Origin of the sequence: Paraburkholderia solitsugae, assembly GCF_013177695.1 — a bacterium.
GTDB lineage: Bacteria > Pseudomonadota > Gammaproteobacteria > Burkholderiales > Burkholderiaceae > Paraburkholderia > Paraburkholderia solitsugae.
The window spans coordinates 1-56477 of record NZ_WOEY01000110.1 but is presented as its reverse complement, the minus strand read 5'-3'; the positions used below and the strand labels follow the sequence as shown (position 1 = coordinate 56477).

General features: G+C 61.6%; 55 protein-coding genes and 2 pseudogenes (1 of these 57 running past the window's edge). 33 read left to right on the top strand and 24 right to left on the bottom strand.

The window, feature by feature from the left end; genetic code table 11:
• Positions 1 to 45: the 5' end (the start) of a bestrophin-like domain gene (locus tag GNZ12_RS27910; protein ID WP_172315409.1), read on the bottom strand. The gene continues 717 nt to the left of window position 1, outside the view; the window shows 45 of its 762 coding nt (coding positions 1–45); the start codon lies at positions 43 to 45; the stop codon falls past the left edge of the window.
• Between the two features lie 496 nt (positions 46 to 541).
• Positions 542 to 1573, bottom strand: coding sequence for a helix-turn-helix domain-containing protein (locus tag GNZ12_RS27905; RefSeq protein ID WP_172315408.1), 1032 nt, complete (start codon positions 1571 to 1573; stop codon positions 542 to 544).
• 543 nt (positions 1574 to 2116) lie between these two features.
• Here GNZ12_RS27905 and GNZ12_RS27900 point away from each other — a divergent pair.
• The 5 genes and pseudogenes from GNZ12_RS27900 (at position 2117) to GNZ12_RS27880 (ending at position 8409) form a co-directional block, all read left to right on the top strand.
• On the top strand, positions 2117 to 3745 hold the full coding sequence (locus GNZ12_RS27900) for a 3-(methylthio)propionyl-CoA ligase (protein ID WP_172315442.1): 1629 nt from the start codon (positions 2117 to 2119) through the stop codon (positions 3743 to 3745).
• An 83-nt stretch (positions 3746 to 3828) separates the two neighbouring features.
• Positions 3829 to 4953: pseudogene (locus GNZ12_RS27895) on the top strand (porin).
• Positions 4954 to 5023: 70 nt separating this feature from the next.
• Entirely contained in the window at positions 5024 to 5947 is a 924-nt protein-coding gene (locus GNZ12_RS27890) for a M24 family metallopeptidase (protein ID WP_172315407.1), read from the top strand.
• A gap of 26 nt (positions 5948 to 5973) precedes the next feature.
• Positions 5974 to 6807 (top strand): SDR family NAD(P)-dependent oxidoreductase, encoded by an 834-nt coding sequence (locus GNZ12_RS27885; protein ID WP_172315406.1) that lies wholly within the window; start codon positions 5974 to 5976, stop codon positions 6805 to 6807.
• A 168-nt stretch (positions 6808 to 6975) separates the two neighbouring features.
• The gene (locus GNZ12_RS27880) at positions 6976 to 8409 is read left to right on the top strand and encodes a DUF1254 domain-containing protein (protein ID WP_216673389.1); all 1434 of its coding nucleotides are present in this window, start codon (positions 6976 to 6978) and stop codon (positions 8407 to 8409) included.
• A gap of 89 nt (positions 8410 to 8498) precedes the next feature.
• Here GNZ12_RS27880 and GNZ12_RS27875 read toward each other — a convergent pair whose 3' ends face one another.
• The 6 genes from GNZ12_RS27875 to GNZ12_RS27850 form a co-directional block, all read right to left on the bottom strand.
• Positions 8499 to 9614, bottom strand: a complete 1116-nt coding sequence (locus GNZ12_RS27875) for a succinylglutamate desuccinylase/aspartoacylase family protein (protein ID WP_172315405.1) — start codon at positions 9612 to 9614, stop codon at positions 8499 to 8501.
• A 52-nt stretch (positions 9615 to 9666) separates the two neighbouring features.
• Entirely contained in the window at positions 9667 to 10434 is a 768-nt protein-coding gene (locus GNZ12_RS27870; RefSeq protein ID WP_172315404.1) for an ABC transporter ATP-binding protein, read from the bottom strand.
• Positions 10435 to 10472: 38 nt separating this feature from the next.
• The gene (locus GNZ12_RS27865; protein ID WP_172315403.1) at positions 10473 to 11186 is read right to left on the bottom strand and encodes an ABC transporter permease; all 714 of its coding nucleotides are present in this window, start codon (positions 11184 to 11186) and stop codon (positions 10473 to 10475) included.
• A complete protein-coding gene (locus GNZ12_RS27860; RefSeq protein ID WP_172315402.1) occupies positions 11183 to 11872 on the bottom strand; it encodes an ABC transporter permease in 690 nt (229 codons plus the stop codon). Before GNZ12_RS27860 ends, GNZ12_RS27865 begins: the two co-directional genes overlap by 4 nt.
• Positions 11873 to 11993: 121 nt before the next feature.
• On the bottom strand, positions 11994 to 12767 hold the full coding sequence (locus GNZ12_RS27855; protein ID WP_172315401.1) for an ABC transporter substrate-binding protein: 774 nt from the start codon (positions 12765 to 12767) through the stop codon (positions 11994 to 11996).
• A 548-nt stretch (positions 12768 to 13315) separates the two neighbouring features.
• Complete coding sequence (locus GNZ12_RS27850) at positions 13316 to 14476, bottom strand: porin (RefSeq protein WP_172315400.1); 1161 nt, start codon at positions 14474 to 14476, stop codon at positions 13316 to 13318.
• A gap of 299 nt (positions 14477 to 14775) precedes the next feature.
• On the opposite strand from GNZ12_RS27850, the gene GNZ12_RS27845 reads away from it, so the two are divergent.
• Positions 14776 to 15582: a MetQ/NlpA family ABC transporter substrate-binding protein gene (locus tag GNZ12_RS27845; RefSeq protein WP_172315399.1), complete on the top strand. Its 807-nt coding sequence runs from the start codon at positions 14776 to 14778 to the stop codon at positions 15580 to 15582.
• A gap of 80 nt (positions 15583 to 15662) precedes the next feature.
• Here the strand turns inward: GNZ12_RS27845 and GNZ12_RS27840 are convergent, their stop codons facing one another.
• Positions 15663 to 16778, bottom strand: coding sequence for a succinylglutamate desuccinylase/aspartoacylase family protein (locus GNZ12_RS27840; protein WP_172315398.1), 1116 nt, complete (start codon positions 16776 to 16778; stop codon positions 15663 to 15665).
• Positions 16779 to 17090: 312 nt separating this feature from the next.
• Complete coding sequence (locus GNZ12_RS27835; protein WP_172315397.1) at positions 17091 to 17873, bottom strand: ABC transporter substrate-binding protein; 783 nt, start codon at positions 17871 to 17873, stop codon at positions 17091 to 17093.
• 683 nt (positions 17874 to 18556) lie between these two features.
• Between GNZ12_RS27835 and GNZ12_RS27830 the strand changes: the two genes are divergently transcribed.
• The 7 genes from GNZ12_RS27830 to GNZ12_RS27800 all read left to right on the top strand — a co-directional run bounded on the left by GNZ12_RS27830 (position 18557) and on the right by GNZ12_RS27800 (position 24148).
• Positions 18557 to 19705 (top strand): ABC transporter substrate-binding protein, encoded by a 1149-nt coding sequence (locus GNZ12_RS27830; RefSeq protein WP_172315396.1) that lies wholly within the window; start codon positions 18557 to 18559, stop codon positions 19703 to 19705.
• Positions 19705 to 21498, top strand: a complete 1794-nt coding sequence (locus GNZ12_RS27825; protein WP_172315395.1) for a diguanylate cyclase domain-containing protein — start codon at positions 19705 to 19707, stop codon at positions 21496 to 21498. Before GNZ12_RS27830 ends, GNZ12_RS27825 begins: the two co-directional genes overlap by 1 nt.
• 18 nt (positions 21499 to 21516) lie before the next feature.
• Positions 21517 to 21756: a hypothetical protein gene (locus GNZ12_RS27820; protein WP_172315394.1), complete on the top strand. Its 240-nt coding sequence runs from the start codon at positions 21517 to 21519 to the stop codon at positions 21754 to 21756.
• A gap of 69 nt (positions 21757 to 21825) precedes the next feature.
• Positions 21826 to 22134: a hypothetical protein gene (locus GNZ12_RS27815; protein WP_235993911.1), complete on the top strand. Its 309-nt coding sequence runs from the start codon at positions 21826 to 21828 to the stop codon at positions 22132 to 22134.
• Positions 22131 to 22487 (top strand): hypothetical protein, encoded by a 357-nt coding sequence (locus GNZ12_RS27810; RefSeq protein WP_216673388.1) that lies wholly within the window; start codon positions 22131 to 22133, stop codon positions 22485 to 22487. The genes GNZ12_RS27815 and GNZ12_RS27810 overlap by 4 nt, the downstream gene beginning before the upstream one ends.
• 119 nt (positions 22488 to 22606) lie before the next feature.
• Complete coding sequence (locus GNZ12_RS27805; RefSeq protein WP_172315438.1) at positions 22607 to 23011, top strand: lytic transglycosylase domain-containing protein; 405 nt, start codon at positions 22607 to 22609, stop codon at positions 23009 to 23011.
• A gap of 129 nt (positions 23012 to 23140) precedes the next feature.
• A complete protein-coding gene (locus GNZ12_RS27800; RefSeq protein WP_172315393.1) occupies positions 23141 to 24148 on the top strand; it encodes a lysylphosphatidylglycerol synthase transmembrane domain-containing protein in 1008 nt (335 codons plus the stop codon).
• A gap of 73 nt (positions 24149 to 24221) precedes the next feature.
• Here the strand turns inward: GNZ12_RS27800 and GNZ12_RS27795 are convergent, their stop codons facing one another.
• On the bottom strand, positions 24222 to 24950 hold the full coding sequence (locus GNZ12_RS27795; protein WP_172315392.1) for a glycosyltransferase family 2 protein: 729 nt from the start codon (positions 24948 to 24950) through the stop codon (positions 24222 to 24224).
• Positions 24951 to 25092: 142 nt separating this feature from the next.
• Here GNZ12_RS27795 and GNZ12_RS27790 point away from each other — a divergent pair, with 142 nt between their 5' ends.
• Complete coding sequence (locus GNZ12_RS27790) at positions 25093 to 25383, top strand: hypothetical protein (protein ID WP_172315391.1); 291 nt, start codon at positions 25093 to 25095, stop codon at positions 25381 to 25383.
• Between the two features lie 8 nt (positions 25384 to 25391).
• Here the strand turns inward: GNZ12_RS27790 and GNZ12_RS27785 are convergent, their stop codons facing one another.
• The 7 genes from GNZ12_RS27785 to phnG all read right to left on the bottom strand — a co-directional run bounded on the left by GNZ12_RS27785 (position 25392) and on the right by phnG (position 31331).
• Positions 25392 to 26525, bottom strand: coding sequence for an alpha-D-ribose 1-methylphosphonate 5-triphosphate diphosphatase (locus tag GNZ12_RS27785; protein WP_172315390.1), 1134 nt, complete (start codon positions 26523 to 26525; stop codon positions 25392 to 25394).
• A gap of 107 nt (positions 26526 to 26632) precedes the next feature.
• Positions 26633 to 27400: a phosphonate C-P lyase system protein PhnL gene (gene phnL / locus GNZ12_RS27780; RefSeq protein WP_172315389.1), complete on the bottom strand. Its 768-nt coding sequence runs from the start codon at positions 27398 to 27400 to the stop codon at positions 26633 to 26635.
• An 8-nt stretch (positions 27401 to 27408) separates the two neighbouring features.
• On the bottom strand, positions 27409 to 28179 hold the full coding sequence (gene phnK, locus GNZ12_RS27775; RefSeq protein WP_172315388.1) for a phosphonate C-P lyase system protein PhnK: 771 nt from the start codon (positions 28177 to 28179) through the stop codon (positions 27409 to 27411).
• A complete protein-coding gene (locus GNZ12_RS27770) occupies positions 28176 to 29099 on the bottom strand; it encodes an alpha-D-ribose 1-methylphosphonate 5-phosphate C-P-lyase PhnJ (protein ID WP_172315387.1) in 924 nt (307 codons plus the stop codon). The genes phnK and GNZ12_RS27770 overlap by 4 nt, the downstream gene beginning before the upstream one ends.
• The gene (locus tag GNZ12_RS27765; protein ID WP_172315386.1) at positions 29096 to 30247 is read right to left on the bottom strand and encodes a carbon-phosphorus lyase complex subunit PhnI; all 1152 of its coding nucleotides are present in this window, start codon (positions 30245 to 30247) and stop codon (positions 29096 to 29098) included. Before GNZ12_RS27765 ends, GNZ12_RS27770 begins: the two co-directional genes overlap by 4 nt.
• On the bottom strand, positions 30247 to 30858 hold the full coding sequence (gene phnH / locus GNZ12_RS27760; protein ID WP_172315385.1) for a phosphonate C-P lyase system protein PhnH: 612 nt from the start codon (positions 30856 to 30858) through the stop codon (positions 30247 to 30249). The genes GNZ12_RS27765 and phnH overlap by 1 nt, the downstream gene beginning before the upstream one ends.
• Entirely contained in the window at positions 30858 to 31331 is a 474-nt protein-coding gene (gene phnG, locus GNZ12_RS27755) for a phosphonate C-P lyase system protein PhnG (RefSeq protein WP_172315384.1), read from the bottom strand. The genes phnH and phnG overlap by 1 nt, the downstream gene beginning before the upstream one ends.
• Positions 31332 to 31512: 181 nt before the next feature.
• Here phnG and phnF point away from each other — a divergent pair, with 181 nt between their 5' ends.
• From phnF to phnN, 3 genes are read left to right on the top strand one after another with little or no spacing between them, the layout of a single operon-like run.
• Positions 31513 to 32271 carry a phosphonate metabolism transcriptional regulator PhnF gene (gene phnF, locus GNZ12_RS27750; RefSeq protein WP_172315383.1) on the top strand — a complete coding sequence of 253 codons (759 nt, stop codon included), beginning with the start codon at positions 31513 to 31515 and terminating at the stop codon, positions 32269 to 32271.
• Positions 32268 to 32990 carry a DUF1045 domain-containing protein gene (locus tag GNZ12_RS27745; RefSeq protein ID WP_172315382.1) on the top strand — a complete coding sequence of 241 codons (723 nt, stop codon included), beginning with the start codon at positions 32268 to 32270 and terminating at the stop codon, positions 32988 to 32990. The genes phnF and GNZ12_RS27745 overlap by 4 nt, the downstream gene beginning before the upstream one ends.
• A gap of 2 nt (positions 32991 to 32992) precedes the next feature.
• A complete protein-coding gene (gene phnN, locus GNZ12_RS27740) occupies positions 32993 to 33583 on the top strand; it encodes a phosphonate metabolism protein/1,5-bisphosphokinase (PRPP-forming) PhnN (RefSeq protein WP_172315381.1) in 591 nt (196 codons plus the stop codon).
• A 6-nt stretch (positions 33584 to 33589) separates the two neighbouring features.
• On the opposite strand, the gene GNZ12_RS27735 is transcribed toward phnN, so the two are convergent.
• A complete protein-coding gene (locus tag GNZ12_RS27735; RefSeq protein ID WP_172315380.1) occupies positions 33590 to 34498 on the bottom strand; it encodes a LysR family transcriptional regulator in 909 nt (302 codons plus the stop codon).
• 130 nt (positions 34499 to 34628) lie between these two features.
• On the opposite strand from GNZ12_RS27735, the gene GNZ12_RS27730 reads away from it, so the two are divergent.
• Entirely contained in the window at positions 34629 to 35819 is a 1191-nt protein-coding gene (locus GNZ12_RS27730; RefSeq protein WP_172315379.1) for a M20 aminoacylase family protein, read from the top strand.
• A gap of 105 nt (positions 35820 to 35924) precedes the next feature.
• On the opposite strand, the gene GNZ12_RS27725 is transcribed toward GNZ12_RS27730, so the two are convergent.
• Complete coding sequence (locus tag GNZ12_RS27725; protein ID WP_172315378.1) at positions 35925 to 36749, bottom strand: IclR family transcriptional regulator; 825 nt, start codon at positions 36747 to 36749, stop codon at positions 35925 to 35927.
• A gap of 234 nt (positions 36750 to 36983) precedes the next feature.
• Between GNZ12_RS27725 and araD the strand changes: the two genes are divergently transcribed.
• The 13 genes and pseudogenes from araD (at position 36984) to GNZ12_RS27665 (ending at position 50794) form a co-directional block, all read left to right on the top strand.
• Positions 36984 to 38783, top strand: a complete 1800-nt coding sequence (gene araD, locus GNZ12_RS27720; protein ID WP_172315437.1) for an L-arabinonate dehydratase — start codon at positions 36984 to 36986, stop codon at positions 38781 to 38783.
• A gap of 17 nt (positions 38784 to 38800) precedes the next feature.
• Positions 38801 to 39535, top strand: coding sequence for a ribonuclease activity regulator RraA (locus GNZ12_RS27715; protein WP_172315377.1), 735 nt, complete (start codon positions 38801 to 38803; stop codon positions 39533 to 39535).
• Between the two features lie 69 nt (positions 39536 to 39604).
• A complete protein-coding gene (locus tag GNZ12_RS27710; RefSeq protein ID WP_172315376.1) occupies positions 39605 to 40930 on the top strand; it encodes an MFS transporter in 1326 nt (441 codons plus the stop codon).
• Between the two features lie 101 nt (positions 40931 to 41031).
• A complete protein-coding gene (locus tag GNZ12_RS27705; protein ID WP_172315375.1) occupies positions 41032 to 42099 on the top strand; it encodes a LacI family DNA-binding transcriptional regulator in 1068 nt (355 codons plus the stop codon).
• A 16-nt stretch (positions 42100 to 42115) separates the two neighbouring features.
• Positions 42116 to 42259: pseudogene (locus GNZ12_RS45360) on the top strand (malate permease); the annotation flags it as partial.
• A 99-nt stretch (positions 42260 to 42358) separates the two neighbouring features.
• On the top strand, positions 42359 to 43063 hold the full coding sequence (locus GNZ12_RS27700; RefSeq protein WP_172315374.1) for a FadR/GntR family transcriptional regulator: 705 nt from the start codon (positions 42359 to 42361) through the stop codon (positions 43061 to 43063).
• Positions 43064 to 43131: 68 nt separating this feature from the next.
• On the top strand, positions 43132 to 44022 hold the full coding sequence (ltnD, locus tag GNZ12_RS27695; protein WP_172315373.1) for an L-threonate dehydrogenase: 891 nt from the start codon (positions 43132 to 43134) through the stop codon (positions 44020 to 44022).
• A gap of 14 nt (positions 44023 to 44036) precedes the next feature.
• Positions 44037 to 45347, top strand: coding sequence for a 3-oxo-tetronate kinase (gene otnK, locus GNZ12_RS27690; protein WP_172315372.1), 1311 nt, complete (start codon positions 44037 to 44039; stop codon positions 45345 to 45347).
• Positions 45344 to 46006, top strand: coding sequence for a 3-oxo-tetronate 4-phosphate decarboxylase (gene otnC / locus GNZ12_RS27685; RefSeq protein ID WP_172315371.1), 663 nt, complete (start codon positions 45344 to 45346; stop codon positions 46004 to 46006). The genes otnK and otnC overlap by 4 nt, the downstream gene beginning before the upstream one ends.
• Positions 46007 to 46200: 194 nt before the next feature.
• The gene (otnI, locus tag GNZ12_RS27680) at positions 46201 to 46989 is read left to right on the top strand and encodes a 2-oxo-tetronate isomerase (protein ID WP_172315370.1); all 789 of its coding nucleotides are present in this window, start codon (positions 46201 to 46203) and stop codon (positions 46987 to 46989) included.
• A gap of 29 nt (positions 46990 to 47018) precedes the next feature.
• Positions 47019 to 47999 (top strand): D-erythronate dehydrogenase, encoded by a 981-nt coding sequence (denD, locus tag GNZ12_RS27675; RefSeq protein ID WP_172315369.1) that lies wholly within the window; start codon positions 47019 to 47021, stop codon positions 47997 to 47999.
• A gap of 460 nt (positions 48000 to 48459) precedes the next feature.
• A complete protein-coding gene (gene pcaF, locus GNZ12_RS27670; RefSeq protein ID WP_172315368.1) occupies positions 48460 to 49662 on the top strand; it encodes a 3-oxoadipyl-CoA thiolase in 1203 nt (400 codons plus the stop codon).
• Between the two features lie 559 nt (positions 49663 to 50221).
• Positions 50222 to 50794, top strand: coding sequence for a hypothetical protein (locus GNZ12_RS27665; protein WP_172315367.1), 573 nt, complete (start codon positions 50222 to 50224; stop codon positions 50792 to 50794).
• Positions 50795 to 50992: 198 nt separating this feature from the next.
• On the opposite strand, the gene GNZ12_RS27660 is transcribed toward GNZ12_RS27665, so the two are convergent.
• Together GNZ12_RS27660 and GNZ12_RS27655 are read right to left on the bottom strand one after the other, a co-directional pair.
• Positions 50993 to 51373 (bottom strand): DUF2917 domain-containing protein, encoded by a 381-nt coding sequence (locus tag GNZ12_RS27660; protein ID WP_172315366.1) that lies wholly within the window; start codon positions 51371 to 51373, stop codon positions 50993 to 50995.
• Positions 51374 to 51624: 251 nt separating this feature from the next.
• Positions 51625 to 52629 (bottom strand): DUF535 family protein, encoded by a 1005-nt coding sequence (locus GNZ12_RS27655; RefSeq protein ID WP_172315365.1) that lies wholly within the window; start codon positions 52627 to 52629, stop codon positions 51625 to 51627.
• 218 nt (positions 52630 to 52847) lie between these two features.
• On the opposite strand from GNZ12_RS27655, the gene GNZ12_RS27650 reads away from it, so the two are divergent.
• Positions 52848 to 53552: a response regulator gene (locus GNZ12_RS27650; RefSeq protein ID WP_172315364.1), complete on the top strand. Its 705-nt coding sequence runs from the start codon at positions 52848 to 52850 to the stop codon at positions 53550 to 53552.
• Between the two features lie 218 nt (positions 53553 to 53770).
• Here the strand turns inward: GNZ12_RS27650 and GNZ12_RS27645 are convergent, their stop codons facing one another.
• Positions 53771 to 55045, bottom strand: a complete 1275-nt coding sequence (locus tag GNZ12_RS27645) for an IS701 family transposase (RefSeq protein ID WP_172315363.1) — start codon at positions 55043 to 55045, stop codon at positions 53771 to 53773.
• A gap of 290 nt (positions 55046 to 55335) precedes the next feature.
• Here GNZ12_RS27645 and GNZ12_RS27640 point away from each other — a divergent pair, with 290 nt between their 5' ends.
• Positions 55336 to 56121 (top strand): alpha/beta hydrolase, encoded by a 786-nt coding sequence (locus GNZ12_RS27640; RefSeq protein ID WP_172315362.1) that lies wholly within the window; start codon positions 55336 to 55338, stop codon positions 56119 to 56121.
• 143 nt (positions 56122 to 56264) lie between these two features.
• Here GNZ12_RS27640 and GNZ12_RS43965 read toward each other — a convergent pair.
• Positions 56265 to 56477 (bottom strand): hypothetical protein (locus GNZ12_RS43965; RefSeq protein WP_216673387.1); only part of this gene is annotated, 213 nt, incomplete at its 5' end.

Below are 56477 nucleotides of genomic sequence, written 5' to 3'. Positions count from 1 at the left end.
GGAGACGCACATAAACACAATCAAGGCGACTACCAGTGAGCTCATGATTGCCTCCTGCGGTTTGACTCTGAGCAGCCCCGGATTGGGACGCGTGACACCGACCGGCTGCAACGACCGCCATGCCAGGTAATAGTCAGCTTCGCCAGTTGACTTCCAGTTTGCCTCCGTGGGCTGGGTTGCACGAGTGTGGTAAGCAATCCTGAGTGTTCATCAATGCGCTGGCTGGTCTTCGGCGGCGGCTTCACTCCGGACACGTTCGGGACATCCGGACGCGCGAATGCAATGCTTCAAAAAATGCGGCATTCGGGAAAGGTCCGGGATCGGCGCTTTCACAGGGATGACCTGGTTCTTGATTTTTTCGAGCGCTTCGTCCGGGAATGCACGATCAACCGCCTTCGCCTGCGAAATAGGATAGGGCAGCAGCGGGGATGCCGATATTGGACCTTGGTCCAGTATCGGCTGCGACCACTGCTCGGCTCGTTAGCTGGACTTGTGCGACCACACGGACTTGCTGCCGGCAGGTGCAATTGTGTAGGGACCGTCAGGAGGATGTGAGTGAGGAGTCCGGTTGCGTCAGCGGCGGGAAAGGCCGAGCGGCATCGTTGACATAGGCAGTCGGTGTGACGCCAACCACACGACGAAAAGCCCGGCTGAAATTGGCCGTGTCGCTGAAACCGAGTTTCAGTGCCACGTGCTTGATGGTCGCACCCGGTTCGCGCAGCATCTCGCAGGCTCGCTGGAACCGCACTTTTTCAGAAAGTTCGCGAAATGCCAGATTCTCCGCCCTCAGGTGGCGGTCTATCGTTCGGGCGGACACGTTGAGGCGGCGTGCAAGATCATCCAGCGTCACCTGCTCACCTTCGGCCGCGCGTAGCACCATCTCGACGTATTCACCCCAGCCAAAGTGACCCGTCAGCGGCCGTGACCCCAGCAGGCTGCAACGCTCGTCGATCTGTTGGACGACTTGCGCGTCGCCAAATGGCAAGGGCTGATCCAGCAGATCGGCACCCATCACGACGCGCACGCCAGGCAGCGCACTCTCGGAAAAATGAAAGCGCGTGGGCGCCAAGGCCTGATAGCGGAGGACGTGCGAAGGTTCCGGCATGGACAGGTAGACATCGTAGGCCGGCGCGTCGGGACCCAGCATGAGCCGCAGTTGATTGTGATGTGCTATGGCGACCGCTTCGAGATAGAAACGCAGAGTCACGTCGGGCATCGCGATAGTAGGCGTGTAGGTCGCCTCGCCTGGCGCGCCGGGCCGACGCTGATAGTTCAACGTGAAAGCTTCAGTCATCAAGTGATAGTGTCGGCTCGCCATGCACATGAGTTGGTGCGCAGTGTGGCAACTGAGCAGTCCGTAACCAAGCAGGTCATGCGAATTCATCTTGATGAGGCGACCGAGTTCAAATCCGAGATCTTCACGACCAGTGACATGATTCGCGGCCTGGACAAAGGCATCTACTTCAGCAGTGGCAAACGTGCCGTCGCGCTGATCGAAACGAGCTCCATCAATACCGGCAGTGGACAGGATCTGCGCCGTGTCCACGCCTTGCACACGCGCATTGGTCAGCAATACAAAGTAGCGCGTGGGAACGCGCCTGAGCGATGCGGTGGTCATGGGCTGCTTCATCTCCATTCCGGGATGTCCGTCGGGCGCTTCAAATCGACATGGGGAGTGTCATCTACCGATATGCACCCGCGCAGGGGGCGTGGATGGTCGCGAATCGCGGCCGGCACCGCTCCAACTCGACGAGCCATGAGAGCGGTCGCGCGGATGGGTGGGTGCGCTGAAGGGAGCCCGCTGGTCTATTTATCGAAACAGTATTTCATAAATCTCGAACGAGGAGGATCAGTGGTGCCCCTAGATAGCCGCGAGGATCCTTCCGGCGCGAGAGGCGACCTTGGTTCCGCGAGGGGGCATTGGACGGAGACATATGCAGGAGCGGTGGTCGGTCGCTTATTTTTCGCTTACGAAAAACCCACACAATACGGCGAGACCTGCTCGGGACTATCCCTTACGTGTCTCAAATAGACATGCGTCTGTCGAGACCGGCTATCGTCCGGCACCCCGAGAGTCCGGAAGATGACGTTCAGTCTCACGGATCGGGAATTCCAGATGAAAGGCTTGATGATGCAGCAGCCATTGCTCGTTTCGTCGTTGCTAACGCACGCAGAGCGGCATCACGGCGAGCAGGAAATTGTCTCGAAGCGTGTCGAAGGCGACATCCATCGATATCGCTTCCGAGATCTCGCGAAACGCGCAAGGTGCATGGCGAACGCGCTCGCGGAACTCGGCGTGCTCCCCGGTGATCGAGTCGGGACGCTTGCATGGAACGGCTATCGGCACATGGAACTCTACTACGCGGTCTCCGGATCGGGTGCCGTGTTGCATACGCTCAATCCGCGGCTGCATCTCGATCAGATCGTCTACATGATCGCGCATGCCGACGATCGGGTCGTCTTCTTCGACGTCGACATGCTGCCAATCGTGCAGGCCATTGCCGCGCGAATCGCGAACCCGATCGTGTTCGTGGCGATGACTGACCGCACGTACATGCCGGCATCCGACGGATTGCCAGGGGGAGTGCTTTGCTATGAAGAGCTAATCGACGCTAGCGACGACGACTTCGAATGGCCTCATCTCGACGAAAACGACGCGTCGTCGCTTTGCTATACCTCCGGCACGACGGGTCATCCGAAAGGTGTGCTGTACAGCCATCGTTCGACCGTGTTGCACACCTTGGCGGCCGCGCTGCCTGACGCATTGAACTGCTCGGCATGGGACACGATCCTGCCTGTTGTGCCGATGTTCCATGTGAACGCCTGGGGCTTGCCCTATATCGCCTGCATGGTCGGCGCGAAACTGGTGTTTCCCGGCCCCCGGCTGAAGGGGGACTCGCTGTATGAGCTGATCGAAGTTGAACGCGTCACGATGTCGGCCGGTGTGCCGACCGTCTGGCAGGGGCTGCTCGCCTACGTGAATAGCCAGCAGCTCAGTTTTTCTTCGATGCGGCGCACGGTGATCGGTGGTGCCGCGTGCTCTCCCGCGATGATTGCCGAATTTCAGGAGGTTTACTGCGTCGATGTGCTCCACGCATGGGGTATGACCGAATTGAGTCCGCTCGGCACGGTCTGCTCGTTAAAGCCGCATCAAGTCTCGATGCCGCCTGACGAGCGTTTGGCGATACAGGCGAAGCAGGGGCGGGCAGTCTACGGCATCGACATGAAGATCGTCGGCGACGACGGTGAAGAAGTGCCATGGGACAACGCGTCGGCGGGCGAGCTGATGGTGCGCGGTCCGTGGGTCGTCGATTCGTATTTCCGGTGCGCGGACGTGCGTCCGCATCGTGACAGCTGGTTTCCCACGGGCGACATCGCGAAGATCGACGCCGACGGCTTCATGCAGATCACCGATCGCGCAAAGGACGTCATCAAATCGGGCGGCGAATGGATCAGTTCGGTCGACATCGAGAATGTGGCGAGCGTGCACCCCGAGGTGGCGAGTGCGGTCTGTATCGCCGCCCGGCACCGCAAATGGGATGAGCGACCGCTGCTGCTGATCGTGAGGAAAGCCGGCAGCGCCGTGACCACCGACGAGCTTCTGGCGTTCTTCGACGGCAAGGTCGCCAGATGGTGCAAGCCGGATGCCGTCGTATTCATCGATGCAGTGCCGCTCGGAGCCACCGGGAAGGTTTTGAAGAACAGGTTGCGTGATCAATTTCAGGACTACTTCTTGACGGCATAGTGCCGCACGACGACGTATTCGATGCAGATTCGAGCAGCAAGACTAGCAGTTCATATAGAGCAAAGACCCGTAGAGGAGACGAAATGAAGATGAAGTTGATGGGTGCGGCGGCACTTCTGGCATTCGCAGGGGCTGCGCACGCGCAGTCGTCCGTGACGCTGTTCGGCGCGATCGATTCAGGCCTTCTGTTTCAGAACACGTCGGCGGCATCGTTCAACCCGAAGGCGCCGAATCTCGGCAAGGTCTATGCGCTCAATAGCGGTGGCATCTAGTCGAGCTTTTGGGGTTTGAAGGGGACCGAAGATCTGGGCGGCGGCTACTACGCTAACTTCCGGCTGCAAGGTGGGTTCAACAGCAGCAACGGCAAGCTCGGACTTGCCGACACGACGGGCGGAACGGCGATCTTCAACATGGAGTCCAACGTCGGCCTCTCCGGCCCATTCGGCTCGGTCAAGGTCGGCCGGCAGATCGCGCCGATGGCCTGGGCAATGGCGGAAACGGATGTTCGTCAAGGCGACTACTTCGGCAGCATCCTGACCGCGTGGCTGGGGATGAACCAGGCCGCCGGCTGGCAGGGCACCAACACCAACGGGCCAATCGGCGCGCTGTATGACAGCAATGCGATCGTCTACAAGTCGCCGGGCTTTTACGGCGCGAGCGCCGAACTCGAATACGCGCCGGGCGGCGTGGCAGGCCAGTTCCAGGGCGGTACGCGCGAGTCCGCCGTGCTGAAGTACTCGAACTATGGGCTCAATCTCTCGGCCTTCTACTACAACGGCCACGATACGAATCCGGGAGCGACGACGGTGCCGACCGGGCTCGACAACAATCGGATGGTCTACCTGGGCGCGCGGTACACGATTCACGATTTCTCGGTGTCCGCTTCGTATTCCAACGGCAAGAACCCGTCGAAATCGAATACTGTCAACCTCGATCTGTATACGTTCGGCCTTGGCTATCAGTTCACGCCGGCATTCCAGCTTACGAGCGGCCTTTACTACCTGAAAGACAAGAACAACTCGAACAACAAATCCACTGAAGTCGCGGCCGGCGGCTACTACAGCCTGTCCAAGTCGACGACGCTCTATGCGCAGGTGGGCTACGTGGACAACAAAGGCGATATGACACAGATGATCTCCTACGGAGAACCCGTGGCGCCTGGCAGGTCGACAACGGCCGTGAACATCGGCATGCGGCACACGTTCTGAAGTTCGGGGCGCCGTTCAGAAATGGAACGTGCTCGGCTGTGCGTTTCACTGCATTTTATAAAGGATAGCTATGCAATATTCGACCATTCGCGTTTCCGACCTCGAGAAGTTTCGCCAGGTCCAGAAATTGGCGTACGACTGCGTGGAATACACCGCGACCAGCCTGCGCACCGGCATGACAGAGCGGAATGCCTGCGCGATCATGAAGAGCTGGCTGCAGCACAAAGGCGTAGACGATCTGTTTCACGATCCATTCGCGTGGTTCGGCGACCGGGCGGCGTTCAAGGGCTTCTGGGCTGATCATAAGTTCCTGCCGTCCGACCGCCAGCTCGAGGACGGCATGACCGGGATACTCGATATTGCGCCGATCGTTGACGGCTACTCCGCCGATATCGGCTATTGCTTCGTGCACGGCGACAATCCGCGCATGCAGGCCGTGCTCGACGACATGAACCGCGTGCTGCTCGGAGCGCGCGACCAGATTCTCGCCGGCGTCCGGGCAGGCAAAACCTTTCGGGCGATCTATCGGGAGGTCGACGAGGTGATCGCGGACGCGGGCTACGTGAACCAGCACAAGCGCTATCCCCATCGCGTGCTCGGCCACCGCGTGGGCCGCCACATGAGCAATCCGTTGAACAAGGTTCGCTGGCTCGGATTCGGATTGCCGACCTACCTCTCACTGATGACCCGGCAGTGGGCATCGAAAATCACTCCCGGTATCGTGCGCTCGCCGCTCTGGAACGATCGCCGTGAATCGGATCACCGGCCGTTTGCAGGACTGTGGGCCATCGAGCCGCACATCTCACTGCCCGACCAGAGCCTCGGCACCAAGTGGGAAGAGATTCTCGTCATTACAAAGGACAACGCCTGGTGGCTGGATAACGACACGCCGCATTGCCGGCTCGGCACGGAGCGCGGCTGGTGGAGCGAGTCGAGCGAGTCGGCGTCACAGGTTTTCTCAAACCAGTCGAGTGACCTCCTCCTGGTTGGCTGAGTCGAAATCGCAAGCGGAGAAGCAACATGGCAATTCCATCTCTTAAGGGAAAGCGGGTTCTGGTGACGGGTGCTTCGTCAGGGATCGGCTTTGAAACGGCGCTCGCGTTCGCGCGCCAGGGGGCAAACCTGATCCTGGTTGACATCAACGCGCCGGCACTCGAAATGGCCGCGAACGCTGTTCGCGAGCACGGCGTGAATTGTCTGACCTGGAAGGCCGACGTTTCCGATGCTCAGGCAATGAGAGAGCTGGCTAATGCGGTGCACGAAGCCGTCGGTGCGCTCGATGTGCTGATCAACAACGCCGGCATTGCGTTTCTCGGCGCATTTCTCGAGACACCGGAGCAAGCGTGGCGCCGTATCCTCGACATCAACGTGATGGGCGTGGTGCACGGATGCAATGTTTTCCTGCCGCAGATGCTCAATGCCGACGGTCCACGCCATATTGTCAATGTGGCTTCGGTCGCGGGTTTGGCACCGGCCTATCAGATGAGCGTCTACGCGGCATCGAAGCATGCCGTCGTCGGTCTAAGCGAAAGTCTCGCGATGGAACTTTCTGTCTCCTCGGTCGGGATGTCCGTGGTTTGCCCGGGCATCATCAATACGCCGATCGCCAATCCAGGCACGGCGAGTGTAGGAAAGAGCGTGACACATGCACAGTTGCAGCGACTCGCAGCGTTTTATCAAAGCAAGGGCGCACATCCGCGCCTGGTCGGGGAATCGATCGTCGACGCGGTCCAGACCGGCAAGGGCATCGTATTGGTCGGGCCGATAGCTCGTCTCGTCTACAACTTGCGCCGCATTTCCCGCTCGTTGCTGATGAAGGCCATGCTGGCGGAGTCCAAAAAGATCTGGGTTTGAACGGGGTGCGGTCGAAAAGGGCTGGGCCTGCGCGGACGCCAGGTGCCCGGTTTCCTAAGATAAAGAAGCTTTGGAGAGCAAGATAAATGACTCATGCATTGTGGTGTGTCCTCGTCTGAATTGAATCGAAATCCTAAATTTATCTACCCGTCCTTATATTGCTCAGCTATGAAAGCCATCAAGTTAAAATCGAATCCGGTTACCCTGGCGCTGCTTGCATCACTGGCGTTCATGCCTGTGCACGCGTCAGCGGCTGACAACCTCTCTGCGCCGGAAGCGAAGCAGATCGCCGAAGACGCCTATGTCTACGGATACTCCCTCATCACCACCGAGGTCACCGGGGTGCAGATGAGCAACGTTCCCAAGGCGAAGGGTCTGACCGCGCCCATGGGCCAGTTCATCAACGTTCCACGCTATCCGCCGGCCGACTATCGCGGCGTGTCCGCACCCAATGCGGACACGCTGTACTCGGTTAGCTGGGTTGATCTGAGCGAGCCGATAGTGTTCAGCCACCCCGATATGGGCAAGCGCTTCTACCTGTTCGAGATGACCGATCTGTGGATGCACGACTTCGAGACGCCCGGCGCGCGCACCGCTGGCGGTAAGGCGGCGAATTATCTGTTGACCGGTCCCGGGTGGACCGGGAAGGTGCCCGCGGGCATGAAGCAGATCAAATCGGCGACCCGCTACATGGTGATCCTGGGCCGCACCTTCGCAGACGGCAGCGAGGCCGATTACAAAGATGTCAATGCGCTGCAGGCGCAGCTCAAGCTGACGCCGCTTTCATCCTGGGGTAAGTCTTACACTTACGCAGCGCCACCGGTGAATCCCAGTCCCGGTTTCAGCATGACCGACAAACCACAGGCGGTCATCAATGCGATGAACACGTCAACCTACTTCAACATGATGGCGAAGCTGATGTGCAAGGACGCGCCACCTTCGGCGGAAGACGGACCGATGCTGGCGAAGATGGCGCGCATCGGAATCGTGCCCTGCAAGGCCTTTGACATTGCCAGCCTGGACCCGGACGTTCAGGCGGCGATCGAGGACGGCGGGAAGGACGGTTTCGCGCACATCGAAGCCAACCGGAAGAACATGGGGCGCATGGAAAACGGGTGGATAGTCACTACCGGCCTTGGCAGTTACGGCACGGACTACATGAAACGGGCGGTCGTGGCCGCCTACGGTTGGCCGGCGAACCACCAGGAGGATGCGGTCTATCCGTACACGTTTGTCGACGCTGACGGAAGCAAGCTCACCGGCGCAAACAGGTACACGGTGACTTTCCCCAAAGGTAAGTCGCCACCGGTCAATGGCTTCTGGTCGATCACCATGTACCGAGTCGATAACGGCTGGTGGTTTACTCCGAATCCGCTCAACAGGTTCACTATCAGCCCGCGCAATCACCCCAAATACAATCCGGACGGTTCGTTGACGCTTTACTTCCAGAATGAGTCACCGGGCAGCGACAAGGAGGCCAACTGGCTGCCGGCACCGAAGGGCGAGTTCATCCCGATGTTGCGCATGTACTGGCCTAAGCCTGACACGCCTTCGATCCTGAACGCGACCTGGGCGCCGCCTAAGGTGGTGAAGGTTCAGTAGACGTCTTTCGTGCATTGATCCCAGGAGCGCCGCGCTCCTGGTGATGGCGTTCGGGGCGCCGAAGGCCCACCACGCCACGCTCCGCAGACTCAATCCAGTAGCAGGGCGCCCGTTCTGAACGCAGTCGCGCCAGCGACTTGAGCAACCGCCAAACCGGCCGACGCAAACCCAAGTAAATGACGTGCGTAAAGCACGCCGGTGGTCGTCGCGGTCAACGTCGTGACCTGATCCATGAGCGGATCGACGATGTCTGCGATCGGCTGGCCCGCTTCGATCCAGGTCCCCGCTTCCGCGCGAAACACGAGCACGCCGCTCACGGGCGCCACGATCGATTCCGAACCCGCGAACGGTGTGGCGGGGAACAGCAGGGCGGGCAACGGCGCGGCTTCAGCGTCGATGACGCCGCGATAGCTTAAATAGTTGAGGATCGCCTGAGCGTCCTGTTCAGCGAACTCGTATGAAACGTCGCACTGACCGCGCAGTTCCACCGTGACCGAGATGCCGCCATTGGGAATCGGATGCTGCTTGCCGTAACGCGCGCGCAGATTGGACCAGCAGAAGCTGTGAATTTCATCGAATGGATTGCCGGCCGCGTTCAGCGTCAACAGCGACGCTTTGGCGCCGATATAACGCGCGAGGGGTTCGACGTCTTCCCAGGTATCCGGATTGGTGTACAGATGCATCAACGCATTCAGATCGCAATGCAGATCGAGCACGACATCGGCATCGTAAGAGAGCTTTTGCAGCGCGAGCCGTTGCGAATCGAGTTCGGTGACGGGTGTCTGCTCGTCGAGTGCTTCAGCCATGGCGGCGCGCACGGCAACGCGGTTTGCGTCGATGTCGCCCGTCAGGCGTCCTTCGACGCGCGGCATCACCAAGGCCGTCAGATCGTAAAAGTGACGGTTGAAGTTTTGCGCCGTATGCGTTTCAAAGCGACCGAGATGAGCGCCGAGCAGGTGCTGATTGAGACCGATCGGATTCGAAACCGGCACGACGACCACTTCGCCGCGTAGCTTGCCTGCCGCTTCAAGGGCAGCCAGATGCTGGCGCAGACGCCAGGCGACGAGCATGCCCGGCAGCTCGTCGGCGTGCAGCGACGACTGAATGTAAATCTTCTGGCCGCCAGTCGGGCCATAGTGAAAACTGGTCAGGTGGCGTTCGGTACCGAGTGTCCGGGAAATGAGTGGATACGTTCTGGTTTGCATGGATTCAGCCGGTGGAAACGCCGGGGGCACTTCAGGCCCCCGAGCTGCAACGTTATTTCAGGCTGCCGGTAAGAAACTGGCCTAAGCGTTCGCTTTTCGGGTTGACCAGAACGTCTTGAGGATGGCCTTCTTCTTCGATCTTTCCCTTATGCAGAAAGACCACGTGATTCGACACGTTGCGGGCAAAGCCCATCTCGTGCGTGACCACGATCATCGTACGGCCTTCTTCAGCCAGAGCCTGCATCACTTTCAGGACCTCACCAACCAGTTCCGGGTCGAGCGCCGACGTGGGTTCGTCAAACAGCATGACTTCGGGCTCCATGGCCAGCGCGCGTGCAATGGCCACGCGCTGTTGCTGGCCGCCGGAAAGATGGGACGGATACTTGCCTTCCATGCTGGCGTTGAGCCCGACCTTGGTCAGGTACTTGCGAGCCCGCGTCTCCGCTTCAGCCCGGCTCAACCCCAACACGCTGATGGGCGCTTCGACGATGTTTTCAAGCACGGTCATGTGCGCCCACAGGTTGAAGTGCTGAAACACCATCGACAACTTGGTGCGCATCTTCTGCAGTTGCTTGTGATCGCTCACGCGCAAGGAGCCGTTTCTATCCGGCTTGGTCTGGATCTCTTCTGCGTTGAGGGTGATGCGCCCCGCGCAAGGCTGCTCAAGGAAATTAATGCAACGCAGAAACGTGCTTTTACCTGAGCCGCTCGAACCGATGATGCTGATGACATCGCCGGCCTTCGCCTTGAGCGATACGCCCTTCAGAACCTCGTTGTCACCGAACTTCTTGTGCAGGTCGTCGACAATCAGCTTATACATATCTCGATACACTCCATCTTGGCTGAGGGTAGCCAGGTTCAATGCCCTTGCGGCTTCAAATAGGCCAGCAAGCGTGTTTCCATTCTGCGGAACGCCCAGACCAGCGCAAACACGATGCAGGCGTACAGCACGGCTGCAATGCTGTAGGCCTGGAAGGATGCGTAGGTTGCCGAGTTCACGTCGCGCGTCACCTTCAGGATGTCGGGGACGGTGGCCGTGAAAGCGAGCGTCGTCGCGTGCAGCATGAGGATGACCTCGTTGCTGTAGTTGGGTAGCGCGCGCCGCAACGCGGACGGCAGGATGATCCGGGTGTAAAGCTTGAATCGGGACATCCCGTAAGCCTGCGCGGCCTCGATTTCGCCATAAGCGGTGGATTTGATCGCGCCGGCAAATATCTCCGTGGCGTAAGCGCATTCGTTCAACGCGAAGGCAAGCAGCGTACAGTTCATCGCACTACGGAAGAACGTGTCGAGCAGGACGTGCGAGTGGACGATCTGAAGGCTGTAGAGCCCCGTATAGCAAAGCAGCAACTGCACGTAGAGCGGTGTGCCGCGGAATACATACGTATAGAGCCAGACGGGTCCGGAAATGAAGCGGTTGCGCGACGACCGGGCCACCGCCAGCGGGACGGCAAGACAGAAACCCAGTGCAATCGACGCGACCAGCAACCATAGGGTGATGACAAGGCCGCTGTACCGGTAACCGTCGGTGTACAGGTAGGCTTGCCAGTATTGCCTGACGAGTTCGATCACAGTACGGCCCTCCGGACACCTGTCGAGTAGCGTTTTTCCAGCCAGATCAACACGAGGTTAGATACCGTCGTGATCACCAGATAGATCGCGCCTGCTGTCAGCGTGAAAAAGAAAAATTCAAGCGTGCTCTTGCCCGCGTCCTGCGACGCCTTGACCACGTCGGCGAGACCGATGATCGAGACCAGCGCGGTGGCCTTGACCAGCACCTGCCAGTTGTTGCCGATGCCAGGCAGAGCGAAGCGCATCATTTGCGGGAACATGATGCGGCTAAACACGCGCCACGAACTCATGCCGTACGCGAAGCCTGCTTCGAGCTGTCCGCGCGGAACGGAGAGAAAGGCGCCCCGGAACGTCTCGGTGAAGTACGCGCCGTAGATGAAGCCGAGTGTGATGACGCCGGCCACGAAGGGGTCGATGTCGATCTGATCGAAACCGAGGGCGTCAGTCAGATTGTTGAGCAGGATCTGAATGCCGTAGAACAGCAACAGCATCAACACGAGATCGGGAACGGAGCGAATCAGCGTCGTGTAGAGCGTGCCGATGTGAGAGAGGGCGCGGTTCGGCGACAACTTCGCCGCAGCGCCGCCGAGACCCAGCAGGAACGAGGCAGCCAGCGACAACACAGCCAGCTTGACTGTTTCCCATGTGCCCGCAACGAGAAGCGGGCCAAAACCGTGAAAGAACATGTATTGCTATCCTCGATTGCACAGCGTCCCCGTTCGGCGCCGGCGATTCGGGCCGGCGGAACGCGTGACGCTGAACCATGGCATACGGCGGGTAGGCCGACGAAAGGCGCTCAGCTACCGCTTAGCTGCCGTACACGTCGAAGACAAAATACTTCTTCTCGATGGCTTTGTAGGTGCCGTCCTTGATGATGTCGGCGATGGCCTTGTCGATCTTCTCCTTCAGGTCCACGTCGTCCTTGCGCATGCCAATGCCGGCGCCGTTGCCGAGGATCTTCGCGTCGACGATGTCCTTGCCGGCGAACTGGAAGCCCGCGCCGCGCGGCGTATTCAGGAAGCCGATGTCGGCTTGCACTGCGTCTTGCAAGGCGCCGTCAAGACGGCCGGAGAGCAGGTCGGTGTAGACCTGGTCCTGGTTCTGATACGGCACGATCCTGGCGCCCTTCGGCTCCCAATAGGTCTTGGCGTAGGTTTCCTGGATCGTGCCTTGTTCGACGCCGATCGTCTTGCCGGCCAGCGATTCCGGCGTAGGCAGCAGGGTCGAGCCTTTCTTCGCAATGAGGCGCGTCGGCGTGTTGAAGAGCTTGTCGGAGAAGGCGACCTGTTCGGCGCGTTGCGGCGTCATCGACATCGACGACAGCACGCCGTCGAACTTCTTCGCCTTCAGCGCGGGAATCATGCCGTCGAAGTCGTTTTCGACCCACACGCACTTGGCCTTCAGACGCGCGCAGATCTGGTTGCCGAGATCGATGTCGAAACCGGTCAGTTTGCCGTCGGCACCCTTCGATTCGAACGGCGGATAACTAGCGTCGACCCCGAAGCGGATGGTGGACCAGTCTTTTGCGTAGGCGCCAGTTGCGATGGCTGCGAGCGCGATACACAGGGCGAGCTTCTTCATGACTTCTCCAGAAAGGGACTTCGTGACACCGGGTGTTGGGGTTCGAGCCCCCGTTGCATCCGGTATTCGATCTATCGAGGTTGTCTAGACGTATCGAATTCAGGGTACATGACGCGCTGGACTGCGCAACTTGTCTATACAAGATAGCCGCTCAATATTATTCGAAGCAACTGGGGTTTTCTCGTATGCTATTGGCGGAATGTAAGCCTGTGGTAGGTTTTCGGCGCTTACTGGCCAAGCTTGGTTTGCCGAACGTGAGCTGCTCAACGAGGTGGTATATACACCATAGACGTTGAAACGCGTGCGCTAATGTCTATACAAGATGGCGCTGGGATCCACTTGCATGGGGCCGGACGGCCATGCTCCGGTGACGCCGGATCGCATGCGCCCAGGCCGCGAGTGCGGCCTGGGAGAGGGCGGTAAAGGGGATGTGGCCGAGGAGACTGGCGGGTGCCCGGAAAACCGGTCTCCCAAAAGAAAAACGCCCCGCAGGGCGTTTTTCAGAACCTTGAGACAGGGAGCGCATGCTCCCTGCCTGCAAGACATGCTTAGAACTTGTGGCGGATACCGACGCGGAACGCCAGTTGGTTGTCCGCGTTGCCCGACGTATTGAAGTAGCTCGTGCTCGAACCGATCTGTGCCGACAGGTTCCCCTTGCCGACTTGACCCGAAGCGAGCTGGTAGATACCCAGTGCATACACGTCCGTACGCTTGCTCAGCGCGTAGTCGACGCTCAGGTCCGCCTGGCTCCAGTGGCCCGTGTTGGCATCGCTCAGGTGCATATACGTGTAGCCTGCACCCGCCGTCAGCGCCGGCGTGAATGCGTACTTCGCGCCTGCTTCGTACGCAGCGAACGTGGTCGAGCTGCCCGTGATCGGAGCGAAGCGCGTGTTCGTGTACAACGCCCACAGCGTAGCTGCGCCGATCGAGTAACGGCCGCCGACGCCGAACGTGCGCAGATCACGCACGCTGCCCGTCGTCACGTTGGCGATGGTCGTCGAGAATGCCGGGGTTGCCTGGCTCGGGTAACGGATGTCCGTGTACGCTGCGCCAACGCCGAACGGGCCGTTCGCGTAGTTCACGCCAAGGCTATACGCGCGCGACGAACCTGCGACCGGTGCTGCGACTGTGCCGGTTGCCGGTGCGCCAGCGAATGCGCCAGCCTGGTTCGAGAAACCGTACATCGCGCCGAAGGTCAGGCCCGCGAAATTCGCGCTGCTGAACTTGACTGCGTTGTTGATACGGCTCGACGTCAGCTGGTCGACGTCATTGATGTGGTAAGCGTAGTTACCCGCAACGGTTTGGCCACCGGTCGAGTAGTTGCCGCCCAGATAATCCGTCGAAAACGAATACTGGCGACCGAACGTCAGCGAACCAACGTTGTTCTGCGACAGACCGACAAACGCTTGACGGCCGAACAGTGCGCCGCCTTGGCCGAGCGTGCCGTTGCCGCTGTTGAACCCGTTTTCCAACACGAACAGTGCCTTCAGGCCGCCACCGAGGTCTTCAGTGCCGCGCAGACCCCAACGGCTGCCTTGAGCCACGCCGTCGTCGTACTTGACGAGGCTGTCGTGACCGGAAGCGGTCTTCGAGTTGTTCACGTAGCTGATACCGGCATCGATCAGGCCATACAGCGTGACACTGCTTTGCGCATGGGCGGCGCTGGCGAAGACGGCGAGAGTAGCGGCGGTCAATACTTTCTTGTTCAAGACTTTCTCCGATTAAAAATTAAGCGATCGCGACGCCGTGTTCTTTGGCAAGGTCGTGCGATGGCCCGAAATTTAAGGGAACGCAGAGTAAGGTATGTGACAGCTTTCGTTATTTTTGTAATCTGTCGCGCCGGCGCGACACTCACATAGCTTTGCTGGTTGAGATCACGCGAGGCACGCCGCTCATAAGCTTTTTCCAGAGCGCGCATATAAGCGTGTGAAAAACGATTGGTTTTCTGGCGCCGCGGCGGCATGCCACGATCTGCGCCTATCAATCAAAACCGCTCGTGGGGAAATGCATGCAACGCCGGAAAATCATCCAGAATCTGCTCGCTATCGCCGCCGTTTCGCTGACGGCAACGTTTGCGCATGCCGACGATAAACAACTCAAGATCGGCACGATGAGCGGCCCGGACGCGCAGATCTGGTCGGTCGTGACCAAGGTCGCGGCACGAGAAGGGCTGAATGTGAAGGTCATCGAATTCAACGACTACGTGCAGCCGAACGCGGCACTCGACGCCGGCGACCTCGATGCCAACGGTTTCCAACACCAGCCGTTTCTCGATAGCCAGATCAGGCAGCGCGGCTACAAGATCGTCAACGTCGGCCTGACCTACGTTTCGCCGATGGGCTTCTATTCGAAGACGTTCAAGTCGCTGAAGGACTTGCCGGAAGGCGCGAACGTCGGCATCCAGAACGATCCGTCGAATGGCAATCGCGCGCTGTTGCTGTTGCAAAAGTACGGCGTGATCAGGCTGAAGCCGGGCGTCGGCACGAACGGCGTCAATGCCACGCCGCTCGACGTCGCCGACAATCCGAAGAAGATCAAGCTGGTCGAACTCGACGCCGCGCAATTGCCGCGCGCGCTCGGCGACCTCGACGCGGCGTCGATCAACACGGACTACGCGGTCAAGGCCGGCTTGCAGCCGACGAAAGACGCGATCGCGATCGAAGACCTCAAAGGTCCGTACGCGAATCTGATCGCCGTGCGTGCGCAGGATCGCGACAAGCCGTGGGTCAAGAAGCTGGTCGCGGCTTATGAATCGGATGAAGTGCGCAAGTACATCGACACGCAGTTCAAAGGCGCGATCATTCCTGCGTTCTGAGTCTTCCGTTCTTGCGCAACAGACGCGTAAACGCAATCGCCCGCTGAAATAGCGGGCGATTTGCTTTGCGGAAACAGCGCTTAGTTGCTCAGCAACGACCCGCTTCTGAACGCCTTCGCACCGGCAATGCGCGCGAATTCCAGCCCCGCCGTCGCGAAGCGCGTCAAATGCCGCGCGTACAGCACACCGGCCACGCTGCTCTTCAGCGTCACGACGCGATCGGTCAACGGATCGACGATATCGGCGATCTCATGGCCGACATCGACCCAGGTGCCGACTTCGCAGCGGTAAACCAGCACACCGCTGATCGGCGCGACGATCGGCTCGGCGCCGGCCAAAGGCGTGGCGGCGAATTCGAGCGCCGGCAGCGGCGCCGGCGTGCCGTCGATCACGCCACGCGCGGTCAGGTACTCGATGATCGCCTGGGCGTCGCGCTCGGCGTACTCGTACGACACTTCGCGTTGACCGCGCAGTTCGATCGTGACCGAGATCGAGCCGTTCGGAATCGGGAAACGGTCGCCGTAACGGCCGCGCAGATCTGACCAGCAGAAGCTGTGGATTTCGTCGAACGGATTGCCCACCGAATTCAGCGCCAGCAGCGATGCCTTGGCGTCCAGATAGCAGGCGAGCGGCTCGACTTCCGGCCACAGATCGGGGTTCGTGTACAAGTGCATCGCGGCTTCCCAGTCGCAGTGCAGATCGAGTACGACATCGGCGTCATACGAGAGCTTTTGCAACGCCAGACGTTGCGATTCGAGTTCGGTTGCCGGCTGTTGTGCGTTGAGTGCCTCACGCATCGCCGCGCGGATTGCCGTGCGGTTCGCGTCGATGTTGTCGGTCAGACGCGCTTCGATGCCGGGTTGAATCAGCGCCGCCAGTTCGTAGAAGTTGCGGTTGAAGTTCTGCGCGCTGTTGGTCTCGAAGCGGCCCGTCAGATGGCCAAGAAAATGCTGATTCAGGCCGATCGGATTGGCGACCGGCACGATCACGACTTCGCCGCGCATCTTGCCGGTGGCTTCCAGTGCGGTGAGCTTGCGGCGCAACGCCCACGAGACCAGCATGCCAGGCAACTCGTCTGCATGCAGCGACGACTGGATGTAAATCTTCTGCCCGCCGCCAGGACCATAGTGAAAACTCGTCAGATTACGGGCGGTGCCGAGCGTTGGGGCAATCAGCGGATGGGTTTGGGTTTGCATGGTTTTCAAATCCGCGGGCAGGTGGGCCGTGCCGCGCTATGTCGTTGATTACAGAAGGAAAGGGTGTTTCACGGTCGGTCATGGGCGGGCTGTCTCGCGGCGCCGCTATCGCACGATCTTAGCCGATATGACGCGGCGCGTGGCTTTATGCGGCGTCGTCAGGATGACGCGCGGCACATGTGCAGTCCTGTTCGGCCCCATCGTAGCCGAGGCGGCACGGCATAGCGGCCCCGCAAACGAAACGGGCTCCGCATGGTGCGGAGCCCGTTGCCTGCAAGCCGGCAAGCGCGTCGTCAGACGCGCGTGGCTGGCTTAGCCGCCGTACACGTCGAAGTCGAAGTACTTCTTCTCGAGCTTCTTGTACGTACCGTCCTTGATGATGTCGGCAATCGCCTTGTCGACCTTCGCCTTCAGATCGGAGTCTTCCTTGCGCATGCCGATGCCCGCGCCGTTGCCGAGGATCTTCTCGTCGACGATATCCTTGCCCGCGAACTCATAGCCCGCGCCGCGCGGCGTCTTCAGGAAGCCAATTTCAGCTTCAACCGCGTCCTGCAGCGATGCGTCAAGACGACCCGACAGCAAGTCTGCGTAGACCTGGTCCTGGTTCTGATACGGCACGACCTTCGCGCCCTTCGGTTCCCAGTACGTCTTCGCGTAAGTTTCCTGGATCGTGCCTTGCTCGACGCCAACTGCCTTGCCCTTCAGCGAATCGGCGGTCGGCAGGACGCCCGAACCCTTCTTCGTGACGAGGCGCGTCGGCGTGTTGAACAGCTTCGACGAGAAGGCGATCTGTTCAGCGCGTTGCGGCGTCATGGACATCGACGACAGCACGCCGTCGAACTTCTTCGCCTTCAGCGCCGGGATCATGCCGTCAAAGTCGTTTTCGATCCACACGCACTTGGCCTTCAGGCGCGCGCAGATTTCATTGCCGAGGTCGATGTCGAAGCCCGCGAGCTTGCCGTCCGAGCCCTTGGACTCAAACGGAGGGTAGCTGGCGTCAACGCCGAAACGGATAGTCGACCAATCTTTAGCGTGTGCGCCAATCGAGACGGTGGCAAGCAGAGCAACCGTCAAAGCCGCTAGCAGTTTTTTCACTGTTTAACTCCTCGGTGTAGTTCAAATACTCCCGTATGCGGTTGTGCCGCTGCGGGACGCCTGGCGCGACTCACGACCAGGCTTGGGTTGAAGCTGCCGGCCGGGGCGGCCAGCAGCGCGCGCAAAGCTTATCAGTTCAAAAAGATTGGGTAGCTAGTGAAACACCGGATAGCGCGCGAGGATAGCGTCTAGAGCCTGAATGTGGTGGGGATCCGACCACGCCGCCAATGCGTATTGGGTTGCCTTCGTCTACCGCCTGGCGCCGCGTAATGACGTCGTAATGGCGCCGTAATGAAGCTGGCCAATAGCGGGATTTTGCCCGAATACTTCGCGTAATGCGTTGTGTCTGCAAATCCAGCATTGAGAATGCCATTATTAACACTGGTTATTACGGCGATCAGGTTTGTTTCAAATGCCTGACGATGAGTTAAAGATTTCGCGTCAAATACCGTTAAATGCCGGTCGGCGCGTTTGTCGAATCGCGGCTGACAGGCTGTTTTTCTCGATTGACGTGCGGCAGTAACCAAAAATGGTTTGCTTGGCGCTATTATCAAGGCTCTGCACGCTCGTCATCGTAGCGTCGGTATCTGTCTGAACAAAGTCGTCGAGCACTACGCCCGCGGTTAAACACCGTGCGACTGTCTGCGCTCGTCGTAACGGCCTTCTGCTAAGTGGTGTTGTATATGCACATGATTTCCATGGCAGATGAAATGCGCTGTTTCAAACCATCGTTCCAGTGTCGAATTGCAGCCGCTGTGGTGCGGGCGAATTCGCTGCGCTACGGCGGATTTTCCGGTTTTTTGACGCTGCTGATAAATCTCGCTTTATGCTGTAGCCTTTTGTCGTCAGCGCCAGTCGTGGCCGCCGACAAAGTTCTGCGTGTATTGGCATGGCCCGGTTATGCGGACGACGACGTCGTTAAGACTTTCGAAACACGCTATCACGCGAAGGTCGAAGTCACATTAGTCGATTCCGACGAGGCGCTATGGGCGCAGATGCATGCCCAGGGTACGCCACCGTTCGATGTGCTCGCTGCCAATACGGCTGAAATCGAGCGCTATACCCGCGCGAATCTGCTGGCGCCGCTCGATCTGACCCGTTTGCCGAATACGAAAAAGCAGTTGCCACGGTTTCAGGCGCTGTCGTCGATCGAAGGGCTGACCTCGGCAGGCAAGGTGTACGCCATTCCATTCACGTATTCGTCGATGGGGCTGATCTATGACCGCAAGCAGTTTGCCGTTGCGCCGCGCTCGATGCGCGAATTGTGGAACCCGCGTTACCGTGGCAAGGTTCTTGACTTCAATAGCGCCCAACATAATTTTTCGTTCACCGCGTTGGCGCTGGGATACCCCCATCCTTTCCAGCTCGACGCCCGGCAGATGCGCATAGTCGCTCACAAGCTCGTCGATCTGCGCCGCAACCTGCTGACCTATTACACGCTGCCGGAAGAAGCGACCGCGTTCTTCATCCAGCATAAAGTTGCCTTGATGTTCGGTAACTATGGCACTCAGCAGGTTGAATCGTTGCGCCGTGCCGGCGCCGACGTGGGCTACGTGATTCCCGACGAGGGGGCGCTCGCGTGGCTGGACTGCTGGTCGATGACGCGTTCCGCCAAGGATCGCGCGCTCGCGCTTGCATGGATCAATTACATGCTCGAACCGGACGTCAGTGCGTTGTTGACGCAACGCCAGGGGCTTGCCAACACGTTGACGGCGCCGGCGGAAAACAGCGACAACGGGCACATCGTCTGGATCGGCCCGGTGGAAGATATTCAGCGGCGCGAAGAACTGTGGAACAGAATCGTGTCCGGCGACAGGTCGGAGCTTTTCTGATGATGCGCCCCGGCCTGACATTCAAGCTATCGATTCTGTTTGCGTGCATCGGCGTGCTCGCGTCCGGCGCGACGGGTTATTACGCGTATCGTGCCAACCGTACGATGCTGGTGAGCGAAGCCGAACGCAGCCTGCTGACTTCAACGGAGCTGCTGGGCCAGCGCGTTTCCGGGGCGATCGACGATGTCGGCGCAGATGCGCAGGTGCTCGCGAGCATGCCGTCTTCGGCGGATATCGCACAGACCGACAACGGCATTGGCGCGAATGCGCCGCGCGAACAACTGGCGCAGGTGTATGCCAGCTTCATGGTTCACCACCCCGAGTACCTGCAAATCCGCTTGATTACCCGCAAGCACTACGGACTCGAACTGATTCGTTTCGACCGCGATGCGGACGGTCTGGTGCGGGTCGAAGGGAACAGCTTGCAGGAAAAAGGCCAGTTCGCGTATGTGTTCGACACGCTGGCGTTCTCGCCCGGGCGCATTTATACCTCGCCGATTTCGGTGAATCACGAGTACGGTACGCATGCCGCCGAGGGCAAACCGACATTGCGGCTCGGCACACCCGTGGCGGACGCGAGTGGCGCCGTGGTGGGCGTCGTGATTATCGACGTCGATCTGGACGATCTGCTCAAACGCTTGCAGAGCGATTTGCCGAGCGACTATCAGGTCTATCTCGCCAACGAATGGGGCGATTTCCTGGTCCATCCGGATGCCTCGAAAACGTTCGGCTTCGACAAGGGCCGCCGCGTTCTGATGCAGGACAGCTTTGGCGCCACCAAGCCGCTCTTCGATCAGTCAGAAAGCGAAATTCTGCTGAATGGACTCGTGCGGCCGCGGCAGGCGGCCGGTCAGGTGCTTGCTTTCGTGCGCAGACCGTTCGGCGCGTCCGCGGGCAACCGTTTTATCGTGCTCGGCCTCGGCAAGCCGCTCGATCATGTCTTGTCCGGCGCCAACCAGTTGGGTGTCAGAATCGTTCGCATGGTCGTGATCTTCAGTGTGTTGGCGCTGTTCCTTGCGATTCTGTTTGCGCGTGCGCTGACCAAGCCTTTGCACATTCTGGCGTACGCGGCCACGCATCTGTTCGCCGGGCACGCGATGGAAACGCTGCCGCTCAAACGTACCGACGAGATCGGCGTGCTGGCGCGCTGCTTCGACCGTCTGCGCAGGGAAATCAAGTCGCAAATGGATGTGCTGCATAACAAGCAACGTGAGCTCGTGCATCTCGCCACGCACGACGGGCTGACCGGCCTGCCGAACCGCATGCTGTTCATGCAGAAGCTCGAGGCGGCGATCGAGGAAGCGACGCGGCGTGAGGAAGGGCTCGCCGTGCTGTTCGTCGACCTCGACCGCTTCAAGCAGATCAACGACCAGTTCGGCCATGCGATTGGCGACAAGGTGCTCGCCGCGGTGGCGCGCCGGCTCAAGCAGGTGCTCTGCACGGCAGATGTTGCTGCGCGTCTCGGCAGTGATGAGTTCATCGTGTTGATCGAGGGGCCGCGGTCCGCGGAGGCCGCACCGGGGATTGCCTCGCGAATCATGGGCGCGCTGAACGAAGAGCTGCTGATCGACGGACAACGCATGACGGTGGGCGCGAGCATCGGCATCAGCCAGTTTCCGGACGATAGTGCGACGGCGGCGGAGCTGCTCCTCAACGCCGACGCGGCGATGTATGCGGCCAAATCCGGTGGACGGTGTGCGTATCTACGCTTCCGGGATGTGCTGGAGGCGCGCAAGCGGGAGCCGGCGAGCGAAGGCGCCACGGAAGGCCACGAGGCGGAGCCGACTGCCTGAAGCGCGGATAAGAAGGCGATGCGCAGCCATCTGCGCGAGGTCCCGATGCCACTCGGTCCGATTGTCGAGCGCATTAATCATACGAATAACCCACCCAAAACCCGAGGCAACTTTGCCTCGATCGGCGCTTCGTCGAGCGCCGACGCAATCGTTTGCGCGGATCTTGAGGTAACTCTGTTTGATTTTCGCCAATGCGTTTTCGACCTATCAACTTTTGACGCGGGCTTGCCGAAAACATCGTTACAGCAACGGGATTGACTGGAGACAGGTGTGAAGCGACAGGTGTGGTTTTTGGTAGCCGTTCTCGCGTTGGCCGGATGCGCACAGATGCCTGCGCAGAATGCGGCACGTAGCGACAAGGCGCCGAACGAGGTCATCAGCTTCGAGATTCCGCCGGATGCGCTCGGGGCACATGACCCGCAGCTCTCCGCCGTACTCGCCAAGGCAGGCGCGCTGGCTGCCGCGCAGCAGCAATCCACGGTCGTGCTGGTCACTGCGCTGGGCCAGGACTTCGCGTACCTGAACCAGGCGGTATGGAAGGGCGTCCCCGTGCAGCGCATGTCGAAGGTGAGTTTCGAAAACCGGACCGCCGGCTTGGGTCAGCCCTATAGCGTGTCGATCAGGACGGTGCAATGAAGGAGGCCATCGTGATGGTTCGGGTGTCTTTACTGGCGGCGGCAACACTTCTGGCGACGCCGGCCTTCGCGGACCCGCCGGGAACGATCCTGCAGTCGGCCAATGCGTTTCCCGCGGCGGCGGACAAGGTTTATCCGCCGTTGCCAACGCTCGCGATGCTGCCGCCGTCGAGCGGCAGTGATGATGACTTGCCGGTGAAGCCGTCGCCGCATCGAAAGAAGTCGCGTGTGCCGATGCAGATGCAGGAACACCGGGGGCCGCCGATGCCGGCTGTCCGGCTCGTCGTGTCCGATGCTTCGCATACGTACCTCGACTCCGTGCAACGGCAGATCGATCAGGCGTTGGTCAAGTAATTCGGCAGCGGCGTGAGCTCACCCCTTTTGCCGCTATTTTGTCGCTACTTTGTCGCTATGAAGCGGAAGGATGAATCGTGTCCTTGAAACTCTTCTGCACCGCGCTAGCGTGGCTGTCGATGTGCGGCGCGGCCCATGCGGCCGACGATTGCTTCAACGAGGCTGCGGCTTATCAGGGCGTCAACCCGTGGATACTGCGTGCCGTTGCGTGGTACGAATCGAAGGGCAACCCGAGCGCAATACATCAGAATGCAAACGGTTCGATCGACGTCGGCCAGTCACAGATCAATTCGATTCATTTCGGTGACCTCGCGCGCGAGGGTGTCCCGCACCGCGCGTTGACCGACCCGTGTGTGAACGTCTACGTGGCCGCCTGGCTGCTGAAGCAGAAGATGGTCAAGCACGGTAATACCTGGCGCGCGATCGGCGCGTACCACTCGGAGTCGCCGAAGGAGCGCGACGCCTACGCTCGCAGCATTCAGCAGGTACTGGTCGCATGGGGGCAGTTGCCGTCAGCCCGTTAGTCACGAAAACGCAGCTTCGACCGATTATCATGAGGCCTCCGACGGCCTCGATTTCACGTGTGACGCAGCGCCATGCGGGCTGCATCGTGCGGAGAAAGCAGGGCCAGGCTGTACTCGCTGAGGCCCTCGTTGATCAGATCACATACGCGTAAAGCGGCAGTGTTGGTGGCGCTTGCCGGTGTCGGCCTTGCCGTCGGCGCGCCTTTCGTTCTCAATTCGCACGCGGCGCTCGGCGGGCTGCGTCAGGTCTCCCTCTACGTGTTCGCCGCGCTGGCCGCGAGTGCGGCAGTCAGCGCGATGGCAAAGGCCGGCAAGCTACAACTGATGCAGACCGCGCTCGGACTCCGGGTCAGTTTCCTGCGCACTTTCGCCATCACGCTGGCGACCGATTTCGCCTTCCTGGCTTCTCCGTTGGGTGCGGCGGGCTATGGGGTCAACATCGGCCTGCTGCAGCGCGCTGGAGCATCCTGGTCGCTCGCGACGACGGTCGTCGGTGCGGATCAGGCACTCGATCTCGCGTTCTTCACGACCGCCGTACCGGTGTCCCTGTTGTTCGCATTCGGGCCGCTGACGCAAGTGGTTCCGCGCGAGAGTGCGCCGCTCGTGTTCGGCGTGCTGGCCGGCGTTGCATGCCTGACCGGTGTCTGCTGGATGAACCGTCGGCGTGTGGCGACGGCGTTGGACGCCGCAGGCCGGCGCGTTCATTGGCTCAACACGCGCCGCACGAGGTTGCGCAGGTTTTTCCACAGTGTTCGCCGGCAATGGCTGGAACTGGTCGCCGGACCCAAGTGGCGGCTTGCCGCGTTGTGCCTGCTGACGACGCTCCAGTGGTTGCTTCGCTATGGCGCCCTCTGGTTTATCTTGCGCGAACTCGGTTACCGTCTGCCGTTAGGTTTCGTGCTGGCCGTGCAGGCGGTCGCTCTGCATGCCGCGTTGTGGACCGGTGTGCCCGCTGGCGGCGGCACCGGCGATATCGCGCTCGCGGCCGCATTCGCGACTTGGGTGCCCCGCGCGAGCATCGCGACAGCGCTGGTGCTGTGGCGCTTTGCGACGCTTTACAGCCCCCTGGTGCTGGGGGCGGCAGGTTTTGTTGCGCTGGCGACGAGGGGACGCAACCCGCTGCCGGCCGCCGACTGAGCGCTTAAGGCTGGGCGCGAACGGGGCGGGGTGGTTCGCCGGGTTCGCCAGGTTCGATCAGCGCTTCAGCGCTTCAGCGCGGACTATCGGACACTCTGCGCATGCGTGCCGCAAAGCTCGCCCGTGGGCCGTGGTCAATCCGCAAGCGAAGCATCTGAAAGGTTTGTGAAATCAGCGCGAGCGGATACACCGCCTTGAAAAGGTCGGCGATCATGCGCCATTCCGCGCGCAGGCCTTTCCAGTAACCGAGCTTCTCGGTTTTGCGTGCCTGAGTGACGTGTGGCCAGTGAGTGACCGCGATGGGCAGGTTGCGTTCGATGATGCGACGGTTCATGAACACCTCGACCCCGAAGCGCGGCATGCCGTGAACCTCCAGCAAGACTTCGCTCAGCAGCGCTTTGGTGACGACCCGTTCGCCGGAGACGAAATCGAGGCCAATCGCGCGAAACGCCAGCAGGCTGTTCTGGCGCAGGCTGAGGCTGACTTGCGCCTTGCCTTGCAAAACGGGCGTGGCGAGTGCGCTGATACCCTCGATGGTCAGCCCTTTCAGATCGGCATCGAGCAGCATGAGCAACTCACCTTGCGCCGCGGCGATTCCGGCTGCCATGGCGGCGCTTTTGCCACGATTTTCCGTACATCGAATCAGTCGGACGGACGCGAAGCCTTCGACTATTTCAGCCGTGCCGTCGGTCGACCCGTCGTCCACCACGATGATCTCGCCGAGCAAAGGATGGGCGCAGGCCACGGCCAGCACGGTGCCGATGCGGGGCGCCTCGTTGTAGGCGCAGATGATGCAAGACATGCGCGGAGAATGATGGTTTGAAGCGCGAGCAGTCATAGGCAGGAGTGTAGTGAGGTGTTGTGAGCAAGCAATGGTGCGATGCAGCACGCTGCCTGTTTTTCAGCTATAGTCGGGATACGGCTTATGTCCAGAGAGGACCAGCATGTACGACGCCGAAATCGCCGCCACCCTGCTGAATCGTTGGGCCACACGTTCTTCAACTGCTGACTTCGACACCTACCTCGACTTGTTGCGCGAAGGCAATCTCAGTTTCACCTATCAATCCGGACACGTGCGCGAAGCGGGCGTTCCCGAGGCAAGCGCGTTCAATATCGAATCGCTCGTGTTTGGCGACGGTTCCCGCACGCTGCGCGTTGAAGCGCCAGACAGGACGCCAGGCTGGACGCGTTGGGCCGCGGTAGAACCGTTGCTGCCCACGCCCAGCGAGGCCTGAAAACATCGTCAAACGATCCGCGCGCCGGCGCGATACGTCGCGCGCGGCACCGGCAGCGTGTCCAGCATCGTCACGCGCACGAAATCCGCGCGCAAACCCGGCTCGATGGAACCGCGGTCGTGCAACCCGGCGGTGCGGGCCGGTTCGGCCGACACAGTCGCCATGGCGCGTGGCAGGGTCCAGCCGGCCTTGCGAACCAACTCGAACACGGCAGTCAGCAAACTGGACGGCACGTAGTCCGACGACAGAATATCGAGCAAGTCCGCTTGCGCCAGTTCGAGGGCCGACACGTTGCCGGAGTGCGAGCCGCCGCGCACGATATTCGGCGCGCCCATGATGGTCGAAATACCGTGCTCGCGTGCCGCCTCGGCGGCGATGCGGGTGGTCGGGAATTCGGCCAGCACGATGCCTTCGGCCTTGGCCTGTTCGACGTGCTCGATCAGCGTGTCGTCATGGCTCGCCACCGGAATGCCGAGCCGCTTGCAGCGCGCGACGATCTCGTGGCGATGCACGTCGGCGTAACGTTCCTGTTCCAGGGACAGTTCGGCCAGCGCGGTCGCCACGTGTTCGTCAGTCAGCTTGCCGTTGCGCTCCTGAAAGCGGCGCCATTGTTCGCGGTCGTGCCATTGACGTTGGCCGGGCGTGTGGTCCATCACCGAGGCAAGCCGCAGCAACGGATGCGCGCACAACGAATCGAATACCTCCACGACATCGGCGGTGGCGATTTCGCAGCGCAGATGCAGAAAGTGTTCGGCGCGCAGCAGCTTGCGTTCGGAGAAGCGCGTGAGGGATTCGGCGCATTGCGTTTGCAGATCGCGGCCGCGCAGCCCGACGTTCGAGCGCGAACCGATTGCGAGGGAATCGAACACCGTGGTGATGCCGGCCGCCGCGACTTGCGCGTCGTGGATCACGAAGGCGGCATCGGTATTCCATTGCACGCCCGGCCGCGGCGCCAGATGCTTCTCGAGGTTGTCCGTGTGCAGTTCGATCAGGCCCGGCAACAGATAGTCGCCGTCCCAATCTTCTGCTTCGCGCGCCGAGGTCGTGCCACGCTCGACGTCGCGAATCACCCCGTCTTCGATGCGTAGCATGCCGGTAAATACTTCGTCTCGCGTCACGATGCGAGCGTTTTTGATCAACATCGACTTGCTCCGTAGTCTGTCTTGAGTGGGGCACCGCAGTGTTTCGACCCGGTGCTTCGACTCAATGTTTCAGCTCTGTGGTTCAGTTTAGTGCCGTTTCGTGTCAATTAGTGACGCAGCGGCGGCTGGAGTTCGAGGCGGCGCGTGGCGACCTTGCTGCGGGTATCTTCGTCGTGAAAGATGCCGACGATCGCCGCGCCACGCTCGCGTGCTTCGACGATCAGATCGGCGACCACGTCACGGTTCTCCGCGTCGAGCGAGGCTGTCGGCTCGTCGAGCAGCAGCAGCGGATGCCCGGCGATCAACCCGCGGGCGATGTTCACGCGCTGCTGTTCGCCGCCGGAGAAGGTGGCAGGCGCTAACGACCACAGCCGCTCGGGCACGTTCAACCTCGCCAGCAGGGCAGCCGCACGCGCACGGGCTTCGTCGTCGGCCACGCCGCGTGACAGGAGCGGTTCGGCGACGAGCGTGAGCGTCGGCACGCGCGGAATCACGCGCAGAAACTGGCTGACGTAGCCGACCACGCCGCGGCGCAGGCGCAACACGTCGTGCGGCTCGGCGCCGGTGATCGACACCGGCGGCTTGTCATCCGCCGCCGCGTCGCGAATCGCAATCGAGCCTGTACTGGCCAGGTAGTTGCCGTACAAACAGCGCAGCAGCGTACTCTTGCCGGCGCCTGAAGGCCCGACCAGCACGACACACTCGCCGCGTTCAACCTCGAGCGACACGCCTGCGAGCGCTTCGATCTGCACGCCGCCCTGGCCGTGCAGCGTGAAGGTCTTGCCAATGTCGACCGCGCGCAGCATCAGTGCATCGTTCTCGCTGAACGCGCGTTCAGCGGCGTGTGATTCCTTGCTTGTTTCAATGGATCGCATTGTGAGCCTCAAACCGGCAGAACCGAGGAAACCAGCGTTTGCGTGTATGGATGCTGCGGATCGTCGAGCACCTGGTCCGTCAATCCGGCCTCGACCACTTCGCCGCCTTGCATGACCATCAGGCGATGCGCAAGCAGGCGCGCCACGCCGATATCGTGCGTCACGATCAGCACCGACAGATGCAGTGTGGACGTCAACGTGCGCAGCAAATCGAGCAGGCGCGCCTGCACCGAGACGTCGAGACCGGCAGTCGGCTCGTCCATGAAGACGAGGCGTGGACCGGTGACGAGATTACGCGCGATTTGCAAACGCTGCTGCATGCCGCCGGAAAACGCTGAAGGTAATTCGTCGATGCGTGTGGCGTCGAGTTCGACGCGCTCCATCCACTGCGTCGCCGTGTGGCGGATATTGCCGTAGTGGCGGGCACCGACGGCCATCAACGGCTCGCCGATATTTGCGCCGGCGGAGACGCCGCTTCGCAGGCCGTCGCGCGGATTCTGCTGCACGAAACCCCACTCGGTACGCATCAACAGACGCCGGCGCGGTTCGGACAAGGCAAGCAAATCGAGTTTTTCGCCATGGGTGGCCGTGTAGTGGAGCGAGCCGCGATCGGTTTCAGTTTTCAGGGCGAGTGCATTGAGCAGCGTGGTCTTGCCCGAGCCGGATTCGCCGACGATGCACAGCACCTCGCCAGGATACAGATCGAAGCTGACGTTCCTGCAGCCGTTGCGGCCGCCATATTGTTTGGTGAGCGAACGGGCGCTCAACAGCGGCGTCATGCGGTTTCTCCTTTGCGCGCTTCGTAAGACGGCAGCTCGAGGTCCTGATCGCCGCGGCGTTCATGGCAGTAGTCGCTATCCGAGCAAACGAACATGCGCTTGCCGGCGTCGTCGACGATCATTTCGTCGAGGAAGCTTTCCGTCGATCCGCACAGCGCACACGCGTGCTGCCACTTTTGCACTTCGAATGGATGATCGTCGAAGTCGAGACTGCGCACGGCGGTGTACGGCGGGATGGCGTAAATGCGCCGCTCGCGGCCGGCGCCGAACAATTGCAGCGCGGGGTTCATATGCATCTTCGGGTTGTCGAACTTTGGAATCGGCGACGGCGAGCTCAGATAGCGGTGGTTGACCATCACCGGATAGTCGTACGTGGTGGCGATGCTGCCGTGATGGACGATGTCCTCGTACAGCTTCACACTGATCAACCCGTAATCGGCCAATGCGTGCAGCTTCTTGCATTCGGCGACGCGCGGCTCCAGTCGATATAACGGTTCGGGCATCGGCACCTGATAGACCAGAATCTGCTTATCGGTGAGCGGCGCTTCGGGAATCCGGTGGCGTGTCTGGACGATCGTTGCTTCGATCGTGCGGCGCGTGGTCGCCACGCCCGTGGTTCGCGCGAAGAAGCGGCGGATGTTGACCGCGTTGGTGGTTTCGTCGGAGCCCTGATCGATGACCTTCAGCGTATCGTTCTTGCCGATGATCGCCGCGGTCACCTGAATGCCGCCCGTGCCCCAGCCATACGGCAAGGGCATTTCGCGCGAGCCGAACGGCACCTGATAGCCCGGCACGGCGACCGCCTTGAGCAACGCGCGGCGCAGCATGCGCTTGGTCTGTTCATCGAGGTAGGCGAAGTTGTAGCCGTCCGCGGCGCTGTCGTACGACGCAGTGGTGAGCGATGTGTCCGGCGCGTTCATGCGGCTTGCTCCTGCTGATCCTGATCCTGATCCTTGTCCTGACTTTTATCCTCTGCGCCGTGTTGTGCGCGCAGGCGTCTTACGAGTTCGAGTTCGGACTGGAAGTCGACGTAGTGAGGCAATTTCAGATGCTGAACGAAGCCGGACGCCTCGACGTTATCGCTATGCGAGAGCATGAACTCGATGTCCTGCGTCGGCGACGCGAGCGTTTCGCCGAGTTCTTCAGCGCGCAATGCGCGGTCCACCAGCGCCATCGCCATCGCTTTGCGTTCCGAGTGTCCGAACGCGAGGCCATAGCCTTGCGTGAAAGCAGGCGGCACGTCGCCGCTGCCGGCGAACTGGTTGATCATCTGGCATTCAGTCACATCGATGTCGCCGATTTCGACCGTCTCGCCCAACTCGTCGAGTTCCATTTCGACGGCGATCGTGCCGAAGCGGATCTCGCCGGCAAACGGATGCGAATGCGCGTAGCCCCGTTGGGTGGCGTAGCCCATGGCGAGCAGGAAGCCTTCGTCGCCGCGCGCGAGATTCTGCAAACGCGTGGCGCGGCTCGCGGGAAACGCGAGCGGTTCGCGCGAGAGGTCACCGGGTTCCGGTGCTTCCGGCGTGGGGCGTTCCTGTTCGATCAAGCCTTCCTGGTCGAGCAGGGTGACGACGCGCGGCATGGCTTCGGCTGCGGACTGCGCGGTTTGGATGGAAGACGGGGCGGCGGTCGCATTGGCTCCGCCATCGCCATCGCCATCGGCGAGCAACACGAAATCCAGCAGACGTTGCGTGTAATCGTAAGTCGCGCCGAGCAATTGGCCGCCGGGCACGTCCTTGAACGTGGCTGAAATGCGGCGTTCCACCTGCATGGCTTCCGTGTCGATCGCCTGCGTGTAGCCGAAACGCGGCAACGTGGTGCGATAGGCACGCAACAAAAAGATCGCTTCGACCAGATCGCCCGCGGCCTGTTTGATCGCGAGCGCGGCGAGTTCTTCGTCGTAGACCGAGCCCTCGGTCATGACTCGCGCGACGGCGAGGCGCAATTGTTCGCGAATCTGCGCGGCGCTGAGTTCGGCCAGCCGCGTATCGCCGCGGCGTGCCTTGTCGAGCATACGCCACGACGCTTCGATCGCACGTTCTCCACCCTTGACGGCAACGTACATCAGTTCACCTTCGCTTGAGTTGTGCGCGGCAGGCCGATCAACGTGCTGCCGCAGACGAGATAACAATCGATGCCGCACGGAAAGAGCGGCGCGAGGGCGGCGCGTTCGCGCCAGAAATGCTCGGGCAGGCCGACCGGTGCGATCGTTGTGGTGTGCTGAATGCCGGGACCGCTCAGCACGACCGGAGTGCCGCCCGTCAGCGCTTCGACGCGGATCAGCAGCGTCACAGAGTGCTCAGGGGACTCCGCTTCACCGAGCGGAAAGCTGTCCAGCGCCGGCATTGCGCTTGCGTCGTGGATATAGGCGAAGGCGGCCTGTCCTGGTTCGTCGACGAGCGGCGCGCCGGTATGAAAGCGCAGGGCCGAACCCAGCGCCGTATCGGGTTGCGCGAGCCATACGGGCGTTGCGTAGTCACACAGTGTCAGCAGCGCGGCGAAGGCGGCGAGTTCGGCGCGGGTGGCCCGCACCTCCGGCAAACCGTTTTCGACGACACCGATCGTACCCGGACGAGACAGCGCGTCGAGCAGCGTGCGGAATACCGCCTGGGTGTCGTGGACCGGGTCCACAAAACCAGGTGTCAGTGTGGACAATGCAATCTGTGAGTTTTCCATCAGTCGCCCCGGACCATCGTGAAGAATTCGACGCGCGTGGCTGCGGCGTCCTGTCTGCGCTCGGCGCGTTGCACGGCTTGCTGTTCGGCAAACGGCCCGATCAATTGCTGATGCAAGGCGGCGTGATGCTCGGGCATTTGCAGCAGCGCATCTGCTAACGCAGCCAGTTCGGCGCGGCGGCGGTCGCGGCCCAGATGACACGCAACGCCGACGGCTGCGGTTGCGTCACCCGTGACGCGCAAACGCAACGTGGCGCGCGTGACGGTGGCTTCGCCAAGATTGAACGGGTCGCCGCTGCCGCCGACGCGGCCGCGCACCATCGCGAGGCCGATTTCGGGTGGCCGCAGCCAGTCATAAGCGGGGGGCGGGACGCCTTGCAGCGCGGCTTCGAGATCGGCGCGCGGCGTGCGGGCCAGCACGGCCATCCATGCGCGCCGCATGGCGGAGGAAGGCGAGGCAGAAGTGGCACTCATCGAAGTTCCTGTTGATCCAGCGAGTGATCATTTAAGCATCTATTCGTCTAAACGTCTAGACGTTTGGAGGCATGCTTGTCCAGCGTTATAGCGCAGATCTGCCGTTTCACATTTCCATCACGGCTTGCGCACTACAATGCATGACATAGCGAATATTTGAACCCAAGGGAATGACAGCACCATGACATCGAACGACAACGCGACGCCGGGCACGCTGCTCGAACGCGGCGCGGGCGTTGCCGTCTGGCGGCAGATCGAGCAGATTCTGGCGGCGGAAATCGCAGCGAGCGGTTTTGGCGAAGAAGGCCGTTTGCCGAGCGAGGGCGAACTGGCCAAACGCTTCGACGTGAACCGGCATACCGTGCGCCGCGCCATGCTCGGTCTGGCCGCATTGGGCCTCGTCAGCGTCGAGCAGGGGCGGGGCACGTTCGTGCAACCTGGCGCGATCGACTACACGATTGGCCGGCGCACACGGTTTACAGAAAACTTGCGGCAGCAACATCACGTGGCAGGCGGCACGATGTTGTCGGCCTCCCGTGTGAAGGCCGAGCCGAATGTCGCGAAGGCCCTGAGCCTGCGGGCGGGCGCGTCGGTCTACCGGATCGAGACGCTGAATGCATCGGATGGGGTGCCGCTGACGTTCGCGCGCAGCTGGTATCCGGCCGCGCGTTTTCCGAATTTGCCGGAAGTCCTGGAGCGCACCGGCAGCATCACGAAGGCGTTGGCTGAATTGGGCGTGACCGATTATCTCCGTAAGTGGAGCCGTATCGGCAGCGTGTTGCCTGAGCCGGAAGTGGCGCGGCGTTTGAATATCAACCGGCAGCAACCGGTGTTGTGGGTCGAAAACGTCGACGTCGATCTGGAAGGCACACCGGTCAAATACGGCTTCACGCATTTTGCGGCGGACCGTGTGCAGTTGCTGGTGGAGCAAGACATATGAGCCGCGCGGCATGGGGCGCCGAGGCACGTTTCGCGGTGTATTACGCGCCGTCGCGCGAGTCGGCATGGTGGCAGGCGGGGTCGGCGTGGTTGGGGCGTGATGCGGAAAGCGGCGAGCGATGTGTGTCGCCACAACCGGAAGACCTGGCGCGTCCTCTGGCCGATCTGACCGAAGCGCCGCGTCGCTACGGCTGGCACGGTACGCTGGTCGCACCGTTCCGTCTAGCTGAAGGCGTGACTCAGCACGATCTGCTGGGCGCGACGCGCGAATGGGCCAGTACGCAAAGCCCATTCGCGCTAGCGGTCGAAGCCGCGACGCTTGGCGATTTCGTCGCACTGCGCCCGGCCGAGTCGGATGGCGAAATGAAGTTTCGTCAGGTTGCAGCAAGTGCGTTGCAAACGCTGCACGGATTGCGCGCGAAGGCGTCTGCCGCTGACCTCGCGCGCCGACTCGCGGCACCGTTGAGTGAACGGCAACGCGCATTGCTGATCGAATGGGGTTATCCGTACGTCTTCGACGAATTCCGTTTTCACATGACGCTATCCAATTCTCTCGCCGATGCCGCTGAGCGCGCGACGCTGGTTGCCTGGTGGCAGGCGCGAACGCCTGCGCTCGGACCGCTCGCTATCGATCACGCGGCGCTCTTTGTCGAACCTTTGCCGGGTGAGCCGTTTGTCCTGTGGCAGCGCGTGCCGTTTCAGACCGGCGAGGTGAAATAAGCATGGCAGGTCGTCTGATTTATGTAATGGGGCCGTCCGGCGCGGGTAAGGATTCATTGCTGGTTTTTGCGCGTCGCCACCTGATGGGCGAGCCGATTCTGTTTGCGCATCGCTACATCACGCGGCCGAGCGGCAACGGTGAGGAGCATGTTGCGTTGAGTGTCGAAGAGTTCGCGGCGCGTTCGGTACTCGGTCTGTTCGCGCTCGAATGGTCGAGCCACTCACTGCGCTATGGCATCGGCATCGAACTCGATGCATGGCTTGCTCGCGGTTGCACGGTGGTCGTCAACGGGTCGCGTCAGCATTTGCAGCATACCTTGGCGCGTTATCCGCAGACGGAAGTCGTGCACGTGGACGCAGCGCCGCATATTCTCGAAGCACGGCTTAGCGCGCGGGCGCGTGAGTCCGCGGAACAGGTTGCGGCCAGGCTTGCACGACGGGCACCGTTTTCGCTGCCGGATGGGATTCGGTGTACGACGATCGATAACTCCGGGACGCTGGAAGAGGCGGGGCACGCGCTGATTGCTTTTTTGCAGGCGCAGGCAGATGTACCCGAGATTCGCGACGTTCGTAACGTTCGCAACGTTCGGTAGGCCCGACTAGCCAGCCACTGCCATTCGCTCCCGGGTCGCTTCCTGCAAGCACGACACAAACTGCAGCACGGCCGGGGTGGGCAACAGATTACGTCGAGAAATGATGCTGAGATCGTAATTCGGCAGCGCTTCTTCGATCTGCGCAACGCGTATGCCCAGCGGCGCGACCATCTGCGCGAGCGGCCGCGTGAAGCAGCCGATCACATCGGTCTGCGACACCAGCCCGAGCGTGACCGCGAACGACGACGGCGCTCGCACCAGCCGCTTTGGCACCGGCAAGCCGTGTGCGTTGAACATTGCCATCATCACGCTGTGCGGAAAATGATCGGCGCCCACCGTCACGATCCACTCCGCGTCGAGCAATTCGTGCAGACGCATGACGTTCGCCAGCGGATGCCCGGCGCGCATCGCGACGACGAACTGGGTCGAGTAGAGCGGCGCTTGCACCAGATCGCTGTCGAGCGCCTGCACATGATGGATCGCCGCGATATCGAGCGTGCCGTTACGCAAACGCGCGACGGCATCCGGGATCGTGACTTCCTCCAGATGCAGATTCACCAGCGGCATCGCGCGGCGAAACTTCGAAACGGCGTGCGGCAGGGCAGTCAAGGCGATCGACGGCATCGTGCCCACGCTCACCTTGCCGGCCAGTTCGCCCTTCACCTGTTCGACCGCTTCGACAGTGCGGCGCATATCGCCCAGCAACTGTTCCGCACGCGGCAACAGCGCGAGCCCGCACGCCGTCAACTCGATGCCGCGCACGCTGCGCACCATCAACTCGGCATTCAGCACGCTTTCCAGCTCGCGGATCGTATGCGTGACGGCCGGTTGCGTCACGCCGAGCTCGCGCGCGGCGGCGCGCAGACTACGGTGATGAGCGGCGGCGACGAACGCTTGCAGCTGTTGCGGCTTCATAAGGGTAATCCCGTATATAAAGCTTGTTAATCAGGGTGAAAAAAACATCATCTTATTCGAACAAAACGGCGTGGCTATAGTGCTTGCCTGTTTGCCGCGTGATGCGGCGTGAATTTCCATGGAGCGATAGATGAGCGAAGCCGCGCGTTTTACTGAAGTGTCCGACCTGGTGCCTGCCGCCGAGAGCCTGCGCGAGATCCGCCATCACATCCATCACCACCCGGAACTGGCCTACGAGGAAGTGCAAACCGGCGCCCTGGTGGCTGAGAAGCTCGAACAATGGGGGTGGCAGGTCACGCGCGGGGTCGGTCAAACCGGCGTGGTGGGCACGCTGAAGATGGGCGACGGCACGCGCCGCATCGGCATTCGCGCCGACATGGACGCGCTGCCGATCATCGAACAAACCGGTCTGCCGTATGCGAGCGGCACGCACGGCAAGATGCACGCCTGCGGCCACGACGGCCACACGACGATGCTGCTCGGCGCCGCGCAGCACCTCGCCGCCACGCGCAATTTCTCGGGTACCGTGCATCTGTACTTCCAGCCGGCTGAAGAAAGCGGCATCGACAGCGGCGCGATGAAGATGATCGACGACGGCCTGTTCGAGCGCTTCCCGTGCGACGCCGTGTTCGGTCTGCACAATCACCCGGGCGAGGAACCGGGGGTGATGCTGTTCCGCAAGGGGCCGTTCATGTCGGCGGGCGACAAGGCGATCATCACGATCGAAGGCGTCGGCGGTCATGCGGCGCGTCCGCATCTGACGGTCGATCCGGTGGTGGTGGCGGCGAGCATTGTGATGGCGCTGCAGACCATCGTCGCGCGTAACGTCGACCCGTCGCAGCCGGCGGTGGTGACGGTTGGCTCGATGCATGCGGGTACGGCGAACAACGTGATTTCGAGCAGCGCGAGGCTGGAGTTGAGCGTGCGTTCGTTCAGCCCCGAAGTGCGCACGCTGCTGAAAAAACGCATTACCGAACTCGCCGAGAGCCAGGCCGCGAGCTATGGCGGCAAGGCGGTGGTGGAGTACATCGAAGGCTATCCGGTGGTGATCAATTCGGATGCCGAAACGGACTTCGCGGTGCAAGTGGCGCGTGAGCTGGTCGGCGACGACAAGGTCGTCGAGCAGACCGACATCCTGATGGGCAGCGAAGATTTTGCCTTCATGCTGCAGAAACGGCCCGGCACGTTCCTGCGGCTCGGCAACGGTGCGGGCGAAGACGGCTGCATGGTGCACAACCCGCATTACGACTTCAACGACCGCAATCTGCCGGTCGGCGCGGCCTTCTGGACGCGGCTGGTGGAGCGGTATCTTGGGCAATGAGGGGGCAGTGAGGAGCCTGAGGCGCGAATGGGGTGCCTCAGGTGCTGACGACGAGCCGATGAGCGGGCATTGAGTTCGCACCGCCGGCCATCCAACCGCATGCACTCAACCGCGCCGCGCCACCATCTCCGAGACCGTCTGGGCGGCCTGCTGCAACGGCTCCAGAAACGCCTTCACCATCTGCTTGGCCGAATTGCGCTGAGCGTTGCCGCTAATATTCATCGCGGCGATCACGCGCCCCTGGCGGTTGCGAATCGGCGCGGACAGCGAAATCAGACCGCCTTCCAGTTCCTGATCGACGATGGCCCATCCCTGGCGGCGCACTTGCGCAATCAGCTTTTTCAGCTCTTCCTTGTCAGTCACCGTACGCGCCGTGTGTGCGTAGAGGGGCGCCGAACTCAGGGTCGCGTCGAGCGTGTCGTCGTCCAGCGCGGCCAGCAGGACACGGCCCATCGACGTGCAATACGCCGGCAAGCGGCTGCCGATCGACAGGTTGATGGTCATGATCTTGTGAGTCGGCACGCGCAGCACGTAGACGATTTCGGTGCGATCGAGCACAGCCGCCGAGCAACTCTCGTGAACTTGCGCCGACAGACTTTCCATCACCGGTTCGGCGAGATTCCAGAACGGCATCGAGGTCAGATACGCGAAACCGAGGTCGAGAATCTTCGGCGTGAGGCGGAACAGGCGGCCTTCGGCCTCCACGTAGCCGAGCGTCTGCAACGTCAGCAGGATGCGGCGAGCGCCGGCGCGCGTCAGCCCGGTGGCGGCGGCGACGTCGGTGAGCGTCTGTTCGGGGCGGCTGGCATTGAACGCGCGGATCACCGAGAGGCCTCGCGCGAACGACTGCACATACGAGTCGCCCGGTTTGTCCGAGGCCGGTTCGGCGTTGTCAGGAACGGCGGAAGACGGCGGCAGGGCTTTGCTCATGGACCTTGAAAGATGCGTTCGAAGAAGGGCGCACGGCGCTCGCGCGGTTCAGCCGGCGCGATGCTGTGCAAAGGCGTGACGATAGCTTAAGCCTTCTGTTTCGCCAAATTTGCACGCGGCGCACATCAGTGGAATCCCTTAACGACGCTACCCGATGGTAGCGTTACCATGCGTGTCATTCAGAAGCTTCGACGGATTCAATTCGCGAAGCGTGATGGTATCGCTACCATGGAGATGTCCGTGTCATCGACCCGCAAAACACCTGAGCAGCTTCGCAGCTACCGCTGGTACGGCGTGAACGATCTGCGTTCGTTCGGCCACCGTTCGCGCACGGCGCAAATGGGTTACCACCCGTCGGATTACATGGGCAAGCCGGTGATTGCCGTCGTCAACACGTGGAGCGAGATCAACTCGTGCCACACGCACTTCAAACAGCGCGTCGAAGAAGTGAAGCGCGGCATCTGGCAGGCGGGTGGTTTTCCGGTCGAAATGCCGGTGATGACGCTCGCCGAGCCGTTCCAGAAACCGACCACGATGCTGTATCGAAACTTCCTCGCCATGGAAACCGAGGAATTGCTGAAGTCCTATCCGTTCGACGGCTGTGTCCTGATGGGCGGTTGCGACAAGACCACGCCCGGTTTGCTGATGGGTGCGATCAGCATGAATCTTCCGTCCATCTATCTGCCGGCGGGGCCGATGCTGCGCGGCAACTGGAACGGCCGTACGCTGGGCAGCGGTTCGGACACGTGGAAATACTGGGCCGAACTGCGCGCCGGCAAAATCACTGAAGACGAGTGGAAGGGTATCGAGAGTGGCATCGCGCGCTCGCCGGGCCATTGCATGACGATGGGCACCGCGTCGACGATGACCAGCGCCACCGAAGCACTCGGCCTGACGCTGTCCGGCTTCTCATCGATTCCCGCAGTCGATTCGCGGCATGCGCAGTTCGCTTCGCTGACGGGACAGCGCATCGTCGAGATGGTGTGGACCGATCAGAAGCCGTCGGACATCCTGACCGCCAAATCATTCGACAACGCGGTGACCACCGTGCTGGCCATGTCCGGTTCGACAAACGCCATCGTCCACCTCGTTGCCGTGGCGCGGCGCGCCGGTATCGATCTGACGACGGCACGCTTTGACGAACTCGCGCGCATCACGCCGGTGCTCGGCAATCTGCGTCCCGCGGGCCAGTATCTGATGGAAGACTTTTTCTATGCCGGCGGCCTGCGCGCGCTGCTGGTCGAATTGGGCGAACTGATCGACGGCACGCAGATGACGGTCAATGGCGCGACGCTCGGCGAGAACATTGCAGGCGCGGAAATATTCGACGACGACGTGATCCGCAAGCGCGGCAATCCACTCGTCGCCAGCGACGGCCTCGCGGTGCTGACCGGCAATCTTGCCCCGGACGGCGCGGTGATCAAACCCGCGGCGATGGAAGCGCATCTGCAGAAACACCGCGGTCCGGCGGTGGTGTTCAAGGATTACGCCGACATGGCGGCGCGTATCGACTCGGAAGACCTGGACGTGAGCGCCGATTCGGTGGTCGTGCTGCAACACGCGGGTCCCGTGGGTGCGCCCGGTATGCCGGAGTGGGGCCAGTTGCCGATTCCGCAAAAACTGTTGAAGCAGGGCGTGCGCGACATGGTGCGCATTTCCGATGCGCGCATGAGCGGCACCAGTTACGGCGCGTGCGTGCTGCACGTGGCGCCGGAATCGTTCGTCGGCGGGCCGCTCGCGCTCGTCAAGGATGGCGACATGATCGAGATGGACGTGCCTGCCCGGCGTTTGCATCTCGAAGTCAGCGATGCGGAACTCGCGGCGCGCAAGGCCGCGTGGCAACCGCCCAAACCTCCATTCGAGCGTGGCTTCGGTGTCATGCATCAACTGCACGTGACGCAGGCCAACAAGGGTTGTGACTTCGACTTCCTTGAAGAGCCGGTGAGCGCAAGCGAGCCGCACAGTCCAATACAGGCCACGCAGACGGAGCAAACTTCTCCGGCCACGACGCGCACCGAACCCGAAATTCACTAACTCGATCCGGACTTCTCATGACTGCATCCAACATTGCCATCAGCGACGCCACACTCGAAGAGCTACGCCATGTCAGCACGGCAACGCTAACCACGCAACTTTTCAAGCGCGGCTTGCGCAACGTATTCCTGCAAGGCGTCGCACCGCTCGTCAAACCGGCACCCGGCGCACCCAACGTTGTCGGCCCGGCGTTCACGCTGCGTAACATCCCGGCACGTGAGGATATCGACCACGTCGGCGTGTTTCAGGACCCGGACCATCCGCAGCGTAAAGCCGTTGAAACCGCGCCGCCTGGCAGCGTGCTGGTGCAGGACTGCCGGGGTGAACGCGCGGTCGCGTCGGTCGGTTCGATTCTCGCGCTGCGTCTCGCGAAGCGTGGTGTGGCCGGCATGGTCTCGGACGGCCCGGTGCGCGATAGCGGCACGATCGCGGAACTGGGTTTGCCGATCTGGTGTGCCGGCGCGAGCGCGCCACTGAATCTGGCCAAGCATCATGCGGTCGATATGAATGTACCGATCGCCTGTGGCGGCGTGCCGGTGTATCCCGGCGATATCGTCGTCGCCGATGTGGACGGCGTGGTCATCGTGCCGCGCGAAATGGCAACCGACGTCGCGCGTGACGCCACCGAGCAGGAGCAGCTCGAATTGTTCATCACGCAGCGCATCGAAGAAGGCCGGCCGCTGCGCGGCACGTATCCGCCGAACGAGGAAACGCTGGCTGCTTACGCGCAATGGCGTGCACAAAAACAATAATGCGCTGAGGCTGTTGCGAGCCGTCAAATAGCCATTGCTCGCGCGAACGGCGCGAGCGCAGGAGACATAGTGAATATCACGACACCGGCGATCGACGAATCGCGTCTGATCAATCGCCTGGCATTCCGCTTGATGCCGCTGCTCGGGGTGCTCTATCTGGTTGCCTACATCGACCGCTCCAACATCAGCTTTGCCAAGCTGCAGATGCTCGGCAGCCTCGGGCTTTCCGAAGTCGCATACGGGCTGGGTGCGTCGCTATTTTTCATCGGCTACCTGTTGTTCGAAGTGCCGAGCAATGTGCTGCTGCACAAGTACGGCGCGCCTCGCTGGATGGCGCGCATCATGTTCACGTGGGGTGTCGTCACGATACTGCTCGCGTTTACGCAGAACGCGACGATGTTTTACGTGCTGCGTTTTCTACTCGGCGCGTCGGAAGCGGGTTTGTATCCGGGCGTGATCTACTACCTGACTTTGTGGTTTCCGTCGCGGCATCGCGTGCGCATGCTCGGCTATTTCACCGTCGGCAGCAGTCTGGGCAACATGGTGGGTGCGCCGATTTGCGGCTGGTTGCTCGACAAGGGTGGATTCGCGGGACTGCACGGCTGGCAACTGGTGTTCATCGTCACGGGTCTGCCGTCGATTCTGTTGACGTTCGTCGTGCTGTTCCTGTTGCCTGCCTCGCCGAAACAGGCGAAGTGTCTCTCCGCCGACGAAAAACAATGGCTCACCGATACGCTCGACGCGGAACGCGCGCAGATGAAGGAACGCTACACCGGTCATTCCTCGCTGCTGAGCGTGTTGACGGAGCCGCGTGTGATTGGCATGGCGCTCTACTACATGATGCTGTCGATTTCCGTCTACGGCGTGAGCTATTGGCTGCCGACACTGGTGAAAGGCTTCGGCGTCAGCAATACGACCAACGGCCTGCTGAACATCATTCCATGGCTGATGGCGACCATCGTGCTGGCGTGGCTGCCGTCGAAGCTGCGCGGTGGCAATCGTGCGATCGTCGCGATGCTGGTGGCCGCGTTGCTCGGCGTCGCGTGTTTCCTGAGCGCCGTGTTTCTGCCGACCAACACGCTGCGGTTTGTCGCGCTCTGTTTCGGCGCGCCGTGCATGTATCTGCTGATCCCGTGTTTCTGGACGCTGCCGCCGAAGTTCCTGTTCGGCGCGCGTGCCGCGGCCGGCATTGCGGCGATCAATTCGCTCGGCAATATCGGCGGCTTCATTGCGCAGAATCTGGTGCCGTGGGTGCGTCAGACCACGGGCAGCGTGAAGGCGCCGATGCTGATTCCGGCGACCTGTCTGCTGGTGTTTGCCGTCGTCACGCTGTTCATCCTGCGGCGTAATCGAGGCGCTCCCGTAGCGCAAAGTCATGTGCCCGTGACCGAGTAGATCTGCATTGCGGCGCTGAGACCCGGCCCGCTGGAGCCTTTCGTCGCCGGCGCTCCATGGCGGTCTACAATACGCGCGAACCATTACCTAGCCACCGAGCCATGCCGAATCACAAGCCTACCGCCGCTGCCAGCCCAGATACGCCGGAGACGGCGGCGCCAGCGAAACGCTTGCGTGGCGGTCCCAAGGTCCTGCGTATCACGGATGTCGCCGCGCAAGCAGGCGTCGCGCCGATTACGGTGTCGCGTTTCTTCAATAGCCCGGAGACCGTCGCGCCCGAAACGCTTGAACGGGTGCGGCAGGTCGTGCAGAAGCTCGGCTATGTACCGAATCGCCTGGCGGGCGGATTGTCGTCAGCGCGTTCAAGGTTGATCGCGGCGATCGTGCCGACCATCGCTCACTCGCTGTTTTCCGAAACGATCCAGGTGTTCAGCGAGACGATGTCGCGCGCAGGCTATCAGGTGCTGCTGGCCTTGAGCGGCTATAGCAATTCGAGCGAAGAGGCGCTGCTCGACGCGGTGCTGAGCCGGCGTCCGGAAGGCGTGCTGCTGACCGGTGTCGCTCATGCGGACTCGTTGCGCGAACGCCTGCGCAACGTGGGCCTGCCCATCGTCGAAACCTGGGATATGACTGACACGCCGATCGACATGCTGGTCGGCTTTTCGCACTATCAGATCGGCGCCGCTGTGGCTGAGCACTTTCTACAACGCAACGCGCGGGCACCCGGCCTCGTGTCGGCGAACGACGACCGCGCACTCGCACGCCGCAACGGTTTTCGCGACCGGCTTGCGCAGGCGGGCATTCACGACATTGCCGAGGTGCTGGTGCCGCCACCGAGTTCGGTCGCCGTCGGCAAGGCCGCGTTGCCGACGCTGCTCGAGCAGGCGCCACAGCTCGACGCCGTATTTTGCGGCTCCGATCTGCTGGCGATCGGTGTGCTTGGCGCGAGCAAACAGCTCGGGTTGAGCGTGCCATCGCAACTGTCGATCTGCGGTTTCGGCGACCTCGAATTCACCGCCGAAACCACGCCGCAACTCACCACGGTGCGCGTGGACGGCACCCGCATCGGACTCACCGCCGCACGCTGTCTGCTCGATCGTCTGGCCGGCGACAGCAACGTCAAAGTGACCGACGTTGGTTTTCATATCGTCGAGCGCGAAACGACCTGAAACACCGTTACTTGACTCACCTCGTCAGGCGAGTGGCCTATTTAACTCGCGTTTCATGTATGGATTCTTCTCGACGGCGGTGACCTATCCGCTGATGTTCGCCATCAGTGTTGCGATGACGCCATGGGGTGAGATCGTCACGGCTTTTCACTGGGTCAATAATCTTCGGTAACCCGTGGCTGAACCTGGGGTTTGCATCGATGCAGCCACAGTCTCAAATTTGTATGATGACCCGACAACATGACCCATCGGGACATCCATGTTCGACAAGATTCCTGTTCGCGCACTGAGCGATACCGTCGCGCAGCAGTTGCTCAAGCAGATCGACAAAGGCACGTTCGCGCGCGGCGGCAAGCTGCCGACCGAGGCGGTGCTGGCGCAGCAGTTCGGCGTGAGCCGCACGGTAATCCGTGAGGCGATTTCGCGGCTGAAGAACGAGGGCGTGGTCGAGCCGCGCCAGGGCAGCGGCGTTTTCATTGCCGCGCACGGCGCGATTCGGCCGCTGCGCATCGACTATGCGGAAGCGGTTGAAGCGGGCTCGGTGCTGCAAATTCTCGCGCTGCGGCGGGCGATCGAGGCGGAAGTCGCCTCAGAGGCCGCCATGCGCCGCAGCGACGCGGACATGATGTCAATCGATGCAGCCCTCGCCAGGATCGACGAAGCGGAGGCCGAAGGCGAGAACGGCGTCGCCGAAGATGTCGCCTTCCACCGCGCAATCGCTGCGGCCACCGGCAATCCGTATTTCCTCAAGACGCTCATCTTCCTGAATCAGTACCTCGAAGCCGGCACCGTGGTGACGCGGCGTAACGAAGCGCTGCGCGATGACTTCTCACGTCAGGTGCGGGAAGAGCATGCGGCCATCGTCGCGGCGATCCGGGCGGGCGATCCGATGGCGGCGCGCAATGCAGCGAGTACCCATATGAATAACGCGGCCCGGCGGCTCGCGGAAGCGGGTATTTGCTGAGCAGAACTGAGCCGGGTCAGGTTGGGTTCCATCGGGGCGTTCGCGGCTAACCAACGGAGAAGTCAAGCATGTCCAGACATGTCGGTGTCATCGGTCTCGGGGCGATGGGCATGGGCGTCGCGCGCTCATTGCTGCGCTCGGGCTTTCAGGTTCACGCGTGTGATCTGCGCTGCGAGATCTTGCAAGCGTTCGTTGCGGCAGGCGGCGTCGGCTGTGCGTCGCCTGCCGAGCTTGGCGCGCAATGCGACGTGGTCGTCACGCTGGTCGTCAATGCCGCCCAAACCGAAGCCGTCCTGTTCGGCGCGCAAGGCGCGGTCGCCGCGATGAAACCCGGCAGTGTGGTGATTGCGAGCGCAACCGTGGCGCCGGACTTCGCGGTCGAGCTCGGCAAGCGTATCGAAGCCGCCGGTTTGCAGATGCTCGACGCGCCGGTGTCCGGTGGCGCGGCGCGCGCCGCGTCCGGCGAAATGACGATGATGACGTCCGGCCCGGACACCGCCTATGCCGCGTGCGAGGACGTGCTGGCCGCGATGGCGGGCAAGGTCTATCGGCTGGGCTCGGCGCACGGCGCGGGTTCGAAGGTGAAGATCATCAATCAGTTGCTGGCCGGTGTGCATATCGCCGTGGCCGCCGAGGCCATGGCGCTCGGTTTGCGCGAAGGCGTCGATCCTGATGCGCTGTACGAGGTCATCACGCATAGCGCGGGCAATTCGTGGATGTTCGAGAACCGCGTGCCCCATATTCTGAGCGGCGATTACACGCCGCTCTCGGCGGTCGATATTTTTGTGAAGGATCTCGGCCTGGTGCTCGATGCCGCGCGCCGCTCGAAATTCCCGTTGCCCTTGTCGGCGGCGGCGCATCAGATGTTCATGATGGCGTCGACCGCGGGACATGGTGGCGAGGACGATTCCGCGGTGATCAAAATTTTCCCCGGCATCGACTTGCCGGCGGCGACGTAAGCGCGGAGTCTGCCATGACCACTTCGTCCAGACGCGCGCTGCTCGGCTGCATTGCCGACGATTTCACCGGCGCCACCGATCTCGCCAACATGCTGGTGCGCGGCGGCATGCGCACGGTGCAGACCATCGGCGTGCCCGCGTCGAATGATGTCGTTGAAGCCGACGCGCTGGTCGTCGCGCTGAAATCGCGCACGATTCCCGCCGCCGATGCCGTCGCGCAATCGCTCGCCGCGCTCGACTGGTTGCGCGCGCAAGGATGCCGCCAGTTCTTTTTCAAATACTGTTCGACGTTCGATTCGACCGACGCCGGTAACATCGGTCCGGTCACGGATGCCTTGCTCGATGCATTGTCCGCCGAAGTGGGCGCAAGGGCTTTCACGATTGCCTGCCCGGCGTTTCCGGAGAACGGCCGCACGATCTATCGCGGTTATCTGTTCGTCGGCGATAGGTTGCTGAGCGAATCGGGTATGGAAAACCATCCGTTGACGCCGATGCGCGATGCGAACCTCGTGCGCGTGCTCCAGCGGCAGACCGGATCGAAAGTCGGCCTCGTACGTTACGACACCGTAGCAAAAGGCGTGTCGACCGTGCGCGAAACCTTCGATGTGCTGCGTGGCGATGGCGTGCGAATAGCGATTGCCGATGCGGTATCGGACGCGGATCTTTACGTACTCGGCGAGGCATGTGCCGACCTCACGCTGATCACGGGTGGCTCCGGTGTTGCGCTGGGTCTGCCCGGCAATTTCCGTCGCGCCGGTTTACTCGCGGAAGGCAACGATGCTGCGCAATTGCCGCGTGCCGAAGGATTGTCGGCGGTGCTGGCCGGCAGCGCCTCGACAGCGACCAACTCGCAAGTGGCGGCCTGGCGCGAAACGCGGCCCGCGTTCCGCATCGATCCGCTCGCGGTGGCGCGCGGCGAGCCGGTGGTCGAGCAGGCACTGGCCTTTGCACAGCCGTACCTGGATAAACACGAACCCGTGCTGATCTACGCCACCGCAACGCCCGACGAAGTCAAAGCGGTGCAACGCGAACTCGGCGTCAACGAAGCGGGGCACCTGGTCGAATCCACGCTGGCGTCGATTGCACGCGGTTTGCGCGAACGCGGCGTGCGCAAGTTCGTAGTGGCGGGCGGCGAGACCTCGGGCGCCGTGGTGCAGGCGCTCGATGTGCGCACATTGCGTATCGGTGCGCAGATCGATCCGGGCGTGCCCGCCACCGCAACGACGGACGCCGAGCCGCTCGCGCTCGCATTGAAATCCGGCAACTTCGGCACGATCGATTTTTTCGAAAAAGCACTGCGTCACCTCGATGGAGCCGCGCAATGACCGGCACGCCCGCACTCCACACGACGAACGAAGCACGCGTGCGCGAAGAAATCTGCGTGACCGGTGCGAGTCTCTACCAACGCGGCTACACGGTGGGTAGCGCCGGCAACATCAGCGCGCGCCTCGACGACGGCTGGCTGATCACGCCGACCGATGCCTGCCTCGGCCGGCTCGACCCGGCCGATATTGCCAAGGTCGATTTCGATGGCAACACGGTGTCCGGCGGCAAACCGTCGAAAACGCTGGCGTTGCATCGGGGCATCTATGCACGCAACGGCGAGGCGCGCGGCATCGTCCACACGCATTCGACGCATCTCGTCGCATTGACGCTCGCCGGCGTGTGGCGCGACGACGACGTTCTGCCGCCGATTACCCCGTATCACGTGATGAAAGTGGGCCATGTCCCGCTGATTCGTTACAAACGTCCCGGCGACCCGCAAGTGGCCGCGCAGATCGCCGCTCTCGCAGGCACCGTTCGCGCGGTTTTGCTCGAGCGCCTCGGCCCGGTGGTGTGGGAGCGCTCCGTGGCGCAGGCGTCGTATGTGCTTGAAGAGCTCGAAGAGACCGCGCGCCTGTGGCTGATGACGAACCCGCGGCCCGCGCCACTCGACGATGCGGCGCTCGAAGAACTGCGGACGGTGTTCGGCGCGCGCTGGTAGGCGCTGACAAAAACAAAGCCGGGTGGCGTTGCCACGCTGGCAGATAGGACCCGACATGCAGGTGATCGGCGCAATAGCGGCGCGGCCCAATGAGGCGACACCCTCCCGTTGCACGATCGAAATCGTTCCGCCGGGGGCACGCATCCATTGGATGTTTCCGCGCTGAACCAAACCGTTTTCAAGGAGTTTTCACCATGCTTCGCTTCGCCGCTAACCTGACCATGATGTACAACGAGCACGCTTTCCTCGACCGTTTCGCCGCTGCGACAAAAGACGGCTTCAAGGCCGTGGAGTTTCTGTTTCCCTATGATTTCCGTGCCGGGGAAATCAAGGCCCGGCTCGAAGCGAACGGTCTGACGCAGGCGCTCTTCAATGCGCCACCCGGAGACTGGGCCGCGGGCGAGCGCGGCATCGCTTCGCTGCCGGGCCGCGAAGACGAATTTCGCCGCAGCATTGAAACCGCGCTCGATTACACGCGCGTACTCGGCAATCGCAAACTGCATGTGATGGCCGGTTTGATTGGCGCGGATCAGCCGCGGGCCAAACATCGCGAGGTGTATCTGAAGAATCTCGCCTATGCCGCAAAGGCTGCGCAAGAGGACGGCGTCACCGTGGTGATCGAGCCGATCAATACGCGTGATATGCCGGGCTTCTTTCTGAACCGCCAGGATGACGCGCAGGCGATTTGCGCGGAAGTGGGCGCGCCGAATCTCAAGGTGCAGTTCGACTGCTATCACTGCCAGATCGTCGAAGGCGACCTCGCGGTCAAGCTCAAACGCGATATGGCTGGCATCGGTCACATTCAGGTCGCTGGCGTGCCGGAACGCCATGAACCTAACCTCGGCGAAATTAATTATCCGTATCTGTTCGATCTGATCGACGCGCTGGGCTACGACGGCTACATCGGTTGCGAATACCGGCCGCGGGCCGGCACATCGGCGGGGCTCGATTGGCTCAAACCATATCTGAACGCCGCTGGCTAATAAGCGATCAAGCAAGGACAACGCACATCATGAAAATACTGATTACCGGCGGTGCGGGTTTTCTCGGCCAGCGTCTTGCGCGCGAACTGTTGGCGCGCGGCGCGGTGAAGGATAAGCACGGCAAGCCGCAAGCGATTACCGAACTGGTGCTGCTCGACGTGGTGCACGGCAGCGATTTCGGCGACAGCCGTGTGCGCTCGGAAGTGGGCGACATCGCTGAGCGCAGCGTGCTCGATCGCGTGATCGACGACAGAACCGCGGCGATCTTCCATCTTGCCGCGATCGTGAGCGGACAGGCCGAGGCGGATTTCGATCTCGGCATGCGGATCAATCTGGACGCGTCGCGCTTGCTGCTGGAAACCTGCCGGCAGCGTGGACACACACCGCGGGTGGTGTTCACGAGTTCAGTAGCCGTGTATGGCGGCGATCTGCCCGAGGTCGTGCAGAACGACACCGCGCTGAATCCGCAATCGTCGTACGGCGCGCAGAAGGCGATCGCGGAGTTGTTGCTCAACGATTACACGCGGCGGGGTTTCGTCGACGGCCGGGTGTTGCGGCTGCCCACCATTAGCGTGCGGCCCGGCAAGCCGAATGCGGCGGCCTCGTCGTTTGCGAGCGGCATCATTCGCGAGCCGCTGAACGGCGAAGCGGCGGTGTGCCCGGTAGCGGGCGCGACGCGGTTGTGGCTGCTGTCGCCGCGCAAGGCCATCGAAAGCCTGATCGCCGGACTCGAACTCGATTCCGCTGCACTCGGTAACCAGCGCGTGTTGAATCTGCCGGGGATTTCGGTGAGCGTCGACGAGATGGTGGCCGCGCTGCGCGAGGTGGCGGGCGACGAGGCCGCGAAGCGGATCGTGTGGGCGCCGGACGCGCGAGTGGAGAAGATTGTCGGCAGCTGGCCGGGGCAGTGGGATCCCTCGCGTGCCGAGCGGCTCGGGTTGACCGGCGACCGCAGCTTCGCCGATGTGATTCGCGGTTATATCGCGGACGAGCAGATTCAGATCCGCTGATAGCGCCTGTGCAAGGGCGGGTGTTTCAGAGACATTCTGGGCAGCAGAACGGTCCAGAGCCTTGTGCCGGCAGGCATAGAAGCATGTTTGCCTCCATAGGCACGTCAATCTTCATATCGTTGACGTTGCCATGAAAGGGGTCGCCGGCCTGCGCGTATTCCCTGGTCCGAGGCTGGCTTTGCTTGACATGGTTTCGCGCACACGCCTATTATCGTGCCTAGTTGTTCGATATATGACCGCGTGTTCGTATAAAGAACAAATGGCCGCCGTCCAGGGCCCATCGTTCACCATCCTGCGCTAAGCTGAATTGAAGTGACGGTTGCCATGCGGCCGTTTTTCATGCGCATCGCCGGGTCGAAGATGCAGAGCATCCGGCTCGCGCCAGCGCCAGGCAGCCGGCGCCACTAACGGCTATCCGCTAGCGGCCCAGCGCACGCAGCACACCAACTGGAGACATCACATGACCGAAGCATTCCTGTGCGACGCGATTCGCACCCCCATCGGCCGCTATGCCGGTTCGCTGTCGTCGGTTCGCGCCGACGATCTGGGCGCAGTGCCGCTCAAAGCGCTGATGGAGCGCAACAAGGACGTCGACTGGAACGCGATCGACGACGTGATCTACGGCTGTGCGAACCAGGCCGGTGAAGACAACCGCAACGTCGCGCGCATGTCGCTGTTGCTGGCCGGTTTGCCGCAAGGCGTGCCGGGCTCCACGGTGAACCGCCTATGCGGCTCGGGCATGGACGCCGTTGGCATCGCCGCGCGCGCGATCAAGTCGGGCGAGGCCGCGTTGATGCTGGCCGGCGGTGTCGAAAGCATGAGCCGTGCGCCGTTCGTGATGGGCAAGGTGACCAGCGCGTTTTCGCGCCAGGTCGATATTTTCGACACGACCATCGGCTGGCGTTTCGTGAACCCGTTGATGAAGCAGATGTACGGTGTGGATTCGATGCCGGAGACCGGCGAAAACGTCGCGACCGACTACAAGATCAGCCGTGCCGATCAGGACGCGTTTGCGCTGCGCAGTCAGCAGAAAGCCGCACGCGCGCAACGTGACGGCACGCTCGCGCAGGAAATCGTCGGCGTGACGATCGCGCAGAAGAAGGGCGATCCGATCACCGTGCTGCAAGACGAACACCCGCGCGAAACCAGCCTTGAAACGCTCGCCAAACTGAAGGGCGTGGTGCGCCCGGACGGCACCGTCACGGCAGGCAACGCGTCGGGCGTGAACGACGGCGCGGCGGCGTTGCTGCTGGCCAACGAAGACACAGCGAAACGCTTCGGCCTCACACCGCGTGCACGCGTGCTGGGTATCGCAACGGCAGGTGTCGCGCCGCGCGTGATGGGCATCGGCCCGGCGCCTGCCACGCAGAAATTGCTGGCTCGCCTGAACATGACCATCGATCAGTTCGACGTGATCGAACTGAACGAAGCCTTCGCCTCGCAAGGTCTTGCCGTGCTGCGCACGCTTGGCGTCGCGGATGACGACGCGCGCGTGAATCCGAATGGCGGGGCGATCGCGCTCGGCCACCCGCTCGGCATGAGTGGCGCGCGTCTGGTGACCACCGCGATGTATCAACTGCACCGCACGCAGGGCCGTTTTGCACTGTGCACGATGTGTATCGGCGTCGGGCAAGGCATCGCGATCGCTATCGAACGTGTTTAATGGTTTTGGTTTAGCGTTTGTGCAGGGAAGTGCCACAGCGTCGTTCGCGTTGATGCTTCTCGTATAGCGCTTCTGTGGCCGCATGATGAACAGCCCCTTCGCTCAGGCGACGGGGCTGTTTTATTTGGCGCAGCGCATGCCGTAATCGGCTATTGAATTTGTGTTTAATAGGTGTTAATGACGGTTTTCGATTGCATTGTGGCGAATGCCGTCGATAAAAAATAATGAACCGCCGGACTGCCATACAGTATGTGTTTAATGCTGTATGAATAGAATGTATTGTCGCCGTATATGGCTGGGCGGGAGAGTTAAAGCCGTGTTGTCAACCGGCAAGATACCGCTGCGACACCGCCCTACGGCATTTCTTATCATGCCGCCCGTTGATTTGAGAATCACAATATAAACAATCTTCGCTTCTTGTAAGGCATGTACAATCGTCGCGCCGTACCCATTTAGTAATTGCCACCCTGAAGCTGTATGCATTCCTGGCGTTAATCGGCATCCTGCGGTTTCAGATCGCCGTTACGCCAGTTCGGACAATTTCTCGAGGAGAGCGTAAATGAAGGCAGCGACGATTGGAGCAGCGTTGATGGTAGCGGCTTTCGCCGCAGCGCAACCGGCGTGGGCGCAAGATGCCATGGCCAGTGCCGCACAGGGCATCGTCAGCGAAGTGCAACCGGTGCATGTGAAGGCGGAGATCGTCGGTATCGATCCGGGCACCCGCACGCTCACGCTCAAAGGGCCGGGCGGCAACGCGGTGGTCGTGCTGGTGAGCCAGGAAGTTGCCGGCTTCGATCAGCTGAAGATCGGCGATCGGGTCGATGTGCTGTACAAGAATGCGTTGTTGCTGAAGGCCGAGAAGGTCACCGGTGCGGATAAGGGCATTCGTGCACGCGTCGATACGCAGGTGTATGCCCCGGCCTCGGGCGGCTTTGCGTCCGCGCGTCAGGTCGAAGTGCTCGCCACCGTGCAGAAGATCGATCACAAGAAGCGCCTCGTCACGCTGCGCGGCGCCTATCAGACACAAACGCTCCACGCTGGACCGGACGTCGATCTGAAGGGCGTCAAGGTTGGCGATACGATTCACGCGGTATTCGTTTCGGCAGCGGCCGTGCAGGTGACGCCGCAGTAAATGCCACGCCAGTAAGCGGCACGTGTTCAGGTAGTCCGCGTTCAGGCAACCCGCGTTTGAGCAACATCAGGCAACCGGGCAACACGGCATGCCTGGCGCCTCGGAGCCGGCATGGCTGATCAGCAAGCACCCCTCATTGCAGGGGTGTTTGCTTTTCTGCGGGTCGAAAGTTTGACCATCGAGTCACGGCGGGGCACGCTATCGAGCCGCTGGTGTGCCAAGGTCCAACCATGCGAGCCGTCCCAGCCAACGCCTGACGAGACCACGTCTGGCAGGCAGCGCGCAACTCAACGACACGCGCGCGGTGTGTTCGCTATCCGTGCTGAGCCACACGCGTTCGCCGCGTTGCAGCCGGAACGCGTTGCCCGGTTCGAGCCAATGATCGTAAGGCGAGTTGATGCGTGTGAGCCATAGGCGCGCGCCGTGCACACGGAGCGTGCTGTCGGCATCGACACGCCACGTCAGCGTTGTGCCTGGTACTACGGAAAAATGTACGACTACTTTCGGCTGATGCTCGTTCTGTTGATATGCAGACAGACTTGAGTCGTCATCCATGCACTGCGGGCTTGCCTGATCCATCTTGCTCTCCGTCATCGAGCCGGCGGACGGAGGAGGCAGCCACAAAACAAAAGGCCCCTTCCGTTACCGGCGGGGCCTTTGGGTCTTGTTTTGCAGATTCAGACTGCTAACGCGCACATGCTCCCAAATGCCTGCCGATCGTGGCATGCATTGTTGGGTTTTTAATCGCGAAGGCGATGGAGGTGTGCGTCAACATGCGAATGAGTGTGCCGTTTTGTCGCATGTCTTGTCAATAAAAAATTGCAATGAATTCAAGCGACAACGCGAGGCACGCAGAGTCGGCTCGTCTTGCTTGCCGTGACGCTCATGCGAATCTGCGCGGCGAGTGCGCTTCGCAATGCGTAACGCTTGCGGCGGGTTGCGTCACCGGTCTTGTCACCCTGGCGTTCGGCCAGATAGCGCGCCGGCGGTGCGAGGACGAACCAGCCGTTCCAGCGTGCGAGCGCCCCGCACTCGATCGACAGTCGATCGTAGTCCGCGGCCACGCGACGCTTTCTCAGGCAATAGCGCCAGTTCGCATAGATGTGCGCCTGCTTCGAGACGATGAAGGTACCGCCCGCATCGAGTGCCGCGGCGACACATTGCGCAAGGTAGATCACCAGCATTTTCGGCCGCAGTCCGTGCCACCGTTTGGTGAGCGCGCGAAACAGTTCGCGGCCGTTGACGGACGTGTCCGGGCCCTGCACGGAGCCGATGCAAACACGTGGCCGCCGCACTTTACCGCCGAGATAGGCGAGACTGAAGGTGCAGGAGACGATGCGCTGGTCTCGCGCATCGCGGATGCACAAGGTCCAGTCGCCTTCCTTCTGAAACTGTTCGATCGACTCGAGCGACACATGCCAGCGCTCGGCGCCCACCTCGAACGATGCGATCGGCGCCGAGCCGACTGCGGCGATGCGCGCGGCGAGTTGCGGCACGCGCTGCTGTGTCAGCGCGTGATGATCGAGGCTCGCCATGAGGCGTTCGCGCGGGCTGAAGCGGGTATGGAGGAACGGCCGATGCATGCGTTCGAGCGCGGTGGGATGACGTTGCACCAGATCGTGCAAGGGCGAAATGGCACAGCGTTTGAGCCATACTTGCGTCGAGCGCCACGACATCAGCGAGCGCAGCCACAGACGCATGCGCCGCCAGCGATGAAACATGCTGGTGCCGGGATAGAGTGCATGAGCGGTTTGCTGAATAACCGCAAAGGACGCAGTGGCTCTCGCGAACCACGGCGAGCGGGCGTGAGCCCGTTGGTTGGAAACAGTCGACACGGCAGATCCTTGAGCTATTTCAACCGGGGGGATGCTAGTGGCGCGGATCGCGTGTCCGTGTCGAATTGCTTGTGTGTTTGTCGAGTTTTGTCTAGCGTGTCGCATGATGTGCGGCGCATCCGCTATGCTGTGCGTCGAGCCAGCCCGTCCGTCCGTTGCCGGCGGGTGCGGTCTTTTCATATTGATATTGAAACAGTCAGCCCAGAACGATTCGCCCCATGCCATTTCGGATCCTGCTTGTCGAAGACGATGACCGCCTGTCCGCGCTGGTCGCCGGTTATCTGCGCAAACACGAATACGAAGTCGAGACCGTGCTGCACGGCAACGACGCCGTGCCAGCCATTCTCAAGCGCCGCCCGGATCTGGTGATTCTCGACGTGAACCTGCCTGGCAAGGACGGTTTCCAGATTTGCCGCGAGGCGCGCGAGCAATTCGACGGTGTGATCATCATGGTGACCGCGCGCGACGAGCAGTTCGACGAAGTGCTGGGCCTCGAATTCGGCGCGGACGACTACGTGCATAAGCCTGTCGAGCCACGCGTGCTGTTGGCGCGCATCAAGGCGCAACTGCGCCGCGTGACCGCGCGCACGCCGGAGCCTGGCCAACCTGAGAGCTACACCTTCGGCAAGTTCGAGATCAGCCGGGCAAGCCGCACGGTCAAGCTCCCCGACGGCAGCCTGCCCGATCTGACATCGGCCGAATTCGATTTGCTGTGGGCGCTGGTGAGTTGCGCGGGCGAAGTGGTGAGCCGCGACGAGCTGATGCGGCAACTGCGCGGCATCGAATTCGACGGGCTTGACCGTACCATCGACGGCGGCATTTCCAAGCTGCGCCGCAAGCTGCATGACGACGCCGGCACCCCGCAGCGGATCAAGACGGTGCGCGGCAAGGGCTATCAGTTCAGCAAGCTGGCATGGGATTGAAGGCGCTTGCAGCGATCGCGGTTGAGTTGCCGATGAGGTTCTGGCGAGTTGGCGTTGAGTTTCGCATGAGTTTCAATTGAGTTTCGCTTGAGTCTGGACTTTAGACACCCGAACGGAGTCCGCGACCATGGTTGACGAATGGTCGTGGAGCAGCGAACGAGACCGAGATTGCGATGAAACGTTTGTGCGGGGCCGCAGAAGCGGCATCACACGGAAAGTCAAGGGGCGGGACGCGGCTGGGGCCAGCGGAATTTCTGGGACTTGCCGCCCACGGGAAGGTGACAGGCAAGTCCGGTAAATTCCCGGCGCAGCCATTGGGCGACGAGGCCTGCGGTGACGGGCTTGCCGATCCGCCACGGCGCGATCTTGTCCATCGGGAACGCGTCGCCAATCGCCAGGCTGAGCAGCTGGGTAAGCGTCCAGGCGCACGAACGGATCTGCATCCACAACTCGAGCACGGTGCGCGTCTGCTGCCAGAGATTGTTGATGCCCCACCAGCGCTTGAGGCTGTGGAACAGCGGTTCTATCCCCCAGCGGCGGGCATACAGCTGGGTAATCGTCTCGGCACTCAGGTCCGTTTCGGAGGCCAGCATCAGGCGCGCCTTCGTCCAGGACTGCCGTTTGTCGTCGTAGAACTGACACCACACGGCGCGCACCGCAGTCCCTTTGAGGAAGCGCGCCACGGCCACTGTCGAGCGCAGGCGCACGCGTTGATCCTTGCCGTAGAGCCTCATCGTCAATTCGGACGCGGGCAACGTTTCGATGGCCTCGCGGGTCAGGCGCTCCCCATAGATGCGCGGTCGTCCACGCCGGGGCGCCTCGGGCGTTGCGGGCGGCAGGAACAGCGCGGTATCGATACGCGCCTGACCGATGACATGCATGTTCCGGCGCAGCAGCGGCAGGACCAGCCGCGCGCGCATGAACCACGAGTCGAACAGCACACGGATGGGCCTGTCGGTCACGCCGCTGAGTGCACGCACAAGTGCCAATGCGATCTTGAGCTTGTTGGTGTTGCCCGTGTCGGGAACCAGGCGCGAGAGGATGGGCAATGCCATGCCGACGCCGCCATTGCCCAGTACGCTCACGCCCAGGGTCACGATGCACTGCGCCCAGACGTATTGCGGCCGGTTGGTCTTGCCGCTGTGTTCGCGTCGCCAGGCCACGCCGGGCGCCTTCTTCGAACAGCGCATGTTCAGCGTATCGTCCAGGACCAAGGTAAGCACATCGCAGGGCAATACCGCCAGCACCAGCTTCAACAGTGCTCGCGCGAGCCGCACCGTGCGCAGGCTGCCGCGCTGCAGGAGCTTGTAATACGTCGTCCAGTGCCGGGTGCCGCCGGCAGCCGAGATCGCTCGGGTCACCCATCCCTCGGGCGAAATCATGCAGCCGCACAGCAGCTCGATGAAGCAGGCCTGCGAGCGAAGCGGCACGGCGGTGAGCAGAACGTTGATCCATTCGCGAAGGTAAAACTGTGTGCGTTCAGTCAGGGACATGGGCAATTGGCAGAGGACCAGAAACGATCCTCATTGGCCGCCGCGTTGCTTGCGCTAAAACCTCGCGCAAGCAACGCGGCGGCCTCACGACTGCCTGTTCATGTCAAGCTTTTTTCGAATTCCAAACTACTTTTCCACCCCCTCATCGGGGTGCTAAATGTCTAAAGTCCAGGCTTGAGTAATACGTCGAAATATCGGCCGACAAAACTCCACAAACGCGGTATTAAATCGACAGTCATGTGAGGCGGGGCTGATTAGGATCGCAAGCTTGTGCAACGACAGGCTTAGCGATGTCCGCTCGCGTTTCCCCCCTTTCCCGCCATGCCGTGTTGATGATTCACGGTTTGGGAGGCACGCGTCATGATTTCGGCGCGCTCGACCGCAAGTTTGAGCAGATCGGTTGCGACGTGCATTTGCCGTCGCTGCCGGGCCACGGTTCGAACCCTGACGCGTTGAGCCGAGTGACGTTGAGCGACTACATGCAACTGCTGAGCCGCACATACCGCGACCTGGTTAAACGTTATGAGCGTGTGGATGTCGCGGGCATTTCGATGGGCGCGTTGCTTGCCTTGATGTTGAGTGCGCGCGAGCGCATGACGACGGGGCGCCTGATTCTGCTGTCGCCGCCATTGTTCCTTGATGGCTGGGGCGGTTCACGACTGCGTCCGTTGCGCTACCTGATGTACTGCGTGCCGGGGCTCCGCCGCCTGATTCGCGTACCCGAGGGCGAGCCCTTTGGCATCAAGAACACGCGGATTCGCAACCTGATCCGCCGCCATTTGCAGAAGGGGAGCGGCGTCCACTATCCGTACGTACCACTGGCGGCGATCGAACAGGTTGATTGGATGCGCTTCGCGGTGAAGCGGGCGTTGGGCCGCGTAACATGCGAGACCTTGGTGATGCATTCGGAGGAAGACGAGGTGACGAGCATCCGCTCTGCGGAATTCGTGTGCGAGCGCTTGGGAAGCCGCGCAGTGACCTTCGTGCGCTTGACCGACAGCTACCACATGATCACACTAGACAACGAGCGTGACACGGTAGCGGAGCAAACCCTGGCATTTGTACAGAGGGCGTAAGAGACAAACGGAGGGGCGGGGAAAAAGCAAACCTGAGCAAAGTGAACCACCGGTGGCGCGCTGAAGGAACCAAGCTAAACTGCCGACTGGTTTGAGAAATAGGCTTCGGCGCGCGCAGCGCCGCCGGAAGAATGACGCCTTTGTCACTCACGCCGAATGTGCGAGAACACAGATTCCAGATGCACCACTACCGCAACTGCGCGGGGGACCCGCTTAAGAATTAGCGGTGTGAGCCGCTTTCTTTGCTTATCTTTCTTTGCGGCGGCGTAACTATTCAGCAGTTGTAAACCGGAGCCAGGCACTGCATAGTGCTGGACATGACGAAGATGCCTGACATCGAAGACCTGACGCACGAG

Bases quoted from the DNA above. Each gene is read 5' to 3' on its own strand.
- GNZ12_RS27900 (WP_172315442.1), top strand. From the start codon at position 2,117: ATGAAAGGCTTGATGATGCAGCAGCCATTGCTCGTTTCGTCGTTGCTA.
- GNZ12_RS27890 (WP_172315407.1), top strand. From the start codon at position 5,024: ATGCAATATTCGACCATTCGCGTTTCCGACCTCGAGAAGTTTCGCCAG.
- GNZ12_RS27885 (WP_172315406.1), top strand. From the start codon at position 5,974: ATGGCAATTCCATCTCTTAAGGGAAAGCGGGTTCTGGTGACGGGTGCT.
- GNZ12_RS27880 (WP_216673389.1), top strand. From the start codon at position 6,976: ATGAAAGCCATCAAGTTAAAATCGAATCCGGTTACCCTGGCGCTGCTT.
- GNZ12_RS27875 (WP_172315405.1), bottom strand. From the start codon at position 9,614: ATGCAAACCAGAACGTATCCACTCATTTCCCGGACACTCGGTACCGAA.
- GNZ12_RS27870 (WP_172315404.1), bottom strand. From the start codon at position 10,434: ATGTATAAGCTGATTGTCGACGACCTGCACAAGAAGTTCGGTGACAAC.
- GNZ12_RS27860 (WP_172315402.1), bottom strand. From the start codon at position 11,872: ATGTTCTTTCACGGTTTTGGCCCGCTTCTCGTTGCGGGCACATGGGAA.
- GNZ12_RS27855 (WP_172315401.1), bottom strand. From the start codon at position 12,767: ATGAAGAAGCTCGCCCTGTGTATCGCGCTCGCAGCCATCGCAACTGGC.
- GNZ12_RS27845 (WP_172315399.1), top strand. From the start codon at position 14,776: ATGCAACGCCGGAAAATCATCCAGAATCTGCTCGCTATCGCCGCCGTT.
- GNZ12_RS27840 (WP_172315398.1), bottom strand. From the start codon at position 16,778: ATGCAAACCCAAACCCATCCGCTGATTGCCCCAACGCTCGGCACCGCC.
- GNZ12_RS27830 (WP_172315396.1), top strand. From the start codon at position 18,557: ATGCACATGATTTCCATGGCAGATGAAATGCGCTGTTTCAAACCATCG.
- GNZ12_RS27825 (WP_172315395.1), top strand. From the start codon at position 19,705: ATGATGCGCCCCGGCCTGACATTCAAGCTATCGATTCTGTTTGCGTGC.
- GNZ12_RS27820 (WP_172315394.1), top strand. From the start codon at position 21,517: ATGCGCAGCCATCTGCGCGAGGTCCCGATGCCACTCGGTCCGATTGTC.
- GNZ12_RS27815 (WP_235993911.1), top strand. From the start codon at position 21,826: ATGCCTGCGCAGAATGCGGCACGTAGCGACAAGGCGCCGAACGAGGTC.
- GNZ12_RS27810 (WP_216673388.1), top strand. From the start codon at position 22,131: ATGAAGGAGGCCATCGTGATGGTTCGGGTGTCTTTACTGGCGGCGGCA.
- GNZ12_RS27805 (WP_172315438.1), top strand. From the start codon at position 22,607: ATGTGCGGCGCGGCCCATGCGGCCGACGATTGCTTCAACGAGGCTGCG.
- GNZ12_RS27795 (WP_172315392.1), bottom strand. From the start codon at position 24,950: ATGTCTTGCATCATCTGCGCCTACAACGAGGCGCCCCGCATCGGCACC.
- GNZ12_RS27790 (WP_172315391.1), top strand. From the start codon at position 25,093: ATGTACGACGCCGAAATCGCCGCCACCCTGCTGAATCGTTGGGCCACA.
- GNZ12_RS27785 (WP_172315390.1), bottom strand. From the start codon at position 26,525: ATGTTGATCAAAAACGCTCGCATCGTGACGCGAGACGAAGTATTTACC.
- phnL (WP_172315389.1), bottom strand. From the start codon at position 27,400: ATGCGATCCATTGAAACAAGCAAGGAATCACACGCCGCTGAACGCGCG.
- phnK (WP_172315388.1), bottom strand. From the start codon at position 28,179: ATGACGCCGCTGTTGAGCGCCCGTTCGCTCACCAAACAATATGGCGGC.
- GNZ12_RS27770 (WP_172315387.1), bottom strand. From the start codon at position 29,099: ATGAACGCGCCGGACACATCGCTCACCACTGCGTCGTACGACAGCGCC.
- GNZ12_RS27765 (WP_172315386.1), bottom strand. From the start codon at position 30,247: ATGTACGTTGCCGTCAAGGGTGGAGAACGTGCGATCGAAGCGTCGTGG.
- phnH (WP_172315385.1), bottom strand. From the start codon at position 30,858: ATGGAAAACTCACAGATTGCATTGTCCACACTGACACCTGGTTTTGTG.
- phnG (WP_172315384.1), bottom strand. From the start codon at position 31,331: ATGAGTGCCACTTCTGCCTCGCCTTCCTCCGCCATGCGGCGCGCATGG.
- phnF (WP_172315383.1), top strand. From the start codon at position 31,513: ATGACATCGAACGACAACGCGACGCCGGGCACGCTGCTCGAACGCGGC.
- GNZ12_RS27745 (WP_172315382.1), top strand. From the start codon at position 32,268: ATGAGCCGCGCGGCATGGGGCGCCGAGGCACGTTTCGCGGTGTATTAC.
- phnN (WP_172315381.1), top strand. From the start codon at position 32,993: ATGGCAGGTCGTCTGATTTATGTAATGGGGCCGTCCGGCGCGGGTAAG.
- GNZ12_RS27735 (WP_172315380.1), bottom strand. From the start codon at position 34,498: ATGAAGCCGCAACAGCTGCAAGCGTTCGTCGCCGCCGCTCATCACCGT.
- GNZ12_RS27730 (WP_172315379.1), top strand. From the start codon at position 34,629: ATGAGCGAAGCCGCGCGTTTTACTGAAGTGTCCGACCTGGTGCCTGCC.
- GNZ12_RS27725 (WP_172315378.1), bottom strand. From the start codon at position 36,749: ATGAGCAAAGCCCTGCCGCCGTCTTCCGCCGTTCCTGACAACGCCGAA.
- araD (WP_172315437.1), top strand. From the start codon at position 36,984: ATGTCCGTGTCATCGACCCGCAAAACACCTGAGCAGCTTCGCAGCTAC.
- GNZ12_RS27715 (WP_172315377.1), top strand. From the start codon at position 38,801: ATGACTGCATCCAACATTGCCATCAGCGACGCCACACTCGAAGAGCTA.
- GNZ12_RS27705 (WP_172315375.1), top strand. From the start codon at position 41,032: ATGCCGAATCACAAGCCTACCGCCGCTGCCAGCCCAGATACGCCGGAG.
- GNZ12_RS27700 (WP_172315374.1), top strand. From the start codon at position 42,359: ATGTTCGACAAGATTCCTGTTCGCGCACTGAGCGATACCGTCGCGCAG.
- ltnD (WP_172315373.1), top strand. From the start codon at position 43,132: ATGTCCAGACATGTCGGTGTCATCGGTCTCGGGGCGATGGGCATGGGC.
- otnK (WP_172315372.1), top strand. From the start codon at position 44,037: ATGACCACTTCGTCCAGACGCGCGCTGCTCGGCTGCATTGCCGACGAT.
- otnC (WP_172315371.1), top strand. From the start codon at position 45,344: ATGACCGGCACGCCCGCACTCCACACGACGAACGAAGCACGCGTGCGC.
- otnI (WP_172315370.1), top strand. From the start codon at position 46,201: ATGCTTCGCTTCGCCGCTAACCTGACCATGATGTACAACGAGCACGCT.
- denD (WP_172315369.1), top strand. From the start codon at position 47,019: ATGAAAATACTGATTACCGGCGGTGCGGGTTTTCTCGGCCAGCGTCTT.
- pcaF (WP_172315368.1), top strand. From the start codon at position 48,460: ATGACCGAAGCATTCCTGTGCGACGCGATTCGCACCCCCATCGGCCGC.
- GNZ12_RS27665 (WP_172315367.1), top strand. From the start codon at position 50,222: ATGAAGGCAGCGACGATTGGAGCAGCGTTGATGGTAGCGGCTTTCGCC.
- GNZ12_RS27660 (WP_172315366.1), bottom strand. From the start codon at position 51,373: ATGGATCAGGCAAGCCCGCAGTGCATGGATGACGACTCAAGTCTGTCT.
- GNZ12_RS27650 (WP_172315364.1), top strand. From the start codon at position 52,848: ATGCCATTTCGGATCCTGCTTGTCGAAGACGATGACCGCCTGTCCGCG.
- GNZ12_RS27645 (WP_172315363.1), bottom strand. From the start codon at position 55,045: ATGTCCCTGACTGAACGCACACAGTTTTACCTTCGCGAATGGATCAAC.
- GNZ12_RS27640 (WP_172315362.1), top strand. From the start codon at position 55,336: ATGTCCGCTCGCGTTTCCCCCCTTTCCCGCCATGCCGTGTTGATGATT.